The sequence below is a fragment of the Streptomyces sp. NPDC001744 genome, from assembly GCF_042892575.1.
Lineage (GTDB): Bacteria > Actinomycetota > Actinomycetes > Streptomycetales > Streptomycetaceae > Streptomyces.
Genome location: NZ_JBIAUG010000021.1, coordinates 1 through 57,671 on the forward strand (window position 1 = coordinate 1; position 57,671 = coordinate 57,671).

The following is a 57,671-nucleotide window of genomic DNA, read 5'->3' on the forward strand; positions in this document are numbered from 1 at the left end:
GGGGCCCGCGGGGGGGGGGGGGGGGGGGGGGGGGGGGGGCGCGCGGGCGCGCCCCGCCCCCCGGGGGGGGGGGGGGGGGGGGGGGGGCGGGGGGGGGGGGGCCCCCCCCCCCCCCCGGCAGGTCCGTACGGCCGGGCTCGGGCGAACTCGGCCGGGATCGGCCGGGCCCGGTCAGACCCGGTCGGCCGCGATCAGGACGTACTGGAAGGAGCCGTCCTTGTACGACTCGATGAACGCCTCCTCGATGCCGGTGACCAGGGACGACGTGGCCCGCAGCTCCCAGTAGGGCAGGGTCGCCGGGGTCAGGTCCACGACGGCCTGCGGAACGAGCCGGTTGTCGGCCATCGCGCGCAGGTACTCCCGGCGGGAGTGGATGTTGCACTCGAAGTGCGCGTTGATCTGCGAGACCCACTTCGACGGCTGGCCGTACTTCGGGTTCCAGCAGCCGGTGATGGTGACGTACCGGCCGCCGATCCTCAGGAACCGGGCGTGCTCGGCGAAGAGGTCGTCCAGGTCGACGTACATGCTCGACTCGTTGTTCCAGGAGGCGGCGACGCTGCCCTTCTCGAACGGGGTGTCGAGCATGTTGCAGACGCGGGCGCGGACGTGCTCCTCGATGCCCAGCTCCTTCGCGCGCCGGTTGCCGAACTCGGCCTGCGCGGAGGAGAGGGTGACGCCCTCGACCCTGCAGCCGAAGCGCTGGTGGGCCATGACGCTCGAACCGCCCCGGCCGCAGCCGGCGTCCACGAGGGTGTCCTCGCGTCCGACGTCCCCGAGGTGGTCGAGGAGGACGTCGGTCTGCGCCGACTCCAGGCGGTGCAGCTCGGCGATGAGCCTCTTCTCGTACGCGCCGTCCTCCGGGTCCCCGAGGGCGGCGTGGTCGACCTCGCCGACGCCGTAGTGGTGGTGGTAGAGCCCGTCGACGTCGCCGAGGCGCAGGTTCACGGGCCGGGCCTCGGCGTTCCAGTAGCGCGCGATGTCGCCCTGGTAGGGGGTCACGGGGGCGGGGACGAAGGCGGCGGTGGTGTCGGTGCTGGTCACTGGGGTTTCCGTTTCTTACCAGAAGTCGGGCAGGCTGTAGCGGTAGGTGTTGGTCCGGTGCCAGTGGTGGTTGCCGTCGACCCACACGGCCACGCCCCGCAGGAAGCGCAGCACGCTCGGGACGGGGCAGGCGGCGGCCAGGGCGGCGGCCTCGGCCTCGAAGTCGCGCATGAGGTCGTTGTGGACCTCGATCGCCTTCAGGTAGGCGTCCTTCTCGGAGAGCGACTCGCGTTCGGCGAGCACCACGGGCAGGTTCAGGTGACGCCCTGGACTGTCGAGTTCCTTGGTGTACGAGTACAGGTCGTTGACGATGGTGCTCGCGTTGCCGGCGAGTGCGAGGACGCGCTGCATGGCCGGCCGGGCGTGCAGGTCGGCGGGGAGTTCGTAGCCGCCGACGGTGTCGGTGATGGTGGGGCAGGGGCGGAAGTTGTTGAACTGCCGCATGGCGAGGTACTCCCACACCTCGGGCAGGTGGTCCGTCTCGGCCCAGGCGGCCTCGGCGAGGTAGCCCAGGTGCAGCCGGGCCATGTCGTGCCGGTACCGGTCGGCCTGGGAGGGGGTGGCCTGCCGCACGAAGTACTCCATGGCGGAGCGGTACGCGCGCCGGGGGGCGTCCGCGTGGAGCGACTCCGCCCACTGCGGCTGGTAGGCCGAGGTCGTGTGCAGCGGGTCGAGGGCGGTGTGGGCGAGGAGGAGGCGGCCGCCGAGTCCGACGGGGGAACCTCCGTGGTCCTCGCAGTAGCAGTCGTCGACCGCGTTCTCGGCGACCATCAGCCGGGTGGCGATCATCAGGTGGTCGACGGTCGGGGCGTCGGGGTGGCAGGCGACCATGTAGCGGCCGACCAGGAAGCCGTCGAACTCCCCTTCCCAGTCGTCGGGGAACAGGTCCACCTCGTCGACCGCCCACTCCTTGATGCGGCGGCTGACCTCCGCCACGCGCGCGGGGTCGGGCTCCGGCACCGGGTGGAAGTAGAGACCGGGGATCGGCCGGCCTTCCGCCGGGTTCGCCGTCGCCGTTCCTTCCGGCGCGGGGGGCTCCGCGCGCGGGACCAGGGAGAGGCCCGCCGTGCCCAGACCGCTGGGACCGCGCAGGACCCGTTCGAGGGCGGACGGGGGCCCGGGGACGCCTTCGCGGAGGGGCGGGGCGGCCGGGGCGGCCGGGACGTCTCCGGGGACGGGGGCGGAGGGGGAGACGGGAGCGGAAGCGGGGGCGGGGGCGGTCGGCGGGGTGAGGGTGTGGGACGCGGCGGTGGGCAGGCTCGACCGCAGGGGGGAGGGCCCGGGATCGGGCATCCGTGACTCCTTGGAGGGGTGGGCGGGGCCGCCCGGTTCCGGGCGTGCTCGCCCGGCCCGGGGGCTCCGGGCCGCGCTGGACGGGCGGGTGCGGACGGGGCGGCGGGGCCTCAGCGTCTGCGGGCGATCTCCACGTTCTCCAGGACGCCGAGCGCGTTGGGCACCAGGACGGCGGCGGAGTAGTAGGTGGTGACCAGGTAGGAGATGATCGACTTCTCGTCGATGCCCATGAAGCGGACCGAGAGGCCCGGCTCGTACTCCTCCGCCAGACCGGTCTGCCGCAGGCCGATGACGCCCTGGTTGTCCTCGCCGGTGCGCAGCGCGAGGATCGAGCTGGTGTTCTCCGCGCTGATGGGGATCTTGTCGCAGGGCAGGATCGGGACCCCGCGCCAGGACCGGACGCTCCGGCCGTCGAGGTCGATCTGCTCGGGGTGGATCCCGCGGGCGTTGAGCTCGCGCCCGATCGCCGCGATCGTGCGGGGGTGGGCGAGGAAGAACTTGGTGCCCCGGCGGCGGGTGAGCAGCTCGTCGAGGTCGTCCGGGGTGGGCGGACCGGAGTGCGGCTGGATCCGCTGCTTGAAGTCGGCGTTGTGGAGCAGGCCGAACTCCCGGTTGTTGACCAGCTCGTGCTCCTGCCGCTCGCGCAGCGCCTCGACGGTGAGCCTGAGCTGCTCCTCGGTCTGGTTCATCGGGCCGTTGTAGAGGTCCGCGACGCGGGTGTGGACCTTGAGGACGGCCTGGGCGACGGAGAGTTCGTACTCGCGCGGCGCGAGCTCGTAGTCGACGAAGGCGCCCGGCAGCGCGACCTCACCGGTGTGGCCGGACAGCATCGGGATCGCGGCCTCGCCGTACTTGTTCCGCGGCCGGCCCGCCCGGGAGCCGAACTCCCGTACGTGGTCCCGGAGGGCGGGCGCCGAGGCCAGGACGGCGGTGAAGTCGGCGCGGGAGAGGGTGAGCAGGGTGCCGGCGGTCTCGGCGGTGGCGGTGCGGTCCCAGCCGGCGTCGGCGTCGAGGAGGGCCTTCTCACCGAAGTGGTCGCCGCCGGCGAGGACGGCGACGGTGCCCTCGCCGCCGTACTTGCCGGCGGAGGTCTGGACGATCCGGCCGTGGGCGATCAGGTGGACGGCCCCGGCGGGGTCGCCGCGCCGGGCCAGCACCTCACCGGCGTGGAAGTCGCGCTGGACGCACCGGGCGGCGAGCGCGGTCAGCACCCGCTCGTCGTCGAAGCCGCGGAGGAGGGCCAGCTCGCCGAGTTCTCGCGGGATGACCCGGACCCGGGCGCCCTCCTGGACGAACTCGACGCGCCCGTCGCCGACGGTGTGGCTCAGTCGGCGGTTCACCCGGTAGGCGCCGCCCCTGGTCTCCACCCAGGGAAGCATCCGCAGCAGCCAGCGGGAGGTGATCTCCTGCGCCTGCGGGACGGACTTGGCCGTGTGGGCGAGCCTGCGGGCGGCCGCGGTGCTCAGACTGGACTGCCTGGGCGGCGCGAGCCGCGCTTCCGGGCGGTCGTCAACGGTCATCGGGCGGGCTCTCTTCCACGAAGGCGGTGTGTCGCGCCCGGGCGCGTCACACCGCCGCAAGGAGAAACGGGGTGCGCGGATCCGGCGGTTCGCCCGGATCCCGGGGAACAGTAACGGCGGCGCACCCGTCCCCACCCGAGAGAACGGGACCTTTACCTCCATGCAGTGATCTTGATCCGAACAGGGTTTACCCGTCCGACCGCAGGTTTTCGAGCCATTCGCACACGTGTCGGCCGGGAGCCGGGTCAGCGCCCCAGCCGGGCGTCCAGCCACTGGAGCACCTCGGGGGTCACCGGATCGGTGATGTCGGCGAACTCTCCGTGCTTCTCCAGGAACTTCGCCACGTAGGGGCAGACCGGGACGATCCGCATCCCGGAGGCGCGCACGTCGGTGAGGGCCTGCTCGACGAGGATCCCGGCCAGGCCCCGGCCCGCGTAGGCGTCGTCGATCTCGGTGTGGAAGAAGACCCGCCGGTCGTCGCGGTCGCGGTAGGCCGTCAGACCGGCGCGCTCGCCGTCGACGAGGATCTCGTAGCGGTGCCGGGCGTCCACCCGGCGGACGCCGGGAGGAGAGGACTGCTGGGTCACGGAAGTGCCTTTCGGGCGGGAGGGGCGGGGGACGGGCCGCCGGAGCGGCGGGACGGCGGGCGGTGTCCCGGCCCGCTCCCGGAGGGGCGGCGCCGTCCGGCCCCCACCCCCGGGGAGGCGGCCGGGCGGGTTCCGCGAGCCCTTGCCACCGCCACCGTCCCGACCGGCCCGGTCCTGTCCTGCCCCTGTTCGGTTCGGTTCCGGAAAACGATCTTCCCCATCATACGGACGACCTGCGACGCGGCGGTGGCGGTCGCCACCGCCCTCGCGTTCCGCCGGGCAGGCCGCGGGAACGCGCCGCCGCACCGGCCGTCCGTCCGGCCGCCGCCCCCCGTTCGGAGTAGGGGCGCACTTCCCTTCCGGGGGACGAGCGGGACGGGGGCGAAGGCGCGGACGGCCGGTGCGGCGGCGGGGCCCGGCCGCGACCGGGGCGGGGACACGGCCGTCCGGGTGCCCCGGGACCAGGGGTTTCGGGGCGGGGTCTGACCGCACCCGCCCGGGGGTCGTGGTGTGCCGCGGCGGGTTCGGGGAAGCGGTTCCGACATGCGCCCGGTGATCGACATGACGGACGATTGCCGAGGCGAGTCATCACACGCTGCGAGGAAAGAGGCATCGGCACGTGGCCCACGTACCTTCAGACGGCCCGGACGGCTCCCGGGGACTCCCGGGCGTGCCGGCGTCGATCGCGCACATGCCCGGATACATCCGCGAGGAGTTCGCGCGGCGGCTGCGCCGCGTCAAGGGCGCCTACCGGGAAGAGGACGTCCAGGTCGTCGAGAAGCCCCTGCTCAAACGCGCGGTCGGGGCCTCGGCGCTCGGGAACTGCATGGAGTGGTTCGACTTCGGCGTCTACAGCTATCTCGCCGCGACCATCGGCAAGGTCTTCTTCCCCGGCGCCTCGCCGGGAGCGCAGCTGATCTCGTCCTTCGCGACGTTCGCCGCCGCGTTCGTGGTGCGACCGCTCGGCGGTCTCGTCTTCGGACCCCTCGGCGACCGCGTCGGCCGGCAGAAGGTCCTCGCCACGACCATGATCATGATGGCGGCGGGCACCTTCGCGATCGGCCTGATCCCCAGCTACGCCACGATCGGCATCGCCGCCCCCATCCTGCTGCTGATCGCCCGGATGGTCCAGGGCTTCTCCACCGGGGGCGAGTACGGCGGTGCCACCACCTTCGTGGCCGAGTACTCGCCGGACCGCCGGCGGGGCTTCCTGTCCAGCTGGCTCGACTTCGGCACCTTCGTCGGCTACGCCATGGGGTCCGCGCTGGTCACCCTGCTGAACCTGGCCCTGTCGGACGAGCAGATGCTGGCCTGGGGCTGGCGCCTCCCGTTCCTGATCGCGGGGCCGCTGGGTGTGATCGGCCTCTACATGCGGCTGAAGCTGGAGGAGTCCCCGGCGTTCCAGCAGCAGCTGGACGAGCACGAGAAGAGCCTGGCCCAGAAGTCGGCCGGCAGCGAGTTCAAGACCATCGTGCGCGCCCACTGGCGGTCGCTGCTGCTGTGCGCGGGGCTGGTCCTGCTCTACAACGTCACCAACTACATGGTCACCGGCTACCTGCCCACGTACCAGACGGAGACGCTGGACCGGTCCAGTACGTCGGCGGACGTGCTGGTGCTCGTCGGCATGGTGTGGATCGCCGTCCTCATCACCTTCCTCGGCCGCCTCAGCGACCGGGTCGGCCGGCGCCCCCTGTACGCGGTCGGAGCCGCGGCGATGATCGTCCTCGCGATTCCCGCCTTCCTGCTCATCAAGGCGGGGGGCACCTGGCTCCCGGTCCTCGGCGTGCTGATCCTGTCCACCCTGCTCGCCGCCTTCGCCGCGCCGAGCGCGGCCACACTCCCCGCCCTGTTCCCGACCGCCGTGCGCTACGCCGCGATGGGCATCGGCTTCAACTTCTCCGTGGCGGCCTTCGGCGGCACCACCCCGCTCGTGACCGAAGCGCTCGTGAACGCCACGGGCGACGACATGGTCCCCGCGTACTACCTCATGGTGGCCGGCGCGATCGGTCTGGTGACCGTCGCGTTCCTGCCGGAGAGCGCCCGGCTGCCCCTGGACGGCTCCCGGCCGATGGTCGGCTCGCGGGAGGAGCGGAAGGAACTGATCGACACCTCCCACGACCTCGTCCGGTACGCGGAACAGCGCTCTCCGTCGCCCTGAGGCCGACCGGTCCGCGCACGGGGCCGCGGGACGGCCGGTGCGGTTGCCGGGGGCCGGGGAGACCGCCGCCGCCCCGTGCGACGGGGTGGGCGCGGTCCCGAGCGACGAGTTCCGGGCGGGCCGGCGGTCCACCCCGTATGGAGAACACCGCACGCATGGAACCGATCGACCTGGGGGCGGCCGCCGAGCGCGTCGCCCGGCTCGCGGAGGGCATCGCCGACGAGCGGCTCGGTGATCCGACGCCCTGCCCCGAGTACGCGGTACGGGAACTGCTCGCCCATGTCGCCGGGCTCAGTACCGCCTTCCGCGACGCGGCCCGCAAACGGTTCGGGCCGACGACCGACACGCCGCCCGGTTCGTCCCTCCCGGTCCTGCCCGACGACTGGCGGACGGCGCTTCCCGAGGCGCTGGACGAGCTGGTCACCGCCTGGCGGGAACCGGGCGCCGGGGAGGGGAACACGAGGGCGGGCGGAATCGAACTGCCGGCCCCCGTCATGGGCCGGATCGCCCTCGACGAGCTGCTGCTCCACGGCTGGGACCTGGCGCGGGCGAGCGGCCGGACGTACGAGGTGAGCGAGGAGGAGCTGCGGGTCTCCGAGGCCCTGCTGACCCCGGCCGACGACGTGTCCGGCGAGGGGTTCTTCGGTCCGGTCGTCGCGGTGCCCGAGGGCGCTCCCCTCCTGGACCGCGTGATCGGCCTCGGCGGACGCCGGCCCGACTGGCGCCCCGCCCGACCGCGCTGATCGGGGCGTGGGACCGGAGGCGGGTCAGTGACGCGGGGGCTCCGGTGCGGTGGTGTCGCCCTGTACGGGGGCCGGTCGGCGCTGACGTCGGGCCGGGCGGAGCGCCCCGATGTCAGCCAAAACAACACCGGGAGCGCGCTCGCCGGAAGCGGCGTCGTCTGCCCTCCCGTCGATGTGCGGCTGATCGACACCCCACTCCGGTTCCTGAAGGAATCCGGCCTCCTCCCGCCCCCGGGGCACCGGCCGGGAGCGGCGGGTGGGGGTCGGCCGGGTGACGCCCGCCGTCCGGTGGGCGCTTTCCGCGACGGGCGCCGGGTGTCCCCCGCCCGGCGCCCGTTCCCCGTCCCCGTCCTGGTCCCCGTCCTGGTCCTGTTCCTACGGCCGGCGGGAGTCCTTTTCCCCCGCGTGGGCCGCCCGCGCCACCGCCGCGGCGAAATCCCGGACGTCCTCCTCCGTGGTGTCGAAGGAACACATGAGGCGCGCTTCGTTGCGGAGCCTGTCGCTGAGATACAGGTCGTAGCGTCGCGAAAGCGCGGCCAGGACGGTTCCGGGAAGGACGGCGAACACGGAGTTGGCCTCGACCGGCCGGGTGACCGTCACTCCTTCCACCCGGGCGAGGAGGGAGCCCAGCCGTTTCGCCATGGCGTTCGCGTGCGCCGCGTTGCGGTGCCACAGGTCCCCGTCGAGAAGCGCCTCGAACTGGACGGAGAGGAAACGCATCTTGGACGCGAGCTGTGTGGTGCGCTTGCGCAGGAGGGCCGTGCCCGACACCCGGGACGGGTCGAGGACCACCACGCATTCACCGAGGAGAAGCCCGTTCTTGGTACCGCCGAAGGACAGGATGTCCACCCCCGCGTCCGTCGTGCAGGCCGACAGGGGGACGTCCAGCGAGACGGCCGCGTTCGCGAGGCGCGCGCCGTCCATGTGGACGGCGAGACCGTGCGCGTGGGCGAGGGCGGCGAGGACGCGGACCTCCTCCGGGGTGTAGCAGGTTCCCAGTTCGGTGGCCTGGGTCAGGGAAAGGACCTGGGGCCGGGCGTGCTGTTGGTCCTCCGCCGTCTCCAGCACGGCTTCGACCGATGCGGTACCGATCTTCCCGTCCGTGGCGGGGACTCCCAGCAGTTTCAGTCCCGCGACGTGCTCCGGCCCCCCTCCCTCCTCCTGGTTCACGTGCGCCCGTCCGGCACAGACGGCCGCGCCCCACCGGTCCGTGACGGCCTGCAGCGCGACGACGTTCGCCCCGGTGCCGTTGAAGACGGGGAAGACCTCGGCGCCGGGTCCGAAGTGCCGGCGGAAGGTGTCCCCCAGGTGGGCGGTGTAGCGGTCCTCCCCGTACGACCGCTGGTGTCCCCCGTTCGCGAGGAGCAGCGCGGAGAGCACCTCCGGGTGGGCGCCCGAGCAGTTGTCGCTCGTGAAGTCGCGCCGTCCGGGGTCGTGTCGGAGGACCGCGCCGGTGGAGGGCGGCGGACGCCGTACGGGGGGTGGCACGCGTTCCGGCGGGGCGTGTCCGGCGGACGCGTCTCCTCTTCAACCGCCGGCGACGTAGCTCCAGTACGGGTCGACGAGCGCCCCGAGCTGTCGGGCGGTGTGGAGGACGCGGGCGGGCTCCTCCCCCCGGGCCAGGCCGTGCGCGAGGACCTCCAGGGTTCCTTCGGCCACTTCCGGGGGTGGCCGGTCGCCCCACGACTCCATGTAGGCGAGTACGGGTCGCGGGGCGTCCTCCAGCCCCCGGGAGGCGTCGACGATGCGGGAGAAGAGCGTGCACCAGGTCGAGAGGTCCGTGTGGAGGTAGAGGGCGGCTTCGGCGGGGCCTGCCTGGGTGCCCATCCAGGTCAGGTCGCGCACCACGCGGAAGAGCCCCTGGTCGACGGGGACCGGCGGGATGTCGGGGCCGGAGACGTCGACGGACGGGGCGGCATCGCGCAGCAGGCCGCGCGCGGTGGCGATGGTGTGCTGGACGAACGAGAACAGGGTGGCCGGTATCTCGTGACGGTGCCGGGCCACCAGGAGGGCGTAGGTGGACAGTTCGGCCTCCTGGCACTGGTACTCGGCCAGCAGGATCCTCCTGAAGTGCTCGGGGCGGATCTGCCCGGACCGCGCCAGTTCGACGATCCGGTTGCCGCCGACGAACCGTTCGACGTCCGGTTTCATCGCTTCGACGAGCTGTTCGGGTTCCACGGGATTCTCCTTCGCGGGCGCGGTTGTGGTTGCGGGTGCGGGTGCGGCGAGGGGGGCCGGAGCCGGGCGCGCGACCGTCGTGATCACGGCGGGCCTCCGGGTGACCGGGCGGCCCCGCTGGAACACGTACCGCGCGCGGCCGACGGCGGTGATGTCCCGGAACGGGTCGCCTTCGAGGGCGACGAGGTCGGCGGTGGCTCCGGGGGCGACGGTGCCCAGGTCGGGCCGGCCGAGGAGGTCGGCCGCGACGCTCGTGGCCGCGCGCAGGGCGCGCAGGGCGGTGTAGCCGTGGTCCATCAGGGTGGGGAACTCCCGCCAGTTCTCGGCGTGGGGGAACATCCCCGCGTCGGTCCCGAACGCCGTCTTCACGCCGGTCCTGGCGGGCCGCAGGAGCCCTTCGCGCAGCGCCTCGGCGTGCTCGCGGTAGTTCTCGCGGGCCACGGCCAGGGAACCGTCCCAGAAGGCGTCGTCGTCGAGCCGGTCGAGGAAACGGGTCTGGACGTACTGGGTGGGCACCAGGAACGTGCCCGCCTCCTCCATCGCCCGGTAGGTGGGCGGAGTGGCGAAGCAGCCGTGTTCCACGCTGCGCACCCCCGCGGCGACGGCCCTCAGGACGGCACGGTCGGTGAAGACGTGGGCCGCGCAGGGCAGGCCGAGGTCGTCGGCGGTGGCGACGATGGTCTCCACCTCGACGCGCGAGTAGGAGGTGCTGGTGGGGCTGTCCACCGGCGAGGAGAATCCGCCGCCGCCCGCGAACTTGATCCAGTCGGCTCCCGCGCGGGACTGCTCGCGCACCGCGCGGCGCAACCCCCCGACGCCCTGGGCCAGGGTGCCGATCCGGTGCCCGTAGCGCTGGGCGAGGTCGGGCTTCTTGTCGCCGTGACCGCCGGGCGGGGACAGGATGTTGGGGGCGGCGACGATGCGCGGCCCCTCGATCAGGCCGTCCTCGACCGCGTCGCGCAGCGACACGTTGAGGGGCAGGTGGGCGCTGCCGAGGTCCCGGACGGTGGTGAACCCGTTGTGCAGCAGCGCGCGCAGGACGGGTACGGCGGTGAGGGTCTGGTAGGCGGCGGGCCGGGTCTCCGCCTCCTCGTCGAGCAGGTGGACGTGGCAGTCGATGAATCCGGGCAGCAGCGTGCAGCCGGGCATGTCGAGGACGTCCGCCTCCGGCCCCGGGACGAGGTCGTGGGCGACGGCCGCGACACGGCCGTCCCGCACGAGGACGGAGAGTCCTTCGACGGGGGCGTCCGCGACCGCGTCCCACACGCGGTCGGGACGCAGCAGGATCTCCCGGTCGGGGGGTGTGCGCACGAATACCTCCGGGGCGACGGGCACGGGGGGACGGGTACGGAGGGGCGGCTCGCGGACGGTGTGGGGCCGGGCGATGCCGCCGGTGCCGCTCAGGGGACGGCGGGCGGCGTGTAGCGGGGATCGCCCCAGACGTCGCCGGGCCCGGGGTTGCCGGGCTCGGGGCGGGCGCCGAGCCCGCGCAGGACCCCCCAGGCGGCGTTGAGGCCCGAGGCGAGGGCGTGGTCGAGCCAGCCCGGCGACCAGGAGGTGTCGTCACCGGCCAGGTAGAGGGCGTTCGGCGGTTCGCCCGGCACGGCCGGGGCCCCGGTGAAGTCCTTGAGGAAGTGGGCGAAGAGGTCCCGCTGGTAGGGGTAGTCGCCCGGGCAGGACCAGCGGCACAGGCCGCGGAAGTTCTTCTCGTTCTCCCACGACACCGTCACCGCCTCGCCCGCGCGGGCCTGGGCGCGCAGTTCGTCCGCCATCGCGGGGTGGATGTCCGCGAGGTCGCGGACGAAGAGCGCGACCCTCTCCTCCAGGCCGGAGGGGGCGACCTTCAGCGCGTCCTGGGCCCAGCTGAAGCTGAGGTCGAGCACGCCCCGGCGGCCTCCGGGACCGCGCGCGGGCCCGTAGTCCATGGTGTAGGCGGCTCGTGGCAGCCGGTCGGTGAGGGTGACCCCGTCCATGCCGGTGGCCTCCCAGAACGGACGCTCGACCACGAGGGCGGTCTTGGCGGACTGCCAGTAGGAGAGGCGGCGGACGGCCCGCCACAGCCGGGGGCCGAACACGGGGACGCCGGGAACGGTGGAACGCACCTCGACCCCGGTCTCCAGCAGGCGCAGTTGCGGGGTGAACACCACGGCCGCGAACCGCTCCTCGCGCCCGTCCGCGTCGTGTACCACCACGCCGCGCGCCGCGTCCGGTTCGACTTCCAGAAGCCGCACGGCGGGCCCCGGCGCCCCCTCGTTGGCCGCCTCCAGGCTGCGGGTCCGTCCGCGGGGGTCGGTGACCGGACGGGTCCAGAACCCTTCGGCGAGCCGGCTGATGCCGTCGGGCGCGTAGAGGGTGTCGCTCCCCTCGGTGCACAGCAGCAGCCGGAGGATCTCGACCACGCTGATCTCGAAGAAGGAGTCCCACACGGCGGGTCCCACTCCCGCGGTGCCCAGGAGTCGCGCCTGGTCGTGGCCCAGGCCCGCGCCGTCGGGCTCCCGCAGGAAGCGGTAGAAGGACCAGGGTTCGAACCGGTCGAGCACCTGGTTCCAGCGACGGCGCACCGCGGTGAGGTCACGCGCGGCGAGGTCACGCCGGATCTGGGGGAGACCGACCCGGGCGAGGGCGCGCTGCCAGCGCGTGTGCGCCTCGCGGAAGCCGTCGTGCCGGTCGTACAGGTCCTGGATCTCCCGGGCGGCGTACTGGACGCCGTCCACGTCCAGCACGGTCAGCGGAGTGACGGGGGCGGCGTAGTTGTCGCGGAACGGCTCCAGGCGGACGCCGAACGTCCGGGCGTACTGGCGCAGCAGGGAGGCGGAGTCGGGGAAGCGCATGCAGCCCAGCTCCACGACGGCGCTGTCCTCCTCCCGGAGGCGCCGGCTGTACATGCGTCCTCCCAGGCGCCGGCCACCCGGCCCGTCCGCGCTCCGCTCGGCCTCGTACAGGACGGGGTGGCAGCCGGCCCGCAGCAGTTCGTAGGCGGCGGCCAGCCCGCTGCCACCGGCTCCGACGACGGCGACGCGCGCCCCGCGGGTCTCCTCGGGCAGTCGTCCCATGCGCCGGCCGCCGCCGACGTGCGCGGTGTAGTCGAAGGGGAAGTCGACCTGGAGATCGGTGGCGGGCGGGGGCGTGCTCGGGCTCATCGCTGGCTCCAGGGGGGGAGGGCGGGCGGCTTCCAGGTGTGGACGGGGGCGGCCCCCGCGGCGAGCCGCGCGTAGTGGACGGTCAGTTCCGCCAGTTCGGCGGAGTCCCGTTCGCGTGCGGAGTCCCGTTCGCGTGCGGAGTCCCGTTCGCGTGCGGGGCTCCGGGGGTCCGGCGGTCCGGGCCGTCCGGCTCCCCCGTCCGCCGTGCCGCGCCGCCGCAGCGCTTCGCGCGTCCGCTGCTGCCACCACGCGCCCGTACGGCCCGTCACGACCCGGTGGTGCAGCAGGTCCAGCAGGGTGTCGGCCTCGCCGGCGTCCACCGAGAGGAGGTCCAGTCCCTCGCGGGCCCGCGGCAGTAACGCCTCGACCAGGGCGCCGGCCTCGTGCTCCCGCGGCGCGGCCCCGGGCGCGGGCCACCACAGGGAGGCGTCCAGACCGTCGCGCGCGGCGCGGTAGAAGTTGGTCCTGGCACGGGCGAACGGGAGCTCTTCGGCCACGTCGCGTCCGCCGGCCGTCAGGAAGAGCGTGAGGCCGACGAGGAAGGCGGCGTTCGCGGCCATGTCCAGCGGTGTCGGCCCGGAGGGGAGCGCCCGGAACTCGATCCGCAGGTGGCCGAGCGGGTCGTACACCGGCCGGTTCCACCACCACACCGTGCTCAGGTGCAGGCGGAGTTCCTCCAGCTCCGGCCAGTCGCCGGGCGCGTCGCGGTCGCCGGAGGAGACCTCGGGCAGCAGGACGTCGTAGTGGCGTACGGCCTCCTCGAACGCTGTGAGGGGACCGCCCCGCGTCCATCCGGGGCCGAATCCGACCCGGGGGCGCCGGGCGCCGGGGGCGGCGCGGTCGCCGAAGCCGTGTTCGTACACCGGGATGCGGGCCTCCTGCCATCCGGGCCTGCCCAGCGGGAAGGGGGAGTTCCCCGCGGCCGCCAGGGCCGGCCCGGTGGCGAGCTGGGCGGCGTTGAAGGCGCGGTGGAAGAGGTGCGGGGCGACCGTCAGGTGCACCTGCCAGGAACAGGCCGCTCCCTGGACCGCCACGGACTCCGCCCTGATCAGGTCCCGTTCGCCCACGGGCAGGTCGAAGGGTACGGGGCGGCGGCGGGCCCAGGCCCGCTCCAGCGCGTGGTAGCGGGGGAGGTCGGTCAGTGCCCGCCCGGTGAGATCGGCCGGGGTGAGCGTGGGCAGGGTCCCGATCGGGACCGCCCCGATCCCCCGGCGTCCCGGCGCCGGGGCGGTGATCCCCGCCAGGGTCCGCGACGCCTGCGCGGCCAGAGCGGTGAAGGGACGTCCTCGCGCGGGGACCGGTGTCAGGTTCGCCTCGAGGTTGAAACGGGCCACCTCCAGGGTGAGCCGGTCGTCCCGGGAGGCTTCGCGGACGGCCGCGTTCACCGGAGCGGGACGGCCGTCCGGTCCGACGAGGGAGAATTCGAGTTCTGCCCCCAGCGTGGGCGGCGCCGTCCCAAAACCGGGGTCCGCGACCGCCTTCCCCAGGGCGGAAAGACACTCCGCCAGACGGGACCGGAACAGTGCGTGGTCCCGCTCCGTGAACGTCACCCGACCGACTTCGCGGCCCATGTCACTCCTCCGTACGGCCTTGTTCCTGTTCTCCTGGACCGGTCGTGGTGGCGGCGGTGCTCAGCCGGCGGCGACCGCACGCCACCAGTCCCGCAGTGCCGGCTCCATCCGCACCGCGCTGCGGACGACCCGGTCGTCGGGTTCGTGGTGCTCCCTGCCGTACTCGATGACCTCCAGCACGCCGTCCGCCACCTCCGGCGGGTTGTCCCGGTAGGCGTCGGCGTACGCCACCACGGCCTCCGGCACCCGGTCCGTCCCGGCGAGGACGTCGGCGAGGACCGCGCAGGAGTTGCACCACAGGGTGAAGTCGGTACGGGCCAGGAGGGCCGCTTCCCCCGCTCCGGCGTGCAGGGCGACCCAGGAGATGAACTCGGTGAACCGCCGTACCGCCTCCAGCCGGGGCTCCCGGCGCATCCGGTCGACCGACATGCCGAGCGCGGGCGCGAGTTCGGTCACCATGCGCCGGCGCGCCCGCATCAGCTCGCGCGTGACGAAGGAGAAGAATCCGGCGGGGACCTCGTGCGGGAACCGGGAGGTCAGCAGGCCGTAGGCCGTGAACTCCGCCTCCTGCGACTGGAACTCCGCCAGTGCGAAACTCCGCAGGTGTTCCTCCTCGATCATCCCTTCCCGGGCCAGTGCCAGGAACTCATTGGCACTGAGGTGTTCGGGAATGTTTATTCCGACACGGTCGATGAATTCGGTGGCAGGCAAGAGGAAGACCCCCTCGGAGGAAATGTCGTGGTCGGCGACGAGAACGGCGCGCCGGAATCCGCAGACGGATCCGGACGACGAGGGCCACGTTGCCGAAGCCACCCTCGGGGCGCTCTGCTCGCACGACCCAGAATTGCCCTAGGAGGCGGGCTTGGCAAGCGGATCCGATTGCTCCGTGGCGGGGCGCTCCAGCCCCCTGATCACGCGGGTCCCGCGGCGGGCGGACGGGCGGCACACCTGAGCTGCGCAAACTTTTTCCCCTCGTCCTCCCGAGGCCGAAGAGAACAGGGAGAAAAAAATCGGAGACTGTCCGAATGGCGCGCTTCCTGGATTTCACACGAACAACTCCCGCACCGCGCTGAACCCTTTCCCCTCCTCTGCCGCCCGGGAGTCCGATGCGCAACGGACGGAGCACCGGGGACTTCACGCACGCGCCCGCCCCGGCCTTTTCAGGACGATTTCCGGGCCCGTCTCCCCGGGCCGGTGTTCACGGCGGCCGACGACGGGGCCCCGCCCCGTCCGCCGCACCGGGACGGGACCCGCTTCCGGACGCCGGAGCGCCACCACCGGTGGCCCCGGTGCCGGCCGATACGGGGCCGGTCTCCCGCTCCGCTCCCCCGCACCGCGACCCTGGTCAGGCCGGCGACCCTCGTGGGCCCGGAGAGGGTGACGGCGTGGGAGACGTCGGCCACGACGTACACCTCGTACCCCTGCTCCGGGGGAGGCGCGGCCCTTCGAAGCGCTCGGAGTCCTGTGGCAGGACCTGTCGGCCGCGATGCCGTACATCGTCCTGTCGCCCGCGGATGCCGAGGACATGTCGACCGACTCGGACTTCCTGCTCCAGCGGCGGGTCGTCGAGATCAGCGACGGCATCCTCACCCTTCGGCCGTACCGGTCGCGGAAGGTGCGGGAGGCGGCCCAGGGCGCCTTCGGCACCGGAACGGTGCGCGATGCCGCAGCAGTCGAGGCAGCCCTCGTGAAGGCGGCGCTCGCCGGCCTGGAGGCGGGCCGGTTCGCCGACGACGTCGCCCCGCCGTCGGCGGAGGCCGTCTCCCGCAAGGACCTGCGCGCGGACACGGAGTGGCTCCTGCTGGTGGCGGACGCCTACGCCAACCGCGTCGAGCGCGTCGCCGGCGACGGCCAGCCGGAGCCTGTTGGAGCCTGAGGCCATGACCGACCCGACCCAGGACCCCCACTTCCTCCAGGACCCCTACCCGGCCTATGCGGCCCTGCGCTCGACCTGCCCCGTGCAGCCCGTGCCCGCCGGTTCCGGCGGGCGTCCCAGCTACCTGGTCACCGGTTACGCGGAAGCCCGGGAAGCCCTCGGCGACGCCCGGCTCTCGAAGGACACGGCCGTCTTCTTCGCGGGCAAGGGGTCACGGCGCCGCCTGCACCCCGCGGTCGCCCACACCATGCTGGCCAGTGACCCGCCCCGGCACACCCGGCTGCGCAAGCTGGTGACCAAGGCGTTCACCACCGGGGCCGTCACCCAGCTGCGCCCCTTCATCGCCCGGGTCGCCGACGAGCTGCTGGACCGGTGGCCCGGCGGCGGGCCGTTCGACTTCATGGCCGGCCTGGCGGTTCCCCTGCCGGTCATCGTCATCTGCGAACTGCTCGGCGTCCCGCGGGCCGACCGGTCCGATGTCCGGCGCTGGTCCGCGCAGCTCTTCGCGGCAGGGGAACCCGACGTCATCGACACCGCCTCGCACGCGGTGGCCGACTACATGACGCACCTCATCGCCACCAAGCGCCGGGACCCCGGCAGCTCCCTCCTCGACCGGCTCGTCGCCGCTCGTGACGGAGACGGCCACCTGCGCGAGGAGGAGCTGGTCTCCCTGGCCGTGCTCCTGCTCGTGGCCGGACACGAGACCACCACCAACGCCCTCGGCAACGCCCTCCTGGCCCTCCTCCAGCATCCGACCGAACTGGACCGCCTCCGGAAGGATCCGGACGGGATCCCTGCCGCGCTGGACGAACTGCTCCGCTTCGACTCCGCGGTGAGCACGGCCACCTTCCGGTTCACCACGGAAACCGTCACCCTCGGCGGTACCGACATTCCGGCCGGCGTCCCGGTCCTGGTCGCGCTCGGAGCGGCCAACCGGGACCCCGCACGGTTCCCGGCACCGGACCGGCTCGACCTGAACCGGGGCGCCGCCGCCCACCTCGCCTTCGGCCACGGCATCCACCGCTGCCTCGGCGCCCCCCTGGCCAGGGCCGAGATGGAGATCGCTCTGCGCACGGTGCTCGCCCGATTCCCCGGGATCCGGCTCGCCGTACCGGCTGAGCGACTGGACTGGCGACGCACCCGTCTCGTTCGTGGCCTCACATCGCTTCCCGTCCTGGCGTAGCCGCTCGGTTCACAGCCGCGTCGCCTACCAGGGCAGTGCGACGGCTTCTTCGCCCAAGGACCGGGACGTCGAAGCCCCCGCTCGTGCGCCACGGGGGCAGCACACGAGCGGGGCGTGATGCGGGTCAGCCGGCCAGGGGGACGGGCTGGCCGGAGTGGTCCAGCCACCGGGTTTCGCCGGCGTCGGTGACCGTCAGGCCGAACCGGTCGGGTCCGGGGCGGCCGGCGTGGGTCCACCAGGCGTACGCGGCCTCCGCTTCGTTCCACAGGCAGCGCGGGCCGTGCTGCCACACCGTCCACCGGTCGTCGGACTTTCCGTCCCAGTCCACGGCCGCCCACGACGTGGCGTCGGTCGTGGCGAGCCACAGCCGGGACGCGACCCCGTCCACGTCCGGGTCGTCGTGCCAGGTCCACCACACGTCCCGGAGCTGGAGCCCCAGGGCGAACTGCGCGGCGAGGTCGTCCCCGGTCACCCGCCACGGCGGGAGGCTGGTGACCGACTCGTCGGGCTGGTGGTCGTCGCGCACCACGTCCCGGAAGATTCGCAGGTCGGTGCGCTGGTTCCGCATGAGCATGAACGCGGAGTGCGGCGAGAACTTCCCCGACGCGGCCCCGGCGCCGTCCACGGTCAGGTGCAGCAGGCCGTAGCCGATCCAGGGGCTTTCCCACGGGGTGAGGACGACGCCCCGGGCTCGACCTGGTCGACCCACGAATGCGGACCAGGAGACCCGCGTTCCACCCGGCCCCGGTACCGATCTCCAGGACCCGGTGCCCTTCGCGCACGTCGAGCATGCGCAGCATCCGGAACACGATGCCCAGGGCTGAAGCGGACGACGACGCCCACCACTCCCCGCCACCGGGGCCCTGGCCGTCGTTGACCTGCGCCACGACGCTGTCGTTGGCGTAGACCGCCCGCAGCCATGTCTGCGGGGCGTGGTCAGGCTGGTGGCGTCGGGGGTGGGGTGTAGCCGTGGTGGTGGGCCCAGGCAACGGCCTCGGCCCTGGTGCGGGTGCCGAGCTTCGCGAACAGGTGGTTGATGTGGGTCTTGACGGTGGCCTCGCCGATCAGCAGGCGTCGGCCGATCGCAACATTCGACAGGCCCTGCGCCATCAGACGCAGGACGTCTTCCTCCCGGGCGGTCAACGCCGCCGATTCCACCGACCGCGCCGCGGGCTCGGGTTCACGGGCTGAGGCGGAACGGACGGCGGCGTCCAGGAGCCGCTGGTGCACTGTGGGAGCCAGGGTCGTGTGGCCGGTGATGGCTGTCTGGATCGCGCTGACGATCTCGCTCTTCCCGGCGTCCTTGGTCAGGTAGCCGCGGGCTCCGGCCCGCAGGGCGTCGAGGATGAGGGGTTCCTCGGCGTAGGTGGTGAGTACCACTACGGCCGTGCGGGGCTGCTCGGCGGTGATGCGGGCGGTGGCGGTGATGCCGTCGGTGCCGGGCATGTTCAGGTCCATCAAAATCGCGTCCGGTTGCAGGGCCGCGGCCTGCTCGATGGCCTGCTGTCCGTCGGCGGCGCCGCCGACGACGTCGATACCCGGCATCAGGTCGAGCAGGGTCATCAGTCCCTCGCGGATGACCTCCTGGTCGTCGGCGACCACGATCCTCAGGTTCATGCCTCCACCTCCGCCCGGACCGTCCAGCCCTCGGGTCCGGGTCCTGCCGACAGGGTGCCTCCCACCAGACGTAGACGCTCGCGCATGCCGGCCAGTCCGTAGCCTCCCTGCTGGTGCGTCTGCGCAGGCGGGTCGTCCGGGGCGGGCAGGGAGGAGCAGATGATCAGGCGCACCCGGTTGGCTTCGTAGGCCAGAGTGAGGTCGACCGGCCGGTCGGGGGCATGCTTGGCGGCGTTGCCCAGGGCTTCTTGGGTGACACGGACCAGGCTCAGGGACACCTCCTCAGGCAGTGCTCTGGCCGTCCCCGTGACCTGGACGCGTACCGGGCCAGCGTGGCGCTCTTGAAGGCTGTCGGCAAGCGCGCGTACGGCGTCCGCGAGCGGCATGGTGTCCTGACGCAGCGCGCTGATCGCACGCCGTGTCTCGGTCAGTCCCTCCACAGCGATGCGGCGCGCCTTGTGCACCGTCTCCGCGGCCTGCCCGGTGCGTGGGGGGTCGGCTTCCAGCAGGGCGGTCGCGGTTTCCAGCTGCACGGCCAGGGCGCCGAGGGAGTGCGCGAGGACGTCGTGGATCTCGCGGGCGATACGGGCGCGTTCGTCCAGCGCGGCGGTGCGCTGCCGTTCCGCTTGAGTCTGTTCGGTCTGCTCCAGCAGGAGGCGGGCCTGTTCGTGCTGGATCCGCGCGCTGCGGCGGGTCAGGCCGATCAAGTAGAGGGTGGTCAGTAGCACCGCCCAGATGGCGACCGCCCAGTGGCTGGTGGGAGTGCCGGTGGGGGTGGCCAGCAGGTCTCCGCCGGCCAGGGCCAGCGCACCGACGGCGAGGAGTCCCACGCCGGCGGGGACGGTGAGGTCGGCGGCGGCCGACGCCATCGCCGCGAACAGCAGTGGCGCGGCGATCACCGCAGACGGCGGCGCCCACGTGAGCACCAGCCCCTCCGCCGCCACGGTGCCCGCAAGGAGCAGGAGCCGCACCGGGCGGCCGGGCGTGGTGTCCTGGCGGGACGTGGTGCGGAAGGCGAGCAGGTACCAAAGGGCGAATGCGCCCCATCCTGCGGCGGCCACCCACCCTGCGAGCGCGGTCTCGATCGAGCCGGACAGCCAGGCCCGCACCGCGGCAGCAGCCGTCCCGAGCAGCACCAAGCCCAGGATCGTGGCCGTCACCGGCCCCTCGGCGAAACCGTCCGCTCGTGGGACGCTCCACCGCGTCCGGGCGGCACGAACGAGGGTGTTCAGGCGCATACGGCCACCATGCCACGCCGCGGATCATCACTATCGCAGGCAGCGCCCTCCGCGGGGTGGACAGGGGTGGAGAAGGGTGGAGGCCCCGGCTCTCCACCCTGGTCGGTTGGCGGGCTGATGTGTGTGCCTGCCCGGTTGCGGATGCTCGAAGCATCACACCGCCCCCTTTCCGGAAGGTATCTGTCGTGTCGGATCTGACCAGCGCCCTCATCGTCAATGCCAGCGTTCTGGCCACCACTCTCGGCTTCGACCTGGGCCGACGCGCGTTCGACGGCAAGCGGGTCAGGCGCCCCGTGATCATCTGCGGCATTGTTGCGGTGATCTTCGTCAAGACGCTGTTCACCAGCGGTGTCGGCCTGATTGCCGAGATGATCGGCGTGGCCCTGGGCGTCCTGATCGGCCTGCTGGCCGTCAGCCGCATGAAGGTCACCAAGCAGGTGGACGACACCATCCACACCGTCGCCGGCACCGGGTACGCCATGGTCTGGGTAGGCATGGCGGTCCTCCGGTCCGTGTTCTCCATCGGCCTCACCTACTGGTTCGGCACCAGCATGGGCACCTGGCTCGTCCGACAGGGCGCGTCACCCTCGGACGTGACAGCGATCATCACCAACTTCCTCGTTTTCATGGCCGTCACCGCGATGATCACCCGCACCCTTGCCATCCGAGCCCGTGCCGCTGCGCTGCCCGCCCCCTCCGCCGCCGTCCGCTGAGCCGCCCACGCAACCTCGACCCTGCGGCTCGCGGCCGAGCGCCGGTCCGACCACGAGCCGCGCCCGAGCGGAACACCCCGACACCCAGATCCTGATCTTCACCACGTACGCAGACGACAACTGTCCCCACCACGCCTCAACGAGTCCGTCTCCGGAGAAGGGAGTCCCCACGCCCCTGCCGCTCTACCAGCACCGCCGCCCCCTCCGGACCTGCACAGCCTGGCAACCGGCCCTGCCTGTCTCAACACGGCAAGGGGAAAGGTCGGCGTGGTCGACATCACGAAGATCTACGCCTACCGGTACGCGGGCCGCTCGCGAAGCGAAGTGGCTGCCGCGGTCGGGGACGAACGCGGACCGGGGGACGGCCCACGCCGCGCGCTCCTACTCGGGCGCCACGCGGATGTCCAATGTCTTCGTTCACCACGCCGAGCAGATCGCGCAGGGCGGTGTGCTCGGACACCACGCGATCCGGTGCCGCCTACTCGTCCTTCTCGTGCTTCGGCGGGTCCTTCGGTTTGGCCGTGTCCGACGACGGCTTGGACGCCGCTGGGCGTGGAGGGCTGGTGTCTCCTGTCCGGGCAGGGGTAGCGCTCGCCCGCCGTGAGGCCGTCAGACGCTCCGAGGTGTCCGGCTGGTTCATGCAGCCGAACTCGACCGGTCCTTACCGGCCCGTGGCGTCTCGGTTGATCCGGCTGCCGGTCGCGGCTGTCGCGGTCACCCGGGCACGTTGTCGCGCGGCAGGAGTGCGGCAAGGGCCAGGGCGCTCCCGTGCAGGGAAGCGCTGTCGAGGCCGGCGAGCTCGTTGATCCTGGCGAGCCGGTTGTCCACGGTGTTGGGGTGCAGGCCGAGGTGCCGTGCGGTGCTGCGGCGATCGTGCCGGTGCTCGAGGTGGGCGCGAAGGGTCTCGACGAGGTCGGGTCGGCCGTTGAGAGGATTCAGGAGCGCTGCGATCCGGTCGCTGCTCTCGTCGTGCCGCGAGAGGTGGTACTCCAGCAGGACGTCGTCCATCAGGTGGGCCCCCGGGGACGACCGCAGGCGCGGGCGATCCGGACGATGTCGGCAGCGGTGCGGGCGGCAATGGGCGCGGCAGTGGGAGTATCAGCAGCAGCCGCGGACAGTCCGACGTCGTCGCCGCAGACCTGCCTGAGGCGGGTGCACAGCTGCTCACCGATGCGGACTCCATCCGGATCATCGATCCGCTGCGGAACGATCGCGTAGCCTCCGTCGACGCCGAGCGGTGACACCGCCTCGGTACCCAGGGTGCGGTCGAGGACGCTCTGGACGCGGCGGAGGAGACGGCGGTCCGCGACGGCCGAGGCAGCCGGACCCTCCGCCTTCGGCAGATCCAGGCGGAGGACGAAACAGGGGCCATCGAGGCCCAGCTCCTCGAAGGCACGCTGGGGAGGCACCGAGCCGTCCAGCAGGCCGCGCATCAGCGAGCGGTGGTGTTCGCGCCGTTCGGCGGACAGCGTGACCTGTTCGAGGAGGTAGGTCTCCGTCACCGCGCCGATGATGGCTTCGTGGCCACGCAGGAGGAAGTCGACGAGCTCGATGAGCGCGTCGTCCTCTCCGTCGGTGGCCTCGTCCCGGAGGGCCTGCCACAGGACGTAGACGGCCGTGGAATGGCTGCGCAGCAGCATCGGCAGGGGCATGCCTTCCTCGGCGCGCCGGGCGGCGCGTTCGCGGAAGAGGCTGTAGTCCCCGGCCTGCCCTTGGGGGTCGCGTACGCGGCGCAGGAAGAGGCGTAGTCCGGTGCGGACCGTCGCGGCGATCTCCACGTTCTTCCGGGCGGGACCATCCCCGCGCACGCGGGGTTGGTCCCTGGTGTCCGGGATCGACGCCGAATCCCTCGACGTGATCAAGGACTTCTACGACAGCATCTTCCAGACCACGGTTCCGGCGTCCGGGCCGAAGGCCGCCGAGATGGCCAAGCTGATCGAGAACGTCTTCCGGTTCGTCAACGTCTCCATGATCAACGAGTTGGCGATCCTGGCTGCCGCGCTCGGTGTGGACGCCTGGGAGGCGATCGACGCCGCCGCGCCCAAGCCCTTCGGTTTCACGCGGTTCACCCCGGGGCCGGGAGTCGGCGGCCATTGCCATGAGGCACAAGCGTCGACTCCGACTGCATGGCGGCGGTCAGTCATCGACACTGCTCCGGGGTGCGGGCCGGACATGCCAGATCGCCCGCACCACCATCGAACGAAGGGGTGCCGACTCCCGCACAACACACCTGACGGGCCGTCAGGAAAGTCAGCAAAAGGTCAGCATCGATCCGATCGAACCTTGTCACAGACATCCGAAGACGCGACTCGCCACCCTTCCTCCGGACCCGGCGGACACCCGCTCCCGAACCCGGGCCAGGCAGCGGATCGGAGGTCCCGGCATGACGGCCGCCAGTGATCGCACCGCCGCCTCAGGTCCGCATTTCCCCAGGTCAGCGCACTCGCCCACGCGGCTTCAGCGGGGTGGTGGGCAGTGCCGGGGCAGGCAGGGGGGCGCCGTCGTAGCCGTGCACCTCGCCGAACCGCGAGCCGTTCTCCCAGTCGTTCCGCGCCTGTACGATCTCCTCACCGGATCGGGCGACGAAGTTCCACCACATGACGATCTCCTCCCCGAACGGCGGGCCGCCCAGCAGGACCGCGCGGGCGGGGGTGTCCGAGAGGTTGGTCAGGGTCAGCGCGTCGGTTCCGGGGGCCGTGTAGCCCAGTTCGGCGGGGCTCAGGAGCGTTTCGGCGAGGCGGACCTCCCCCTGGTCGACGAGCAGGCCGTGTTCGAAGGCGGGGTCCACGGGGAGGACGACGGACGCGCCCGGGTCGAGGACGAGTTCGGCGCCGAGGAGGGGGGTGAAGGTCCGCACCGGGGAGGTCTCGCCGGCCAGCGAGCCGAGGAAGACCCTGAGGTCCGCCCCGTCCAGGCGGACGGTCCCGGGGACGTGGTGCTGGAAGTCCCGGGCGGTGTTCCGGTGCTCCGCCGGGAGGGCCACCCACAGCTGCACGCCGTGCAGGAGCGTGGTGCGGGCGGTGGAGACCTCCGAGTGACTGATGCCGTGGCCGCTCGTCATGAGGTTCAGTTCGCCGGGGCGCACGAGCGCGTGGCTGCCCAGGCTGTCGCGGTGTTCGATCTCGCCGCTGAACAGCCAGCTCACGGTCTGCAGGCCCGTGTGCGGGTGCGGGGCCACGTCCATGCCGCCGGACTCCGCGACGTCGTCGGGGCCGTAGTGGTCGGCGAAGCACCAGGCCCCGATGAGGGTCCGGGAGCGCTGCGGGAGCGTACGCCGTACGGTCATCGCCCGGGGGCCGCCCAGCGGGACGTCCCGCGCGGACAGCACCTCGACCTTCACCTGGCTCATTCTCGGCCCTTCCGAAAGCATGTAGTTCTATTTTAAACAACCAGGAATCATGATAGCCCTCGCGCCCGTACCGCGCGCGGCGCCCGCCACCGGGTGACGCTCCCGGGCAAGCATCCCGTACGCGGGATCCGCCGGGGGCGCCGGGCGCCTCGTACCGGTACGCGTCCGTCACCCGCGGTGGCCGCCGCGGGTGGGCCCGGCCGCCCGGTCGATCGCCGCCCCGACGGCGGTGACGCGGTCGGCCAGCAGGCCGAGGGCGGCGACCGCGCGGGCGAGGGGGTCGTCCCCGGAGCCGCCGAGCGCGCGGGCCCGGGTGTACGCGGCGGTCACCTCGGCCCAGCGCGCGGCCTGTTCCGGGGTGAGGGTGCCGCGCAGCTCGGCGAGGCGGAGGAGGTTCGCCTCGGCCCCGGTGGTGAGGGTGCGGGCCTCGGCGGTGTAGTGGTCGTCGATCACGGCGGCGAGTTCGGCGTCGTTCATGGCGGGCGAGATCCGGGCCGCGATCCTGTTCATGGTGCGGTACGAGCCCTGGAGCCGGAACGGCGGCGCCGTGCGGGACGCGTCGGACCGGGCGGCGGAGGCGATGTACTCCTCGTTGACGGCGAGGACCGTCTCGCGGACCGTGAGGAGCCGCCCGAGGACCGCGAGGATCCGCTCCAGCTCGGCCGGGGCGTACGGGTGGACGAGCCGGTCCCGGCGGGCGGCCGGGTCCCCGGCCGCCAGGCGCACCAGCAGTTCCAGGTCGGCGCGGTCGCGGCCGGCGAGCGGGGCGAGGACCGGGTGGGAGGTGAGGGCGTTCTCCACGAAGCTGAACGCGAAGGCGTCCTCCTTCCCGGCGAGCACGTCGCCGAGGTTCCACACGTCGGCCCGGTTGGCGAGCATGTCCGGCACGCGGAAGGCGTCCCCGGACCCGGTGTACGGGTTGCCGGCCATGCAGACGGCGAAGCGCTTGCCGCGCAGGTCGTGTCCGTTCAGGGTACGGGTGGCGTCGCAGAGCGGGATGAACTTCTCCAGGAACTCCGGCGAGGTGTGCTGGACGTCGTCCACGTACAGCAGGACGTTGTTGGCGGCGGCCAGCGCGAAGTCGATCTTCTCCAGCTCCCGGCGGGCGGTGGCGTCGGGTGCCTCGGCGGGGTCGAGCGAGGTCGTCCGCCGCCCCAGGGCCGGTCCGTCGGCCTTGACGAGGAGCAGGCCGAGGCGGTCCGCGACGTACTCGATCAGGGTGGTCTTGCCGTAGCCGGGCGGGGAGAGGAGGAGCAGCAGGCCGTGGGAGCCGCCGCGCCCGGCGTCCCCGGCGGCGCCGAGCTGCCCGGCGAGGTTGTCGCCGAGGAGCGGCAGGTAGACCTCGTCCACGAGCCGGTTGCGGACGAAGGAGGACATGACCCGGGGGCGGTACTCGTCCACGCGGAGCCGCGCGCGTTCGGCCGCCACCAGCTCCGCCGCGCGCTTCCGGTGGGCGCGGAAGGCGGGCACCTCGACGGTGGCGAACTCCCGTGTCCTGGTGAGGAACTCGTCGAGCCGCACGTCGAGCGCGCGGTCGCGGACGCGGGGGTGGGTGCCCAGGAGCCCGGTGACCGTCGCGGTGACGGGGGCTGTGGCCCCGTACCGGTCGAGCCCGGGGCAGAGTTCGACGGCGACGGCCTCGGCGAGCACTCCCCCGTCGGGCCTCCCCCCGGCGGCCGACGCGTAGGAGGTGAGCCACGCCTCGACCAGCCGGCGCCGCGCGCCCGGGTCCGCGAGGCCCGCGAGGGCGTCGTCGTACGCGGGACCGTCCACGGCGCGGCGGAACCCGTCGAGCAGGGTCCGGGCCTCGGCGGAGAGGACGAAGCCCGGGGGCTCGGAGGCCAGTTCCCCGACCAGGTACGCGGCGGCGGTCGCGTCCCCGGTCCTCCCGGCCAGCTCCCGGCGCAGTCCTTCGACGGCGGCTTCGGCGCCGAAGAGTTCGCGGGCCCGGGTGAGCGAGACCGCCTGCCGCGTCCACTGCTCGCGGGCGTCCGCGTCGGCGCCGTCCCAGAAGATCTGGGCCGCCGCCCGCGCCCGTGCCGGGTGGCGCAGCGGCCCGGCCCCCTCGTACAGGCCGAGGAGCGTCTCCAGGATCGCCGCCGCGTCGTGGTCGTGGACCCCCCGCTCGTACCCCTCGTCGTAGGCGGCCTCGGCGGCCTTCCGCACGAGTCCGGGCAGGTCGGCGCCAGCCAGGCCGCTCGCGCCGTGCTCCGCGAGGAGGCGTGCGGCCAGGTACTCGGCCCGGTAGACCGCGGGCGACTCGGAGGGCAGCGTCCGGTCCCGGAACGGGTGGGCCGCGGCGACGTCCGGGTCGGTGACGGGCACGCGGTGATCGGTCCCGGTGAGGGCGAGGGCGAGCGTGTCCCCGTGCGGGACGAGGGCCGGCTCGAAGGGCTGCCGGTTGACGGCGAACCGGTGCCGGCCGAGGCGGAGGGTGTCGCCGCCGTCGGAGAACAGCTCGGTGCGGTCGCGGAGCGCCCGTCCGGCCTCCTGGCGGGCGGCGGCGAGCCGGCCCTCCAGCTCCTCGGCCCGTGCCCGGTCGTCGAGTGCGCGCAGTTCGGCGGCGGTGCGCCGGACCCTGGTGACCATGGGGTCGGAGGCGAAGTACGCGTGCACCTCGTCCAGGTCGGCCAGGGTCGCGGTCCGGCGGGCGATCGTCTCCAGGACGCGGCCCGCCGATCCGGCGAGGCGTTCCGCGCGGCGGGCGCGGGCGTCCTGGAGGGACTGCTTGCGGGCGGTGAAGGCGGTGTGGATCTCGGCGCGCCGCTCCGCGATGCCGGCGAGGAAGCCGTCGTGCTCGGCGAAGCGGGACTCCAGGTTCTCCAGCCGGAGGAGCAGCGGGCCGAGCTGGTCGTCGCAGTGGCCGGGGGTGTCGGCGGCGGCGAGGGCTCCCGTGACGGCCTGGTCGAGCAGGGCGCACTCGGCGGCGAACTCCGCCCGCCCCTCCCGGTCGAGGAGTTCGGCGCGGCGGGCGGTGAGGACGGCGCGGGCGCGGTTCAGGGCGCCCAGGACGTCCGCGAGCCGGCCGAGGATCGCGGTGCGGGCGGTGGCGTCGCCGGTGTCGAGGCCGGCGACGGTCTCGCCGAGGGCGCGCAGGCCGGCGGTCCGCTCGTCGATCAGGTCGCCGAGCGGGCCCGTCTCCGCGACGGTGGCGGCCGCCGCGGCCTCGACGGCGAGCCGTTCCGCCTCGGCGTGCTCCCCGGCGAAGGCGTCCTCGCCCCGGAGGAAGGCCACGGCCCGCCGGCCCGCCGGCCCGCCGAGGCGATGGCGGACCCGACCTCCTCCGCGAGGGCGTCGACGGCGTCCGTGTCGGCGTACCGCATCTCCTTCACGGTCACCAGGCGGCCCTGTGCCCGGCGGAGTTCGGTGATCCGGGAGATCCACTCCCCGGCCGTGGCGGGGGCTTCGCCCCGGACGCGCCGGACGAGCCGGGCGGTCCGCTCGCGCGTCTCCGCGAGGGCGTCGGCGGCCTGCCGGGTGAGGGCGGTGACGGTGGCGAACTCGTCGAGGACCTGGGCGGCGGTGTCCCGGAGCCCGGTCAGCGGGGTGCGCAGGTCCCCGGTCTCCGGGTCCCCCAGCCAGTGGTGGGCGTCGGCGGCCCGCTCGCAGGCGGCGACGAGCGCCTCGTACACCTCGCCGGCGGGGGCGAGGCCGGTGGCCTGCCGGGCGATCGACAGGCAGTCGGAGATGCCCCGGACGAGGTCCGCGTTGCCGATGCGGGCCAGCGGGCCGTCGTTCGCGGGCGCCGCGTGCGTGTCGGAGACGTACGGCGTCGCCCACACCTGCACGGGGTGGACCCGGCCCGGTTCGCCGGTGCCGCCGCGCAGGACGACCGTCGTCCCGTCGTCGAGCAGCGCGTGTCCCCGGCAGACGAGCGGGGCGGCGGTCTCCTTGCGGATCAGGTTGTACGGCAGGAGGAGGCCGCGTCCCTCGGCCTCGGCGTGGAAGGCGAAGAGGAGGTCCTCGCCGTTGGGCGAGCGGACCACCCGGTCGAGGGCGAGGCCGGAGGTGTCGGTGTCGAAGGTCTTCACCGCGCCGGAGGCCAGGCAGTAGCCACCGGGGAAGACGACGCCCTCGTCGTCGGGCAGCCGCAGGCACGCCTGCCCGATGCCGTCGAGCCGGACGACGCTCCCGGTCAGCGCGTTGAAGACGAGGTGGCGGGTGGTCTCCTCCTTGTACGGGCGGACGCGGACCAGGGTCAGGGCCCCGACGGCGGCGTAGGCGACCTCGGCGTCGGCCAGCGACTGCAGCGGTTCGTCGACCGGCTCCGTGTGGACGCCCTCGGCGGTCTCGGGGTCGTTCTCCGTCTTGACGGTCAGCGTCCCGCCGGTCGTGGAGACGTACAGCCGGCCGCCGAGCGAAAGGTGGGCGTGCCGGCCGGGGACGTGGTCGTCGCGGGTCGTCGCCAGCCAGTCGAGGTCGTGGGACGGGGGCAGGACGTGGTCGCGCTCGCCCCGGGCGTCGAGGAACCGCGTCCCGCCGGACGGGTCGAAGGACCAGCGCAGGACCCGCAGGTCGTCGGCCTTTTCGCCGGTGCGGAAGACGGCGAGGATCCGGTCCTCCACGCGCCGCAGCCGCAGCAGCCGCGTGCCCCGGAAGTAGCGGTGCAGCGCGGAGAACTCCCGTACGAAACCGGGGTCGTCCAGGAGGCCGGGGACCGCGTGCGCGGGCAGGGGGTTCAGGGAGCGGTCGTACAGGGTGAGGACGTCGGCGACGGACGGCTCGGTGTCGCCCGTCGCGGCCGTGTGACCGCCGAACAGCAGGACCCCGTCCCCGACGGCGACGACGTCGAGGAGGACGCCGGCGCGTTCGGTGCGGATCCGGCCGGTGCCGGTGAGGGCGAGGCCGCCGGAGCCGAAGGCGGTGGTACGGGCGGTGTTGAGCGCCTCGGCGCGCCGGGCCAGTTCGCCGGCCTGTGCGGTGAGGCGGTCGCGCAGCACCGCGTACGCGTCCCGGTCGATTCCGGTGCTCATCCCTGTGCTCCCTTGTACTGTGGTGACTGCGGGTCCGGTGCCGGCCACTCCCCCGTTCGCCGGCGCCGGACCCGTTCCGACCGCACCCCCGTGGCGGTCAGTTCCCGGCCGCGCCGTTCGGCGCGGCGGCCCCGGACGGCGCGGGCAGGTACCCGTCGAGCGCGCCGGACCTCATGAGCTTCGTGAGCAGCGCCGAGACGCTGAGGTCCCGCACGTCGGAGCCGGAGAGCGAGCCGAGCACGTTCGTCAGGTCCTCGCTGAAGGGCCGCGAGCCGTCCAGCCAGGGCCCGGCAAGGGCCTGCGCGGTCCGCGAGTGGTCGACGAAGCCGTCGACGGACCTGCCGAACGAGACGGACTGCACGAGCCGGTCGAGGAAGACGGACTCGCCCCCGACGATGTCGATGTCGGCGTTCTCCAGACCGGTGGCGAGCACGGTGACCTGGGCCTCCGCGACCCGGCGCTGCACGTCGAGACCGGCGAGGCGGATCTCCTTCTCGGCCTCCAGGCGCAGGCGGTACTCCTCGTGCGCGCGGGACGCCTCGTCGAGCGCGGCCATCGCCGCCGCCTTCTCGGTCAGGCCGGCGGCCTCGGCCTTCAGCTTCTCGCCGATCGCGGTGGCCTCGGCGAGGGCCTTCTGCCGGGCGCCCTCGGCCTCGGCGAGCGCCTTCTCGCGGACGCCCGCGGCCTCGGCGCGCAGCCGGGCCTCCGTGGCCTCCGCCTCCGCGCGGCCGGCCTTCTCGATGACGTCGGCCTCCTCGTTCCGGACCCGGACGGCCGCGAGCCCCTCGGCCGCCGCCTCGGCCTGGACGCCCTCGGCGAGGCGGATCTTGGCGCGGGCGTCCATGTCGGCGGCCTTGTTGCGGGCCTCGGCCAGGGTCAGTTCCTCGGCGGCCCGGTGCACGGCGGCCTGTTCGGCGGCCTCCGCCGCCTTGATGTCCTTGACGAGGCGTTCCTGGGCCTCCGCCTCCGCGGCGATGACGACGGCCTGCCGGGTGCGCTCGGCCTCCTCGACCGTCCGCAGCCGCTTGATCGACTCCTCCTGTTCGGCGACCGTGCGGTCCACGGCGATCCGCTCGCGGATCACCTCCGCGATGTCCCGGCGCTCCGCCTCGACCTCCTTCTCGGCGGAGATGCGGGTCAGTTCGGTCTCCCGGTCCCGGGCGATGACCTCCAGGAGGCGGTCCTTCTCGATCCGCTCGTTCTCGACGGCGATGACCCGCTCGCGGTTCTTCTGCGCGACGGCGACCTCGCGGGCCTGGTTCTCGCGCTGGACGCCGAGCTGTTCCTCGGTCCTGAGGAAGGCGCTCTGCGCCCGCAGCCGCTCCTCCTCCACCACCCGGGCCGTCTCGGCCTCCTCGCGGGCCCGCGCGGTGTCGATCTCGCGCTTCTGCTTGATCTCGGCGTCGGCCCGGCGGCGCTCCAGCTCCAGGATGGCCTCGCGGGCGTCGACGTCCTGCCGGGTGATCTCCTTCTCCTCGTGCCGGCGGAACTCGTTGGTGCGCACGTTCTCGACGGCGGTCAGCTCGGTGATCTTGCGGATGCCCTGGGCGTCGAGGATGTTGCCGGGGTCGAGCTGGCTGAGCGGGGTCTGCTCCAGGTAGTCGATCGCCGCGTCCTCCAGGCTGTAGCCGTTGAGGTCGATGCCGATGATCTCGATGATCCGGAAGCGCAGTTCCTCGCGCTTGGTGTAGAGGTCGGTGAAGTCGAGCTGCTTGCCGACGGTCTTGAGCGCCTCGGAGAACTTGGCGTTGAACAGCTCCTGCAGGGTCTCCTTGTCGCTGGCGCGGGCGGTGCCGATGGCCTGGGCGACCTTGATGACGTCCTCGACCGTCTTGTTGACCCGTACGAAGAACGAGATCCGGATGTCGGCGCGGATGTTGTCCCGGCAGATCAGGCCGTCCCGTCCGGTCCGGGAGATCTCGATCGTCTTCACCGAGATGTCCATGACCTCGGCCTTGTGCAGCACGGGCAGGACCACCTGTCCGGTGAAGGTGACGTCGACCTTCCGCATCTTCGAGACGATCAGCGCCTTGCCCTGTTCCACCTTGCGGAACAGCCGGCTGATCACGAGGAGGAGGACGAGGGCGACGAGCAGGACAGCGGCGACGAGCACGCCGATGCCCACGGTGATGGCATCCATGGGAGACCCCTGTGTCTGAGGAAGGGGGGAGAGCGGTGGTGGGGCGCGGGCCGGGCGGCACGTACCGGTGCGGGTGCGGCGCCGGGCGGCCGGCGGGGCCGTGCCCTCCGTGGCGTCACCATGGCACGGACGCCGACTTGTTCACATTGCCGTCGTCCGGCAATCTTTACGCATCCTTGATGCCGATGGCCGCCCCGGGCGGCGGGCGGTCCCGCACCGGACCGGCGCGTCGGGGGACCGGACGGCGGGGGCGGGGAGAGCGATGACGGAGCGGGAGACGGCCGGGGCGTACCTGGCGGGGTACGCGGAGGTGCTGGCGGACGCCTCGGCGACGGGCAGGCGGCTGACCCGTGACGAACTGGAGGCGCTGCGGGACCGGGGGGAGCGGGCCGCCGAGGCCGGGTTCGGGCTGCGCGCCCTGATCCGCGCGCACCTGTCGGCCGCCGGGAAGCTGCGGACGGAGCTGCCCCGGGCCGCCGCGGACCACGTCCTGGCCGTCGTCGAACAGGCCGTCGACGCCTTCGCGGAGGGGCACGAACGGGCCGGTCTCCTGGCGGTCCGCCAGGAGGCGGCGGCCCGGCGCGAGTTCGTCGACGACCTGCTGTACGGACGGAGCGACCTCGGGCGTCTCGCCGAGCGCGCGGAACGCTTCGGTCTGCTGCTCGCCCACGCGCACGCGGTGGCCGTGGCCCAGGGCGGGGAGCCGTACGAGGACGGCTCCCCCGTCCTCCGGCACGTCGAGTCGTCCCTGGTGGCCCGGTTCGGCCAGCGGCGCATCCTGCTCACCACGAAGGAGGGGCGGCTGGTCTGCGTCGCCCCGGCCGACGAACCGGAGGTGCCGGTCTTCTTCGCGAAGCAGGCGTACGCGGCGACCGACGGCGGCCAGGTGGCCATCGGGCGTCCCCACTCCGGTCCCGGCGGCGTCGTCCACTCGTACGAGGAGGCCCTGAACGCCCTCGACCTGGCCGCCCGCCTGGAGATGGACGACCCGGTCCTGCGCGCCGCCGACCTCCTCGTCTACCCGGTGCTCACCCGTGACCGCCAGGCCATGGCCGATCTGGTGACGAGCGTCCTGGGCCCGCTCCGGAGGGCGCGGGGCGGCGCCCGGCCGCTGATCGACACGCTCGTCGCGTACTTCGACACCGGCTGCGTCGCCGCCGAGACGGCCCGGCGGCTCTCCCTGAGCGTCCGGGCGGTGACCTACCGGCTCGACCGCGTCCACCGCCTCACCGGCACCGACCCCGGTGACCCCGCGCAGCGCTACACCCTGCAGACCGCCGTCATCGGCGCCCGTTTCCTGGGCTGGCCGGACCAGGAGCCGTGACGGGGCGGGGGACGGGCCGCCGGGTCGGCGCGGCGGCGGTTCAGGGGCCGGTGGACGGGCCGGGGGCCTCGAGGAGTTCGGCGAGGCCGGCGCGGGTCGCGGCGACCACGACGCGGTCCCCGGGGTGCAGGACGTAGTCGGAGTGGAGGTCCCACAGCAGGCCCGGCGAATCGTTCCGGCCGTGATCGGCGGGGCCGGGGCGGCGGGCCCCGGGGGCGGTGGTGTCGAGGGCCAGGACACGCCAGGCCCCGGGGCGGAACGCCTCCTCGACCGTGCGCCCCTCCAGGTGCGGCTGCCCGGCGACGTCGAGCGCGGCGAAGAGCAGCACGCGGCGTTCGACGGGGACGGCGCCGAGGATCCGGCGGCCCATCATGGCGGCGGCGAAGGCGGGCGCGGCGAGGGTGGAGACGCTGCGGCTGCGGGTGAGCGCGCCGGGGTGGGCGGCGCGCAGGGTGCGGTAGACGGCGGTGGCGAAGTCGTCGTCGTACAGGCGGAGGGCGACGAGCAGGTCCGGCGCGAGCGTGCGCGCGTACAGCGCGGCCTCCAGGTTGGTGGTGTCGGCGCTGGTGAGGGCGAGGAGGGCGTGCGCGCGGTGGACCTTGGCGGCTTCCAGCACGCCTTCCTGGGTGACGTCGCCGAGGACGACGGGGACCCGCAGCCGGTGGGCGAGCGCGACGCCCCGGGCGTCGGGGTCGTCCTCCACGCACACCACGGGGACGTCGAGTTCGCGGAGCTGGGCCAGGACGCGGGTACCGATCTTGCCGAGTCCCAGCAGGACGACGTGGCCGGCGAGTCCGCGCGGCGGGCGGCGCAGGGCGGAGGCGCTGCGGTAGGCGCCGAACGCCTCCAGGGCGCCCGCGACCAGGAGGGGCAGCAGGGCGAGGCCGACGAGCCCCGTGAGGAGCTGGAGGAGCTGGCGGGGGACGGACGCGTCGACGGCGGGTTCGGCGATCGCGAACAGGTCGAGCAGGGTGATGTAGACGGCGTGCGCCGGGGGGCCGTCCGTGACGGCCGACGAGACGACGGCGAGGACGGTGACGGCCGCGGCGGCGCCCACGAGGGCCCGGCGCAGCCGGGGCGAGAGCAGTTCCTTGAAGGAGGCCCCCCGGCTCGTCCGCCCGGGGGGCGCGGCCGGTTCGCGGCCGACGGCCTCCAGGACAACGGCGCCCCGGTCGGCGGCGGCCCGTACCGCGGCGTCGTCGGGGAGGAGCCGGGGCGCGTGCGGGCCGCTGCGGTCGGAGCCCTCGGCGCCGGCGGGGTCGCTGGCCGTGGACGACAGCAGGGCCAGGGTCGCGAGGGCGGGGGCGGCCCGGCGTCCGGGGCGGGCGGGCAGCCGTTCGGCGGCGCGCAGCAGCAGCCCGTCGGTCTGCACGATCTTGCGGGTTCCGACGACGGCGGTGGCGGCGAGCGCCGGGGCGGCGGTGTCCGCGTCCGACAGGACGACGGTCGAGGTGTCGTGCCTGCCGCGCACGCTCTCGGGGACCGTGAGGTCGGTGACCTGGTCGAGCAGCTCGGCCATGCGCCGGCCGAGGTTGCGGTTGTACATCCTCAGGACCAGGCGGATGCGCGGGTTGAGGCGCCGCGCGAGGAACGCGGCCCGCATGTTGGTCTCGTCGTCCTCGTAGAGGAGGGCGAGGGCCTCGGCCCGTCCCACGCCGGCCTCCGAGAGGGCCTGCTCGCCGGGTGCGGCAGCGGTCGTCTCCCGCACGCCCGGAAAGGGGTCCGGGCCGGGGGCGTCCCCGGGCGGCGCTCCGGGACGGCCGACCGCCGCGCCCACGCGGCCGAGGAGCGCCGAGGCGCGGGAGGGGCCCGCGGGCGGGTGCGCGGTTCCCCCGGAGCCGGGCGGCGGTACGACCAGGGTGACGGACTGCCGGTACACGTCGGCGAGTTCGGCGGCGATCCGGTGCGCGAGGGCGTCGTCCCCGCACACGACCATGTGCCGGCCGGTCCCCGGCCTCCCGTCCGGCCGGTGAGGCGTCGTGGACATGGTTTCCCCCCTCGGATGCAGGGTCCCGGGGCCGTGACGGTCCTGGGCGCCGCCCGCGCGGGCGGTGCCGTCCCGGGCCGGGGCATGGTGTCACGCGGCGGGACGCCGGTTCACTGCCGGTTCCTGGAAGTCTTCCCCCTCCACGGTTGCCGCCACCGTCCCCGCGGCGGGCGGTGGCGGCGACCGTTCGCGGGCCGGCCGTGAACCGAATCGCGGGCCGGGCCGCGAACCGGGCCGCCGGCGCCCGCGGCGTCGCGCGCGCCGGGGCCGGTGGGCGTCGGCGTCCTTGGGGGTGATCTCGCGGAGCGCGGCGTCGCGCGCGCCGGGGCCGGTGTCAGAGGCACCCGTCACACTGGTGGCATGAAGCTGCCACGCATTCCCTGTGGGACCTGTGGCCGGCCCATCGCGGCCGGCCCGGTCGCCGGACGCCTGGGCAAGGGCCGTGTCGCCCGCCACGACGCCCCCGGCATGCGCGCCAGGAACCCCGGCGCCCTCGTGTCCTGCCGGGGTTCCCTCGCGATCGTGGACCTGCCCGTGGGACAGATGGAGTTCCCCCTCGACGAGACCGGTCCCGAGGAGGCGTCCGTGCCCGACGCCCAGCCGGTCCTCTTCTGACCGGGCGCGGCACGGCCCGGTGACGCCCGCGCCCGCTCACCCGGCGGCGCCGCGGCACCGGCCCGTCCGGCTCAGGCGCCGGACGCGGTCCCGCCGAGGGTGGCGACGAGGTGGGGCGGGAATCCGGCGGCGCGCAGGGGGGCGTACACGTCCCGTTCGAGGTCGGGCAGGTAGCCGAAGAGGACGTCGGCCGGACCGGCGATCTCGACCTCGCCGCAGGCGGCGGGCAGCAGGAGCGTCTCCGCCCGGCCCAGTTCCCCGGCCCAGTCGCCCGTGCGCACGCGTACGGGCGCTCCGGCGTTGGACAGGACCTGCGCGGTGGCGAAGGAGCGGCGCAGGGGCTCCTGCGTACCGGTCCGCCAGCGTTCGAGGGCGAAGTACGGGCCCGCGCACAGGAAGAGCCGCTCCGCGCCGTCCCCGGCCGCGATCCTCAGTCCGGGGGTGAACTCCGGCCTGCTGTCCGGGTCCACCTCCTCCATCAGCATGTCGAGGTTGGCGGCGAACTCGGCGTCGTCCACGGGCGATCCGTCCTCCATCCGCCAGCGCATCGCGTGCTGCTGGATGTCGGAGGTCTGCTCGATCTCGTAGACGAGCGTGCCCGGGCCGAAGGTGTGCGGGGTGCCGCCGGGCACGTAGAGGGTCTCCCCCGCGCGCACCGGCAGGCGCCGCAGGACGGCGTCGAAGTCCTGCGTCTCCAGCGCGGCGCGCAGCCGGTCGCTTCCGACCCCCTCCCGGACGCCGCACAGGACGGTCGCCCCGGGGACGGCGTCGAGGACGTGCCACGCCTCGGTCTTGCCGTTGGGCTGTCCCTCCAGGCGCCGCGCGGTCTCGTCGTCGGCGTGCAGGTGGACCGGCAGGGTGCCGGTGGCGTCGATGAACTTGGTCAGGATCGGGAAGCGGTCGCCGGTCCATCCGGGGCCCATCAGCATCTCCGGATGGTCGGCGACCACCTGGCGCAGGCTCCGGCCGGCGAGCGGTCCCTCGGTCACGACGCCGACGTGGCCGTCGACGTCGCTGCACTCCCAGGCCTCGGCGACGCTCCAGTCCGGGATGCCGGTCTTGCCGAGGCGGCGGGCGAGGGCGTGCCCGCCGAACACCAGCGGCTTCACCGTGACGGTCAGACGGAGCGGGTACGGGCCGACGGCGTCCGGGCTCACAGGATCGGCTGTCCGCCGGTGACCGCGACCCGGGCCCCGGAGATGTAGCTCCCCTCGTCGGAGGCGAGCAGGACGTAGACGCCGGCGAGTTCGGCGGGCTGGCCGGGGCGGCCGAGCGGCACCTGGGAGCCGAAGCCCTCCACCTGGTCGGAGGGCATGGTGGAGGGGATGAGCGGCGTCCAGATCGGGCCCGGGGCCACGCTGTTGACCCGGATGCCCTTCGGGCCGAGGAGCTGCGCGAGGGAGCCGACCATGTTCGCGATGCCCGCCTTGGTGACGTTGTACGCGAGGAGCTGCGGCGGGGGCGTGTCGGAGTTCACCGAGGTGGTCGCGATGATCGACGCCCCTTCGCCCATGTGGGGCACGGCGGCCTTGGTCAGGTGGAAGAAGGCGCTGAGGTTGGTGGCGAGGGTGTGGTCCCACTCCTCGTCGGGGACGTCCTCGACCGCGTCCCGGGTCATCTGGAACGCGGCGTTGCTGACCAGGACGTCCACCCGGCCGAACTCCTCCACCGCCTTGGCCACGACCGACCGGCAGTGCGCCGGGTCGGTCAGGTCGCCGGGGACCAGCACGCACCGGCGGCCCGCCTCCTCCACCCGGCGCCGCGTCTCGGCGGCGTCGTCGTGCTCGTCGAGGTAGGAGACCAGGACGTCGGCTCCCTCGCGGGCGTAGGCGATGGCCACGGCGCGGCCGATGCCGCTGTCTCCACCGGTGATCACCGCCGCCTTGCCGGTGAGCCGTCCCGAGCCCCGGTAGCTCTCCTCGCCGTGGTCGGGCCGGGGGTTCATCGCGGCGGTGGAACCCGGGGGCGTCTGCTGCTGGGGAGGGTAGGACACGACGGCATCTCCTGGGGGGACGGGACGAACCGCGTACGGGTTCACCGAGCTCCGCCGAGCATATGCGAAAGGTACTTTTGCGACATTTCATCGGAGCAGTCGGTTGTTCACCGAAGCGGCCGGCTCTTCGCCGGAGCGGCCGGTTGTTCGCCGACGCGACCGGTTCTTCGCCGGAGCGGCCGCTTGTTCGCCGGAGCGACCGGCCCTCCGGAAGCGGCGCCCCCGCCCTTCCGCCCCCTCCCTCCCCTCCGCCCGCGAAGGAGCCGCGCGTCCGGGACATGTCCGGGACGGGCCACGGCCTTCGCCGCGGGACCCGGGGCGGCCAGGATGGCCGTGGCGGCGGTACGCGTCGGCCGCGTCGCACCCGGTGCGGCGCCGGAGCCGTCCGCGCGCACGAGGGGAACGGCGCCGCCGGAGACGTCCACGGGAGGGCCGGGTGCAGGCACAGAGGTTCGGATACGCGGTGTCGCCGTCGGCGGCGATCGACGTCGGGACGACGTCCGATCACCTCGCCGACCGGAAGCGGCGGGGGCGGCGGCGGTTCAGGACCACCCTCCTCGTCCTGGCCGTGATGTGCGGCGGCGCGGGCGCCTGGGCGGCGTCGGAGGGACGGCCCGACTGGATTCCGGCCGCGCTGCCCCTCCTGCTCGCGCTCCCGGTGGGGCTGGTGGCGGGGTGCGCGAGGGAGCTGTACGTGATCTCGTCGGTGACGCGCTGGGTGAACCGCGGGCCCTGGCAGGCGTGGCCCTGCCGCATGGAGGAGCTGCCCGACAAGCCGCACCTGCGCCGGATCCTGATGCTGGGTCCGGACGGGACCGTCGCCCGCGAACTGTGGTCGGAGGTCCCGGTGCCGGTCTGGCTGGACCGGACCGACGGGCTCGGTCTGCTCTGGTTCTGCGGCGACCTGAGGTTCGGCGGCGTGTTCGCGGAGCCCGGGGGCGCCCCGGTGTGGCGGGCCCGGCCGGCCGAGCCGGGCAAGGAACTGCACGCCGCGCCCGCCGCCCCGGCCTCCGGCGGGGAGAACGTCCTCCTCACCGAGCTGACGCGCCAGGCGGCGAGCACGGTGTTCGGCCGCCTCCTCGGCGGCTGAACCGGGCCGCCGCGCCCCCGTGGACGCGCGGAACACGGTGTGCGCCGACCCGTCCGCGCCGGCCGGCGGGTCGGCGCGGGTGAGCGCAGGGTCCCGCGCCGCGGCGCCGTACGCGCCGTCCGGAACGGGTCCGCCACGGAAGCGGGCTCCGAGGAAGTCAACTGGGGTTGACGATCGGGGATGAAGTCAACCATGGTTGACGCATGACCGGAATTGATATCTCGTCGATCACCGAGAACGCCGATCCCGTCGACGCGTTGCGCGAGGCGGCCGAGCTGCGCCGCCGCCTGGAAGGGCAGGAGGAGATCCTGGTGCACCGGGCGCGGGCGGCGGGGACGACGTGGGCGCAGATCGCCCAGGCGCTGGGGGTCTCGAAGCAGGCCGTGCACAAGAAGTACGGCGGCCGGCGCCTGTTCGGCCGGACGGAGGCGTGATGATCATGGCCTCACCCCTCGACGACGCGGTACGGCGAACGGCGGAGCGGATCGGCGCCCGACGGCGTGGTGCCGTGGTGGTGGGTGCCGTCCGGGGCGGGTGGTCCGGGCTGCACGGCGCGGCTCCCGGCACGCTCTTCGAGATCGGTTCCGTCACCAAGACGTTCACCGCCCTGGTCCTGGCCCGGCTCGCCGTGCGGGGTGTCGTGGGGCTGGACCAGCCGCTCCGCGACCTGCTGCCCCGCGACATCACGGCCCCCGAACGCGGCGGCGAGGTCATCAGGCTGGTCCATCTGGCCTGCCACACCTCCGGCCTCCCCCGGCTGCCCAAAGGCGTCCTGCCGCGAGGCGCGTTCCGGCCGGACCCCTACACCGGCTGCACGGGCGAGCTCCTGATGGACGGATTGCGGCGGACCCGCCTGCGGTCGGTGCCCGGCACCCGCTTCCGCTACTCCAACCTCGGCGCCGGCCTGCTCGGGTACGTCCTGGCGCGCCGCACCGGCACCGACTACGACACGCTCGTCCGCACCGAGGTCTGCCGTCCCCTCGGCATGACCGACACCCGCGTGGTCCTCGATCCCGGACGCGCCGCACGGCTGGCCGCCGGCCACTCCCGCACCGGCCGTCCCCGGCCGCCCTGGCACCTGGCCGCCCTCGCCGGCGCCGGCGGTCTGCGCTCCACCGTGCCCGACCTGCTCGCGCTGGCCCGGACCCAGTTCGACCCCGCGCCCGGGGAGTTCGCCGAGGCCGTCGCCCTCACCCACGCCACCGCCCACCGCGTCAACGCCGGAACCGCCGTCCACCCCGGCTGGATCTCGGCCGCCCTCCCCCGCGACCGGCACCGGATCCTGTTCCACACCGGCGGCACCGGCGGTTACCGCGGCCTGCTGGCCGTGGCTCCCGAACACCGGGCCGCGGTCGCCGTCCTCAGCGCCGACGCCCGGCCCGTGGACCGTCCCGGCCTCGACCTGCTCGCCCGGATCATCGCCCTCGGGCCCGGCCCGGACCCCGTCCCGGCCGCCGCCGGCGCCTGACCGGAAGCCGGTGCTCCCGTGCCCCGCGGCCGACGGGAACCCGGTCGCGGGAAACGTGGCAGGGGAGGCGGGTCCTCGCGGGGATGGGTCACCGCGCGGAGGCGGGCCCTCGCCCGGCACGGCCCGAGAACCGGCATGTCCGATCCGTCCATGGAGACTTCACGCCGAGCATGCGCCCGGGACCGGCCATTCCGCACGGACTCCCGATTTTCACCGGCCGGGGAAGCCGCGTTCGCGCCATGATCACGCCGCCGCCGGCCCGGCGGCCGTCGACACCTGTGTGATCAGGGGGGAATCGAGTCATGCCCGGAAGCACCCGCACCACCAGGAGCCGCACCCGGATGTGGCGCCGCGCTCTGGCGGCGGCGACCGTCCTCGCGGCGACCGGAAGCATCCTGACGGTCGCGCCCCAGCCCGCCCACGCGCTGCCGGCGCGGCCGATCGCCGACCCGGTGCACTACTGGAACGACGTGCTGCAGGACATCTTCCGCAAGTCGGTCGGCGGACCGGTCCCGTTGACGCGCGCGGCCGCCATGATGAACGCCGCGATCTACGACGCGGAGAGCTCGTACCAGCTGAAGTGGAAGGGCCGGATGACGTCCGAGGCGTACATCCACGCGGAGAACTACGCGGGCTGGGTGGAGGGACCCGACGAGGAGGAGCGGGTCGTCGGGCGCACCGCGTACAACATCCTGCTCAACCTCTACGGCGCGAACCGGCCCAACAAGAGCGCGCCCGACTTCACGGCCTACCTCGACCAGCGCTTCCGCGAGCGGTTCGGCACCGACCCCACCGGATTCGACCTGCTGGACGCCACCGTCGTCGGCGGGATGGTCAGCCAGATGATGAACGCCCGTGCCGGGGACGGCTCGGACACCAACGAGTCGTACACGGGGACCGGGCAGCCGGGGGCCTGGCGGCCGACCAGCTACCCCGACATGGTCGACTCCAAGTGCCAGGTGGACGGCGACGCGGTCAACCCGGCCTGGGGCAAGGTCAGGCCCTTCTCGCTGAGCTCCGGCTCGCAGTTCCGGCCCACCAGGCTCACGCAGTACGTCACGTACGAGAACCTCGTGGCCAGCCCCGAGTACAAGGCCCAGGTCGACGCCGTCCGGCGGGCCGGCGCGGCCGCCCCCACGGCCGCCACGCCGGTGATCAACCGCACCCCGGACCAGCTGAACGCCGCCTGGTTCTGGGCCAACGACAACGACGGCACGTACAAGCCCCCGGGTCACATGCTCCAGGCCACCCGGGAGGTCTCCCAGGCCCGGGGGCTCAGCACGTACGCCAACGCCCGCCTCTTCGCGCTCGTCTCGATCGCCCTGGCCGACACCGGCATAGCCGTCCGCGACGCGAAGTTCTCCACCCCCCTCGACCTGTGGCGGCCCGTCTCCGCGATCCGCGAGGGCGGCCTCGACGCCCAGTGGAAGCCGCTCCTGAAGAACAGGGACGGCGTCAACGTCAACCCGTGCTTCCCCGCCTACGTCTCCGGCCACGCCTCCTTCGCCGGGGCGTGGGCGGGCGTGATGAAGCGCTTCTTCGGCAGCGACAACATCTCCTTCGACCTCACCACCGACGAGCCGCTGGCCCCCGTCAGGCAGCGCCACTTCACCAGTTTCAGCGCCGCCGCCAAGGAGGACGCGGACAGCCGCGTCTGGCTCGGCGTCCACTACCCGTGGGACGCCGCCGACGGCCTCGTCCTCGGTGACAAGGTCGCCGGCCAGGTCTTCACCACCAAGCTCCGCGCCCTGTGACGCCCACCGCGGAGCGGGTTTCCCGGCCCCGCTCCGCGGTGGCCGGGTCCCGTCCCCGGCGCACGGGTCTCACCGTGCGGCTTCCGGGGGCTCCGGGGGATCGTACGGTCGCCACAGGGAGGGGTAGTCGGGGTGGTCCCTGTAGCGGTCGGCGATGGCGCACACCCGGCGGTCGGCCTCGTGGTAGGAGATACCGCCGGGCCGCACGGGGAAGCCGACCCGCAAGGTGTGCACGGCTTCCTCGAGCCGGCCGAGGAGCCGGCTCCCGAGCGGGACGGAAGTCCTGTGGAATTCCTCCTCGATGCGGGCCTTGCAGAAGTAGTAGATGCGAGGAAGCTCGAACATGCTGGTTCGTCCGCGCATCCGGTCGGTGTCAAGGGGATCCCGCAGCAGGTATTCGTCGGGCGGTTCAGGACGCCCGGCCGGCTCTTCCGCACGCTCTCGACGGAACTCCGGTACGTCGTCCGCCGAGGGGGCCGGTGTCTCCGGCCGCGGAGCCGGGGACGGCGGACGGACGTGCCCCGTGGGGACGGCGGGCCGCTGAGTCGGGTCCACGAGCATCTCCTCCTGTGATGGGGGGGATCCGAGGCGGAACGGGCATCGCCGGTCGTGACGACCGTTCGCGGCGCGCGGTGGTCCGTTCCGGCGGCCCGGGATCCCGTACGCACCCGATCGTAGAAGGCCGGTCGGACACGGCGGGCGAGGGCCGGGCGGTCGACTCCCCTCGTACGGCACGGTCGCGGAGAGCGGCCCCGGCTCCTACCGGCTCGCCGTCATGGGGCCGGCCCCCGTGACGTCCGCCGGGGCCGGCCGGCCTCTCCCGCCTCCCGGACCCGTACGGCGGGTGCGCTCACTGGCCCACCCGGCCGTCGATCCGCTCGCGAAGGAGGTCGGCGTGGCCGCAGTGCCGCGCGTACTCGGCGATCTGCGCCACCAGGATCTCGCGCAGCGGCGCCTCCCCGGTCCGTGTGCCGAGGTCGGCGAAGCCCGCGATGAAACGGTCGGTCACCTCGCTCTCGGCCCGCCACTGCCGCCAGGCGTCCTCCACGACCGCCGGGTCGGCGACCGCTCCGTTCCAGTCGCCGTCACGGTCTTCGGGAGTGCGGTAGATCCTGGGCGAGTCCTCGCCGGCCATCCGGCGGAAGTGCCGTTCGTCCTCGGCCATGTGCCGCACCAGCCCGAGCAGCGACATCGTGGACGGCGGTACGGAGCGCCTGGCCATCTGCTCGGCGTCCAGGCCCGCGCACTTCATCTCGACGGTCAGGCGGAAGTAGCGCAGGCTCTCCAGCAGGGAACCGCGCTCGTCGACCGTCTCGACCTCCGTCTCGCGCGGATCGTCGTCCGGATCGGCCCACATGTCGGGGTAGACGGTGGAAGGGGTCCACCGGGTCACCGCTGCTTCGTCGTCGTGCTCGCTGGGGTCCACGACCCCAGTGTGGTGCGCGTCGGATCCGTCCGCCACCGAATATCGCGTCCGGGCCGACCGGTGGCCGACCACGTCCCGCCCCCCTACGGCGTCCGGACCGGCACACCGGCCTCATGACCCGCGCCTTCGAGCCGCCGCCGACGGGCAGACCGAGGGCGAACTCGACGGGCGCCGGCCCCGTACCGACAACAACGAACGATCGATCCGGCAGACATGCGACCCGCCGGACAGGCTCCCTAGGGCGCGTGTCGAAAGTGGCGTCGTCCGCCCGGAGGGCGGGCCCGGCGGTGTCTGGTGCGTGCGATCGCACGGCGGAGGGCCGCCCCGATACTGGATGTATCGGGGTGAGCCCGACAACGCCGCTGGGGGCGCCCCCGTGCCCGAAGGGCTACGGGGGAGTGCGTGCCGGGCGCCGCCGGGCAGACGGGACTTTCGACACGCGCCCTAGTGCTGGGCGTGGCCGGGGGTCCGCCGGACGCCGGTGACGGCCAGGGCGGCGCCGGCCACGCAGAGGACTCCCGCGGTCAGGGCGGCGGTGTGGACCCCGTTCATGAAGGCGTGGTGGCTGCCTTCGAGGATCGCCGACCTGAGCTGTGCGGGTGTGCCGGTGGCGAGGGGCGCGATGCCCATGGACACCGCGTCCCTGGCTTCCAGCAGCGCGGTGGCCGCGGGGGCGGGGACGCCCGCCGCGGTGAGTTCGCCGGTGAGGGTGGTGTTGACGCGGCCGGCAATGAGGGAGACGAGGACGGAGGTGCCCAGCGCGCCTCCGATCTGGAGGGCCGTGGCCTGCAGGCCGCCGGCGACGCCGGCGTCCTTGACGGGGGCGTTGCCGACGATGGCGTCGGAGGAGGAGGCCATCACCATGCCGACGCCGAGGCCGAGGGCGATGAACGGCGGCCACATGAGGCCGTAGGCGCTGTCCGCCTCCCAGGTGAGCAGGGCGAAGCACGCGGCGGCCTGGAGCAGCATGCCCAGGGGCATGGTCAGGCGTGGCCCGAACCTGTCGGTGAGCGCGGCGCCGAGCGGGGAGGCGACGACGGAGGCGAGGCTGAGGGGCAGGGTGCGCACGCCGGCCTCGACGGGGGTGAAGCCGCGGACGTTCTGCAGGTAGATCATGACGAAGAAGATCACGCCGAGCAGGACGAAGAAGTTCAGCGCGGTGATGATCGTGCCGATGGTCAGGGCCGGGTTGCGGAACAGGCGCATCGGCAGCAGCGGGGAGGCGACCCGGGTCTGCCACCGGCCGAAGAACACGAGGACCAGCAGGCCGGTCCCGATGGTGCCGAGGGTGCCGGCGGAGGTCCAGCCCCAGGTCTCGCCCTTGACCACGCCGAAGACGAGGGCGAGCAGCCCGACGGCGAGCAGGACGACGCCGAGGACGTCGAACTTCTCCCGGGCCGCGTGTTCGTTGCGGCTCTGCGGCAGGACGGCCGCGCTGAAGGCGAGGGCGACGACGCCGACGGGCGCGTTGATGTAGAAGACGGACTCCCAGCTGACGTTCTGGACGAGGAAGCCGCCGACGATGGGTCCCAGGGCGGTGGAGACCGAGGAGACCATGGCCCAGATTCCGACGGCCATGCCGAACTTCTTCGGCGGGAAGACGGCGCGCAGCAGACCGAGGGTGTTGGGCATCAGCAGGGCGCCGAAGAAGCCCTGGAGGGCGCGGAAGGCGATGACGCCCTCGATGGAGCCGGCCAGGCCGATGGCGACGGAGGCGAGGGTGAAGCCGGCGACGCCCACCAGGTAGAAGGTGCGGCGGCCGAAGCGGTCGCCGAGCTTGCCGCCGAGGATGAGGGCGGCGGCGAGGGCGAGGAGATAGGAGTTGGTGACCCACTGCAGGTCCGAGGTGGAGGCGCCCAGGTCGCGGCCGATCTCGGGGTTGGCGATCGAGACCACGGAGCCGTCGAGACCGACCATGAACAGGCCGAAGGCCACGGCGAGCAGGGTGAGCCAGGGGTTGGAGCGACGGCTGCGCGCCGTATCGGCGGGCGGGGAGTGCGACGGTTCGGCAAGGGTGCCGGCGGAGGCCATGGGTGTGTTCTTTCGTCGTGATGAAACGCCGAGTCGGCGCACGGCGCCCTGGGGACGACCGGCTGCGACGGGCAGAAGGGAAACGGCACGGAAGGGCCCCGGCTTGCCCATCGGGCACGCTGCGGTCCGATGGGCGGGCCGGGGCGCCGAAAAGGTTCAGCGCGCGGTGCGCAGGTGCTCGCCGAGCGACTGGAGCGAGCCCAGGGCGGAGCCGAGGGCGTCGAGTTCGCCGTCGGTCATCGCCCGCAGGACCTGCGCGGCGCGGTCTGCCATGAGCTGCGTGACCTCGCCGACGCGCCGTTGCGCGGCCGGGGTGAGGTACAGGTGGGCGATCCGCTTGTCGGCACCGTCCTGGCGGCGTTCGAGGAGCCCCTGCTCGGTGAGCTGGGTGACCAGCGCGCTGACGTTGTTCGGCTTCATCCGTACCGCTTCGGCGGCCTCACGGACCGTGGTGCCGCCGTGGGTCTCGACGTACCGCAGCAGCGTGAGCTGCGCGTCGGAGGGCTTGGGGTGCGGATAGTGCTGGTCGACGTGCCGTTCGATGGCCCGGGTCAGCGCGGGCAGGCACGCCACGAGGCCGAGGGCCAGGCGGTCGATGTCCCGGGAGGACGCGCTGTGCGGAGGCATGGCCCGAATTTAGCTATACAGAGATACCTATGTCAAAAGATGCACCGCTTCCGACAGGCACCGGCCCGAGTCCCCCGCACGAGACGAGTCCCGGAAGGGGGTCCGTCCCGCTTGTGGGTGAGAACCGGTTCCACGAGCGGATTCGGGGTCGGCGGGGCTCCGGAGCCCCGCCTTCGGTCCCGCTCGCGCAAGGGACCGTTTGTGAGGATTCCGCGAGGTGCGGCTGCCAGGGACCCCGTCACGGCCGCCTCCACCCGTCGCGCCTACGGCGCAGGCCGCCAGGCGTTCGCCGCCTGCCGCGCGGCCGAGGGCCGCACAGCGGTGCCGGCCTCCGGTGATCAGACGGTGAAGCGGTCGGGATCGGCGGACTTCCAGTCGGTCGCCCAGGAGGCGGGCGGCTCGGCGAGCAGCTGGCCCGGCCGGAGCCACTCGTAGAGTTCTTCGTAAGAGCGTTCGGTGACAGGGTCGATCCGTCGGCGGAGCATGTGCGGGCGCAGTTGCGCGGGGTCGGTGACGCCCATGGAGGCCATGATCTGCAAGGCGCTGGCCACGGTCGCTTCCTGGAAGCGCTGGACGCGCAGTGTCTTGTCGGGGACATCGATCGCGCGGGCCCGGCGGGGGTCCTGGGTGGTGACGCCGGTGGGGCAGGTGTTCGTGTGACAGCGCTGGGCCTGGATGCAGCCGACGGCGAACATCATCGCCCGTGCGGCGTTGCCGTAGTCGGCGCCCTGCACCATGCGCTTGACCAGGTCGGTGCCGGTGGCGATCTTTCCGCTCGCCCCGATCCTGACGCGGTCGCGCAGGCCCGTTCCGACGAGGGCGTTGTGCACGGTGAGCAGGCCCTCGGTGAGCGGGGTGCCGACGTGATCGGCGAACTCGAGCGGCGCCGCGCCCGTTCCGCCCTCGGCTCCGTCCACCACGATGAAGTCGGGGGTGATGCCCTCCTCCAGCATGGCCTTGCACACGGCGAGGAACTGCCGGCGTGAACCGACGCAGAGCTTGAAGCCCGCGGGCTTGCCTCCGGACAGGTCCCGCATGCGGGCGACGAAGCGGACGAGTTCCCTGGGGGTCGAGAAGACCCGGTGGTACGGCGGGGAGACGACCGTGCGACCCTCGGGCACTCCCCGGACCCGGGCGATCTCGGCGTTGACCTTGGCCCCTGGCAGGACACCGCCGATGCCGGGCTTCGCTCCTTGCGAGAGCTTCAGGGACACGCATTTGACGTGGTCGTGGGCGGCCTTGTCGGCGAACCGGGACGGATCGAAGTCGCCTTCGTCGGTCCGGCAGCCGAAGTACCCGGTCCCTATCTCCCAGACGAGGTCGCCGCCCGGGCGCAGGTGGTACTCGGAGAGACCGCCCTCACCCGTGTCCTGGGCGAAACCGCCGGCCGCCGCGCCCCCGTTGAGCGCGAGGACCGCGTTGGCCGACAGGGAGCCGAAGCTCATCGCCGAGACGTTGAGCAGCGCCATGTCGTACGGGCGGGCACAGCCGGGGCCTCCGATCGGTACGCGAGGAGGCGTCTCAGGAACCGCGCAGGGTGCCATGGAGGGCACGAGGAACTCGTGGCCGGCCTCGTACACGTCCCGTTCAGTGCCGTAGGGCTCCTCCGCGTCAGTGCCCTTGGCGCGCTCGTAGACGATGTCGCGCACGTCCCGGTCGAAGGGGCGGCCGTCGTAGTTCCGCTCGATGAAGTACTGCTGGAGCTCTGGACGTATCCGTTCCAGGAGGAAACGAGCATGCCCGAGGACGGGGTAGTTGCGCAGCACCGAGTGCCGGTGCTGCAGCAGATCCCACGCCCCCAGCAGGCCCAGGAGGGTGAGCGGAACAGCGGCGAACCACCACAGGGCCGAACCCCCTGCCGCGGCCACGGCCGTCGTGCCCGCGGCACAGAGAATCAGTACGACGATCACCATACGTATCACGCGGTCCGCCTTGCCCGGTGACAGGTGACCACGCTCTTCACCTGCTCAAAGATCTCTAAAGTCTTCGGACGGGGCACGTGATGTCGTGGTCGCCCGCCTCCAGGCTCGTACAGTCGCCGGGGCCTGCGGCCGACTCCTCAGCGCACCGCCGCGATCCGTCCTCGGCCCCACCCACTTCTCCCTTCGAGCACGCTCACGAACTCATGGAGAACCGTGAACGCCACCGACCACGAGCGTCCGGCCCACCGGGGGGCAGGACTTGGCGGGCCCCGGCCCGCCTGCGGTGGCCCGTCCGGCATGCCGCACGTCATGCGCCGTCCCTGCCCCCCGAAGCCCGCATGCCCCTGGCACGGGCGGCCCTGGTCCCCGTGGCGGAGCCGAAGAAGTCGAGGACCTCGAGAGCGAGGCCCGGCTGGGAGGCTGAGGCCAGTACGCCTCCGCCGAATGCCGAGCTGATGGCGGTGTCCCCCGGCAGCGGTCCGGCAATGACGACGCCCGGCAGGTCCATGAGCTCGCTGTGCTGCTGGAATGCCAAGTCGGCCTGGCCGGAGGACAGCAGGCTGCCGACCGGCACGCCCGGCGGTGCCTGGACGAGCCGGCCGGCGAGCGCGTCGGCAAGGCCCAGCCGGCTGATCAGATCGAGCAGGTCCGTCCCGCTCGGACCGGTGGAGTGGGCAATCCTCTTCGCGGACCGCAGAACGGCCCGCAGGTCGGAGTCCGAGTCGAGCACCGGAACCGGTGATCCCGCCGGCACGGCGGCCACGACCTGGGAGATCCACAGCGGCCGCGCCGTGCCTGCCAGGAGGTAACCCTCCTCCTCCAACGCGGTCAACGCTCCGTCAGCGAGCACGAGCAGGTCGGCCTCGGCGCCCTCGCGCACCCGCCGTGCGATGTCGACCCCGCCGGCGGCCTCGAAAAGCACGGGCAACCCGTGCACGAGCCGGATCTGCTCGGACAACTCGGCCAGCAGGGGCCGTGTCGCCATCGAAGACAGTCCGGAGATCACTCTCATCACGTCGCCTCCTCGGTGTCCGGCAGATGGTACGGCGCTCGTCGGAGCCGCTCGACGCGGGTCTGCGAAACTGACCGCGTGAGCACAACCCGGAGCACAGCGGCTGGAAAAGTCCTCGACGTCCTCGCGGCCTTCGACCGCGAGCACCCGTCGCAGACGCTGTCGGAGATCGCCCAGCGCACCGGCCTGGCCCTGAGCACCACGCACAGGGTGGTCGCCGAGCTGGCGGCGTGGGGAGCGCTGGAGCGGGGGGAGGACGGGTCGTGGCACGTCGGGCTGAGGCTCTGGGAAATCGCCTCGGGATGCCCGCGCACCCAGATCCTGCGTGACGTGGCGCTGCCTTTCATGCAGGACCTCTACGAGGCGACCCACGAGAACATCCAACTCGCGGTGCGCGAGGGCACGGAGCTGGTGTTCGTCGAGCGGATCGCCGGGCACCGGTCGGTGGAGCTGGTGACGATGGTGGGAGCCCGTTTCCCGATCGGCTCCACCGGAATGGGGCGGGTGCTGCTGGCCCACGCGCCGCCGGACATCCAGGAGGAGGTCCTCGGATCGCCGCTGCGGGCCTGGACCCCGCACACCGTCACCGACCCCAGGACTCTGCGCACGCAGTTGGACCGTATCCGTCGGGAACAGGTCTTCGTCAGCGATCGGCAGCTCTCGGAGAGCACCGTCGCGGTGTCGGCGCCCGTGCGGATCGGCCGGAGCGGTCCTGTCGGTGCCGCACTGGGGATCGTGATCACGGCACGTGGTGCGAGCCGCGCGCGCGGACTGCGCGAGCCGCTCCTGAGAGCCGCGTACGGGATCTCCGACGAGCTCGGCCGGCGTACCCGCCCCACTCCCTGAGAACCGAGCGGGCTTCCGCCTGACGGAAACGCCGGAGACCGGCCACGGCCCCGGGTGTCAACGTTCGACGTGTTCGGAACGTTCACCGTTGCTCAGGAGATGCCATGGCCGACGCCGTCGTCGACACCGTTGCCTCGGTTCCCGTCGCGGTCATCGGCGCCGGTCCGGCCGGCCTGATGCTCGCTCACCGGCTGTCACGGGCCGGAGTCGACACGATCGTGGTCGACACCCGCACCCGGCGTGAGATCGAGACGACGCACCGGGCCGGCATCCTGGAGGCCGACGCGGCCCGGGACCTGGTCGAGACCGGCGTCAGCGACCGGATCCTGCGCGAGGGCCACGAACACGAAGGCACCGAGCTGCGGTTCGGCGGGCGGGCGCACCGGATCCATTTCAAGGCACTGGTCGGCGAGTCGGTGTGGCTCTACCCGCAGACCGACGTGTTCATCGATCTGGCCGACGCGCGGGAACGCGACGGCGGCACGGTCCACTTCGGGGTCGAGGACACCGAAGTTCTCGACATCACCACCAGCGCTCCGCGGGTCCGGTACACCGCGGCCGACGGGTCACGGCACGAGGTGCGCGCGCGGTACGTGGTCGGTGCGGACGGGTCCCGCGGCATGTGCCGCGACCTGGTCCCCGAGGACCGGCGCGTGCGGTACGGCAAGGAGTACCCCTTCGCGTGGTTCGGCATCATGGCCGAGGCGCCGCCGAGCGCACCCGAGCTGGTCTACGCCCATTCCGAGCACGGCTTCGCGCTGATCAGCCGGCGGACCGAGACGGTACAGCGGATGTACTTCCAGTCCTCCCCCGACGAGTCCGTCGACGCCTGGCCGGACGACCGCGTCTGGGAGACGCTCCAGGCCCGGGTGGGCGGCGAGGACGGCTTCCGTCTCACGGAGGGCCCGATCCTGGTGAAGACGGTGCTGCGTTTCCGCTCGTTCGTGCAGGAGCCGATGCGCTGGGGCTCGATGGTGCTCGCCGGAGACGCCGCGCACACCGTTCCGCCGACCGGTGCCCGCGGACTCAATCTCGCACTGCACGACGTGAAGGTCCTGGCCGACGCCCTCCTGCGGGCGCTCGGCACCGCGGGCGAGACCGCGTTGGAGGACTACCAGCCGCGCGCGCTGCGACGAATCTGGCGGGCTCAGAACTTCTCCCACTGGATGACCCAGCTGCTGCACACCCCGCCCGGCGGCACCCCGTTCGACCTGCGGCGCCAACTCGGGGAACTCGACAACGTGGTGGGCACGCTCGCCGGCCGCACCTATCTCGCCGAGCAGTACACGGGCTGGCCCGCCGGCTCCCAGGACCGACCCCGTCGACCCCAAGGAGACAACCCGTGATCATCGACTGCCACGGTCACTTCACCACGGCGCCGCCGCAGCTGGCCCAGTGGCGTGACCGGCAGGTCGCGGCGATCGGCTCCCCCTCGGACGCGCCCGACCCCGACGACCTCGTCATCACCGACGACGACCTCCGCGAGGCCATCGAGAGCAACCAGCTGCGCCTCATGGACGAGCGGGGCATCGACCTGACGGTCTTCTCCCCGCGGGCCAGCTTCATGGCCCATCACATCGGTGACTTCCGGGCGTCCGCGACATGGGCGCGGATCTGCAACGATCTGGTCCACCGCGTCAGCGGGCTCTACCCCGACCGCTTCGCGATGGGCGCCATGCTGCCGCAGTCGCCGGGCGCCGACCCGGCCACCTGCCTGCCCGAGCTGCGCCGTGCGGTCGAGGAACTCGGCGCGGTGACGGTCAACCTCAATCCCGATCCGTCGGGCGGCAAGTGGACCGCGCCGCCTCTGACGGACCGCAGCTGGTACCCGCTCTACGAGGCGATGGCCGAGTACGACATCCCCGCGATGATCCACGTCAGCACCTCGTGCAACCCGGCCTTCCACACGACGGGTGCCCACTACCTGAACGCGGACACCACGGCGTTCATGCAGCTGGTCCAGGGCGACCTGTTCGCCGACTTCCCGTCGTTGCGGTTCGTGATCCCCCACGGCGGCGGCGCGGTGCCCTACCACTGGGGCCGGTTCCGCGGTCTGGCGATGGCGCTGGGCCGGCCGGACCCCGAGACGCTGCTGGACAACGTCTTCTTCGACACCTGCGTGTACCACCAGCCCGGCATCGACCTGCTCACGCAGGTCGTCCCCAGCCGATCCGTGCTGTTCGCCAGCGAGATGATCGGCGCCGTCCGTGACATCGACCCGCACACCGGCCACCACTTCGACGACACGAGGCGGTACGTCGAGGCCACCGCGAACCTCACCCACGAGGAACGGGCCGCCGTCTACTCCGGCAACGCCCTGCGCGTCCACCCCCGACTCACCGCCCGGCTCGCCGCCACCGGCCACTGACCCAGGAGGAGGACACATGGAACACACCCGGCTCGGTGTCGTCCACACCACGATCACCCGCGCCGACCCGAAGGACGTCGTCGCACTGTCGGCGTTCGGCGTCGCGACCGTCCACGAGGCGATGGGCCGGGTGGGTCTGATGCGCCCGTACCTGCGCCCCGTCTATACCCGGGCCCGGCTTTGCGGCACGGCGGTGACCGTGCTGCTGCAGCCCGGCGACAACTGGATGCTCCACGTCGCCGCCGAGCAGATCGAGGAGGGCGACGTGGTGGTCGCGGCCTGCACGACGGAGAGCGAGGACGGTTTCTTCGGCGAACTGCTCGCCACCTCGTTCCGCGCCCGTGGTGGCCGGGGCCTGGTCATCGACGGAGGCGTGCGCGACGTGGCCGACCTGGAGGAGATGGACTTCCCGGTCTTCGCGCGGGCGGTCAACGCCAAGGGCACGGTCAAGGCCACTCTCGGTTCGGTCAACGTGCCGGTGGTCTGCGCCAACGCCCTGGTCAGGCCGGGCGATGTGGTCGTGGCGGACCGCGACGGTGTCGTGGTGGTGCCGCGCGAGCGGGCCGCCGAGGTCGCCGGGGCGGCTGCCCGGCGCGAGGCCGGCGAGGAGAGCAGGCGGGTGCGGTTCCGCGCGGGCGAACTCGGCCTGGACCTGTACGGCATGCGCGGCCCGCTGGCCGAGCTCGGCCTGCGCTACGAGGACTGATGATGACGACGAGCTTCGAGAAGACTCCCGGCTGGCTGGACTGGTACGCCGACCCGAGCCGGCCGCGGTTCCGGATGCCCGAGGGGGCCGTCGACGCGCACTGCCACGTGTTCGGCCCGGGAGCCGCGTTCCCGTTCGCGCCCGAACGGAAGTACACCCCGTGCGACGCGTCCAAGGACCAGCTCTTCGAGCTGCGCGACCACCTGGGCTTCACCCGCAACGTCGTGGTCCAGGCGACCTGCCACGGCGCCGACAACAGCGCCATGGCCGACGCCCTGCGGTCCTCCGGGGAGCTGGCCCGGGGCGTGGCGACGGTGCGGCCGGACGTCTCGGACGCCGAGCTGCGGGAGCTGCACGAGGCCGGGGTCCGCGGTGTGCGGTTCAACTTCGTCAAGCGGCTCGTCGACGCGGCGCCGCGGCGGGACCTGCGGGACGTCGCCGAGCGGATCGCCCCCTACGGGTGGCACGTCGTCCTCTACTTCGAGGCGGCCGACCTCGCCGGCCTGCGCGACTTCTTCCTGTCGATACCGGTTCCGCTGGTCATCGACCACATGGGCCGGCCCGATGTCACCAAGGACCCGTACGGGCCGGAATTCGGGACGTTCCTGGACTTCATGCGGGCCAGGCCGGACATCTGGTGCAAGGTGACCTGCCCGGAACGACTGTCCGTGAGCGGCCCGCCGGCCCTCGACGGCGAGCGGTCGGCGTACCGCGACGTCGTCCCCTTCGCCCACCGCGTGGTCGAGGGGTTCCCCGACCGGGTGCTGTGGGGCACGGACTGGCCCCACCCGAACCTCGCCACCCACATGCCCGACGACGGTCTGCTCGTCGACTTCGTCCCGAGCATCGCGCCGACGCCGGAGCTGCGGCAACGGCTCCTCGTCGACAACCCGATGCGCCTGTACTGGCCGGAAGCCGGCTGAACCGTCCCACGGCTGACCCGTCCCACGATCGGAGCCCGACCTTGTCACTGGACAAGACCTACAAACTGGTACCGGGGACCACCGTCTTCGACGCCGAGCAGTCCGCCAGGGGCTACCACCTCAACCAGTTCTGCATGTCGCTGATGACGGCGGAGAACCGCGAACGCTACCTCGCCGACGAGCGCGCCTACCTGAACGCGTGGCCACTGCGGGAGGAGCAGAAGCGGGCGCTGCTCGACCGCGACCTCAACGCCGCGATGGACGAGGGCGGCAACATCTACTTCCTCGCCAAGTGGGGCGCGACGCTGGGGCTCTCGTTCCAGCAGATGGCCGGGTCGATGACCGGTATGACCGAGGAGGAGTACCGCGCGATGATGGTCGGCGGCGGCCGCTCCGTCGAGGGCAACCGCATCGATCACGCCGTCCTGGAGGCGGCCTGCGCCGATCCGGCTCCCCCGGCCGAACACGCCGTGATCACCGCCGCGGTCTTCACCTCGCACGTGCCGGCGATCGGTGCGGCAATGGACCACGGCAAGACCGGGGAGCCCTACTGGCGGCCGGTCTTCGAGGGGTACGAGTTCTCCAAGGCGTGGGAGGAGGAGAACCTTCCGGATGTGATCTTCCTGGTCTACAACGACCACGCGTCCGCGTTCGACCTGTCCCTGATCCCGACGTTCGTGCTCGGTACCGGCGCGGCCTACGCCACCGCCGACGAGGGATACGGCCCCCGTCCGGTCCCCGGCATCGAGGGCGACCCCGACCTGGCCGCGCACATCGCGCACTCGCTCATCAGGGACGACTTCGACCTCACCCTCGCCAACGAGATGACCGTCGACCACGGCCTGACCGTCCCGCTGTCGCTGATGTTCGGTGACGTCGAGAAGTGGCCGTGCAAGGTGATCCCCTTCCACGTCAACGTGGTGCAGTACCCGGTGCCCTCGGGTGCCCGGTGCTTCGGTCTCGGCCGGGCACTGCGGAAGGCGATCGAGTCGTACGACAGGCCGCTGAAGGTCCAGGTGTGGGGCACCGGTGGCATGAGCCACCAGTTGCAGGGCCCGCGCGCCGGTCTGATCAACCGGGAATGGGACCAAGCCTTCCTCGACCGGCTGGTCGGGGACCCGAACGGATTGTCGCGGGTGCCGCACCTGGAGTACGTCGAGGAAGCCGGTTCGGAAGGCATCGAGCTGGTCATGTGGCTGATAGCCCGCGGGGCGATGAGCGACGTCGACGGGTCCGGACGGGTCGAGGTCAAGCACCGCTTCTACCACGTGCCGGCGTCCAACACCGCCGTCGGCCACCTGATCCTTGAAAACCACCCCCGGGCCCAGGAGCCCGCCGAAGGAGTCAACTGACATGACCGACGACCGAACCCTCCGGGTCGCCCTGGCCGGCGGCGGCGCCTTCGGCGCCAAGCACGCGGCCGCGCTGAAGCGGATCGAGGGCGTCGAGGTGACCGCCGTCGTGAGCAGCACCCTCGAAAGCGCGCAGAAGTTCGCCGCGGAGCAGGGGATCGGCCGCGCCGCGGCGTCCCTCGACGAGGTGCTGGCGACGGACGACGTCGACGCCGTCATCCTCGCCACTCCCACCCCGATGCACGCCGAGCAGACGCTGGCCTGCCTCGGCGCCGGCAAGCACGTCCAGGTCGAGATTCCCCTGGCGCCCTCCCTCGCCGACGCCGAGGCGTGCCTGGAGGCGCAGCAGCGCACCGGGCTGGTCGCCATGGTGGGCCACACCCGGCGCTTCAACCCGAGCCATCAGTGGGTCCGGCGGCGGATCCAGGCCGGCGAGTACACCCTCCAGCAGATGGACGCGCAGACGTACTTCTTCCGCCGCACGAACCTCAACGCGCTGGGCGCGCCGCGCTCGTGGACCGATCACCTCCTGTGGCACCACGCGGCACACACCGTCGACCTCTTCGCGTACCAGACGGGCTCGCCGATCGTGCAGGCCAACGCGGTCCAGGGCCCGATCCACCCCGAGCTGGGCATCGCGATGGACATGTCGGTCCAGCTGCGCGCGGCGAACGGCGCCATCTGCACCCTGTCGCTGTCGTTCAACAACGACGGTCCGCTCGGCACGTTCTTCCGCTACATCGGCGACACCGGCACCTATCTCGCCCGCTACGACGACCTCGTCACCGGCAAGGACGAGCCGATCGACGTCAGCGGGATCGACGTCTCGACGGACGGCATCGAGCTGCAGGACCGCGAGTTCGTCGCCGCCATCCGCGAGGGCCGCGAACCGAACTCCTCCATCGCCCAGGTCATGCCCTGCTACCGGACTCTGGCCGCCCTGGAGAAGCAGCTCACCGCCGCCGCGGGCGCGTGAGCACGGCACCGGCGGCGGGCGCGGGCCGTACGCCGTGAGAACGGGCTCACCGTGCCGGCCACCCCATGCGTGTGGTGGCCGGCACGGTGAGCCGGTTGCGTGGTGCGGTCAGCTGCCGAAGCCGAGACCGAGGCGGTCCAGGGTGCGCAGCCAGAGATCGCGGCGGCCCTCGTTGCGGTCGGCTCGGGCCAGGGACTTCCGGGTGATGCCGATGCCGATCGAGCGGAAGGGCTCGGGCGGGAAGGGCAGCGGCTTGCGGCGTACGAGTTCGAGGGCGGTGCGCTCGGTGGACGCGCCGGTCAGCAGGTCCAGCATCACCTCGGCGCCGAAGCGGGTGGCGCCGACGCCGAGGCCGGTGAATCCGGCCGCGTAGGCGACCTTGCCCCGGTGGCTGGTGTCGAAGAACACGCAGAAGCGCGTGCTGGTGTCGATGGCGCCGCCCCAGGCGTGGGTGAAGCGGAGGCCCTCCAGCTGCGGGAAGGTCGTGAAGAAGTGGCGGGCGAGGGTGGCGTAGGTTTCGGGGCGCCGGTCGTGTTCGGCGGCCACCCTGCCGCGGAAGTGGGTGACGGCGTCGTAACCGCCCCACAGGATGCGGTGGTCGGCGGTGATCCGTACGTAGTGGAAGTGGTGGGCGGAGTCGGCCCAGCCCTGCCGGTTGTGCCAGCCGACCGAGGCGAGCCGCTGCTCGGTCAGCGGCTCGGTCATCAGCGCGTAGTCGTAGACCGGCACCGTGTAGGGGCGGTGGCGGCGGAGCGGGGAGGGGTGGGCGTTGGTGGCGAGGGCCACGCGTCCGGCGGTGATCCGTCCGTAGGGCGTACTGACGGACACGACCGCGCCGTGCTCGTCGAGTGCGAGGGCGGGTGTGTGTTCGTGGATGCGGACGCCGAGGTCGAGGCAGGCGCGCTTGAGTCCCCAGGCGAGGCGGGCCGGGTTGACCATGGCGACGTCGCTCTTGTTCCAGACCGCGCCGAGGAAGGTCGGGGAGTCGATCTCGGCGCGGACGCCGTCGGCATCGAGGACGGTGACGGTGGCACCGTGGCGAGCGGCCGTTTCCGCTTCCTCCGCGAGCCATCCGACCTGGTGGGGTTCGGTGGCGACGGTGAGGGAACCGGTGCGCTCCCAGCCGCAGTCGATACGGTGGCGGGCGAGGGCGTCCTCCATCTCCCGGAGGTTTTCGCGGCCGAGGCGTTCGAGGGTGTCGATCTCGTGGGGCCAGCGCTCCAGACCGTTCGCGAGGCCGTGCGTGAGACTCGCCTCGCAGAAGCCGCCGTTGCGGCCTGAAGCCGCGCCGCCGGCCTCCGCGCCCTCGACGAGGACGACGTCGAGGGAGGGGTCGCGTTCCTTGGCGATGAGCGCCGTCCACAGGCCGGTGTATCCGCCCCCGACGACGAGCAGGTCGCAGGTGGTGGGGCCGACGAGGGCGGGGGTGGTCCCGGGCCGGCGGGGGTCGTCGAGCCAGAACGGGGTCGGTGCGGCGTCCCGGAGGGAGAGCAGGGGGTCCATGGGGGCCGTGTGGGCCATGTGCGGGCTTCCTTTGGGATGCGCGGGAGTCGCCCGGAGGGCTCCCGCGGGGGTTCCGTTCGACTCGAAGTGGCCACTTGGCGGGCGGGGTCGTCGTCGCCCCGCCCGCGTCGGGCGGTCCGGCCCGCGCCCGTGCGGAAGGCGGGCCGGGGGCTGGTCAGGCGTAGTGGCGGTAGACGGCTTCGGCGACACAGGCCGGCTTGTCGCCGCCCTCGATCTCGACGGTGAAGGTGATCGGCATCTGCACGCCGTTGCCCTTGACCTCCTCCACCGTGCCGACGGCACCGTGCAGACGGATCTTCGCGCCGACCCGGACGGGGCTGGGGAAACGGACCCTGTCCAGGCCGTAGTTGACGCTCATCCTGGTGCCGGTGATGCCGAGCAGCTCGCCGAAGAGCGGGATGATCAGG

General features: G+C 73.0%; 45 protein-coding genes and 2 pseudogenes (1 of these 47 running past the window's edge). 19 read left to right on the top strand and 28 right to left on the bottom strand.

The features are described 5' to 3' along the window. Window positions 1-171 precede the first annotated feature (171 nt). The 4 genes from ACFYZY_RS23335 to ACFYZY_RS23350 form a co-directional block, all read right to left on the bottom strand. Window positions 172-1,041, bottom strand: a complete 870-nt coding sequence (locus tag ACFYZY_RS23335; RefSeq protein ID WP_388697312.1) for a geranyl diphosphate 2-C-methyltransferase — start codon at window positions 1,039-1,041, stop codon at window positions 172-174. Window positions 1,042-1,056: 15 nt separating this feature from the next. Next, window positions 1,057-2,334, bottom strand: coding sequence for a family 2 encapsulin nanocompartment cargo protein terpene cyclase (locus ACFYZY_RS23340; protein ID WP_388697315.1), 1,278 nt, complete (start codon window positions 2,332-2,334; stop codon window positions 1,057-1,059). A 110-nt stretch (window positions 2,335-2,444) separates the two neighbouring features. Beyond that, window positions 2,445-3,854 carry a family 2B encapsulin nanocompartment shell protein gene (locus ACFYZY_RS23345; RefSeq protein WP_388697317.1) on the bottom strand — a complete coding sequence of 470 codons (1,410 nt, stop codon included), beginning with the start codon at window positions 3,852-3,854 and terminating at the stop codon, window positions 2,445-2,447. A 245-nt stretch (window positions 3,855-4,099) separates the two neighbouring features. Further along, window positions 4,100-4,441: a GNAT family N-acetyltransferase gene (locus ACFYZY_RS23350; RefSeq protein ID WP_388697320.1), complete on the bottom strand. Its 342-nt coding sequence runs from the start codon at window positions 4,439-4,441 to the stop codon at window positions 4,100-4,102. A 691-nt stretch (window positions 4,442-5,132) separates the two neighbouring features. Here ACFYZY_RS23350 and proP point away from each other — a divergent pair. Then, complete coding sequence (proP, locus tag ACFYZY_RS23355) at window positions 5,133-6,599, top strand: glycine betaine/L-proline transporter ProP (protein WP_388697322.1); 1,467 nt, start codon at window positions 5,133-5,135, stop codon at window positions 6,597-6,599. A 155-nt stretch (window positions 6,600-6,754) separates the two neighbouring features. After that, window positions 6,755-7,342, top strand: a complete 588-nt coding sequence (locus tag ACFYZY_RS23360; protein ID WP_388697324.1) for a TIGR03086 family metal-binding protein — start codon at window positions 6,755-6,757, stop codon at window positions 7,340-7,342. Window positions 7,343-7,717: 375 nt separating this feature from the next. Here ACFYZY_RS23360 and ACFYZY_RS23365 read toward each other — a convergent pair whose 3' ends face one another. From ACFYZY_RS23365 to ACFYZY_RS23385, 5 genes are all read right to left on the bottom strand, one after another. After that, window positions 7,718-8,830, bottom strand: a complete 1,113-nt coding sequence (locus tag ACFYZY_RS23365) for a threonine aldolase family protein (protein WP_388697326.1) — start codon at window positions 8,828-8,830, stop codon at window positions 7,718-7,720. A 39-nt stretch (window positions 8,831-8,869) separates the two neighbouring features. Beyond that, window positions 8,870-10,831 carry an amidohydrolase family protein gene (locus ACFYZY_RS23370; RefSeq protein ID WP_388697329.1) on the bottom strand — a complete coding sequence of 654 codons (1,962 nt, stop codon included), beginning with the start codon at window positions 10,829-10,831 and terminating at the stop codon, window positions 8,870-8,872. Between the two features lie 89 nt (window positions 10,832-10,920). Further along, window positions 10,921-12,660: a flavin monoamine oxidase family protein gene (locus tag ACFYZY_RS23375; RefSeq protein ID WP_388697331.1), complete on the bottom strand. Its 1,740-nt coding sequence runs from the start codon at window positions 12,658-12,660 to the stop codon at window positions 10,921-10,923. After that, on the bottom strand, window positions 12,657-14,231 hold the full coding sequence (locus ACFYZY_RS23380; RefSeq protein WP_388697333.1) for a glutamate--cysteine ligase: 1,575 nt from the start codon (window positions 14,229-14,231) through the stop codon (window positions 12,657-12,659). Before ACFYZY_RS23380 ends, ACFYZY_RS23375 begins: the two co-directional genes overlap by 4 nt. Before the next feature lie 60 nt (window positions 14,232-14,291). Then, window positions 14,292-14,942 (bottom strand): hypothetical protein, encoded by a 651-nt coding sequence (locus ACFYZY_RS23385; protein WP_388697335.1) that lies wholly within the window; start codon window positions 14,940-14,942, stop codon window positions 14,292-14,294. A 739-nt stretch (window positions 14,943-15,681) separates the two neighbouring features. Here ACFYZY_RS23385 and ACFYZY_RS23390 point away from each other — a divergent pair. Together ACFYZY_RS23390 and ACFYZY_RS23395 are read left to right on the top strand one after the other, a co-directional pair. Further along, window positions 15,682-16,107 (top strand): annotated as a pseudogene (locus ACFYZY_RS23390) (DUF6545 domain-containing protein); the annotation flags it as partial. A gap of 4 nt (window positions 16,108-16,111) precedes the next feature. Next, window positions 16,112-17,290, top strand: a complete 1,179-nt coding sequence (locus ACFYZY_RS23395) for a cytochrome P450 (RefSeq protein WP_388697338.1) — start codon at window positions 16,112-16,114, stop codon at window positions 17,288-17,290. Between the two features lie 124 nt (window positions 17,291-17,414). On the opposite strand, the gene ACFYZY_RS23400 is transcribed toward ACFYZY_RS23395, so the two are convergent. The 3 genes from ACFYZY_RS23400 to ACFYZY_RS23410 form a co-directional block, all read right to left on the bottom strand. Then, entirely contained in the window at window positions 17,415-17,999 is a 585-nt protein-coding gene (locus ACFYZY_RS23400) for a hypothetical protein (protein ID WP_388697340.1), read from the bottom strand. 227 nt (window positions 18,000-18,226) lie between these two features. Next, window positions 18,227-18,907: a response regulator gene (locus ACFYZY_RS23405; protein ID WP_388697342.1), complete on the bottom strand. Its 681-nt coding sequence runs from the start codon at window positions 18,905-18,907 to the stop codon at window positions 18,227-18,229. Beyond that, a complete protein-coding gene (locus ACFYZY_RS23410; RefSeq protein ID WP_388697345.1) occupies window positions 18,904-20,145 on the bottom strand; it encodes a sensor histidine kinase in 1,242 nt (413 codons plus the stop codon). Before ACFYZY_RS23410 ends, ACFYZY_RS23405 begins: the two co-directional genes overlap by 4 nt. Window positions 20,146-20,330: 185 nt before the next feature. On the opposite strand from ACFYZY_RS23410, the gene ACFYZY_RS23415 reads away from it, so the two are divergent. Next, complete coding sequence (locus ACFYZY_RS23415) at window positions 20,331-20,858, top strand: hypothetical protein (protein ID WP_388697348.1); 528 nt, start codon at window positions 20,331-20,333, stop codon at window positions 20,856-20,858. Between the two features lie 714 nt (window positions 20,859-21,572). On the opposite strand, the gene ACFYZY_RS23420 is transcribed toward ACFYZY_RS23415, so the two are convergent. Further along, complete coding sequence (locus ACFYZY_RS23420; RefSeq protein ID WP_388697351.1) at window positions 21,573-21,866, bottom strand: helix-turn-helix domain-containing protein; 294 nt, start codon at window positions 21,864-21,866, stop codon at window positions 21,573-21,575. After that, complete coding sequence (locus ACFYZY_RS23425; protein WP_388697353.1) at window positions 21,866-22,666, bottom strand: hypothetical protein; 801 nt, start codon at window positions 22,664-22,666, stop codon at window positions 21,866-21,868. The genes ACFYZY_RS23420 and ACFYZY_RS23425 overlap by 1 nt, the downstream gene beginning before the upstream one ends. 16 nt (window positions 22,667-22,682) lie before the next feature. Here ACFYZY_RS23425 and ACFYZY_RS23430 point away from each other — a divergent pair, with 16 nt between their 5' ends. Next, on the top strand, window positions 22,683-23,258 hold the full coding sequence (locus ACFYZY_RS23430) for a hypothetical protein (RefSeq protein WP_388697355.1): 576 nt from the start codon (window positions 22,683-22,685) through the stop codon (window positions 23,256-23,258). 34 nt (window positions 23,259-23,292) lie between these two features. On the opposite strand, the gene ACFYZY_RS23435 is transcribed toward ACFYZY_RS23430, so the two are convergent. From ACFYZY_RS23435 to ACFYZY_RS23445, 3 genes and pseudogenes are all read right to left on the bottom strand, one after another. After that, window positions 23,293-24,207, bottom strand: a complete 915-nt coding sequence (locus tag ACFYZY_RS23435) for a pirin family protein (RefSeq protein WP_388697358.1) — start codon at window positions 24,205-24,207, stop codon at window positions 23,293-23,295. A 168-nt stretch (window positions 24,208-24,375) separates the two neighbouring features. Continuing rightward, window positions 24,376-29,180, bottom strand: a pseudogene (locus ACFYZY_RS23440) (DNA repair ATPase). 97 nt (window positions 29,181-29,277) lie between these two features. Beyond that, window positions 29,278-31,320, bottom strand: coding sequence for a flotillin family protein (locus tag ACFYZY_RS23445; protein WP_388697360.1), 2,043 nt, complete (start codon window positions 31,318-31,320; stop codon window positions 29,278-29,280). Between the two features lie 262 nt (window positions 31,321-31,582). Here ACFYZY_RS23445 and ACFYZY_RS23450 point away from each other — a divergent pair, with 262 nt between their 5' ends. Continuing rightward, on the top strand, window positions 31,583-32,644 hold the full coding sequence (locus tag ACFYZY_RS23450; RefSeq protein ID WP_388697363.1) for a PucR family transcriptional regulator: 1,062 nt from the start codon (window positions 31,583-31,585) through the stop codon (window positions 32,642-32,644). Window positions 32,645-32,684: 40 nt separating this feature from the next. On the opposite strand, the gene ACFYZY_RS23455 is transcribed toward ACFYZY_RS23450, so the two are convergent. Then, complete coding sequence (locus ACFYZY_RS23455) at window positions 32,685-34,631, bottom strand: NAD-binding protein (RefSeq protein ID WP_388697365.1); 1,947 nt, start codon at window positions 34,629-34,631, stop codon at window positions 32,685-32,687. 360 nt (window positions 34,632-34,991) lie between these two features. On the opposite strand from ACFYZY_RS23455, the gene ACFYZY_RS23460 reads away from it, so the two are divergent. Continuing rightward, the gene (locus ACFYZY_RS23460; protein WP_388697368.1) at window positions 34,992-35,246 is read left to right on the top strand and encodes a hypothetical protein; all 255 of its coding nucleotides are present in this window, start codon (window positions 34,992-34,994) and stop codon (window positions 35,244-35,246) included. Window positions 35,247-35,317: 71 nt separating this feature from the next. Here the strand turns inward: ACFYZY_RS23460 and ACFYZY_RS23465 are convergent, their stop codons facing one another. Together ACFYZY_RS23465 and ACFYZY_RS23470 are read right to left on the bottom strand one after the other, a co-directional pair. Beyond that, complete coding sequence (locus ACFYZY_RS23465; protein ID WP_388697370.1) at window positions 35,318-36,403, bottom strand: type I phosphomannose isomerase catalytic subunit; 1,086 nt, start codon at window positions 36,401-36,403, stop codon at window positions 35,318-35,320. Further along, window positions 36,400-37,239: an SDR family oxidoreductase gene (locus ACFYZY_RS23470; protein ID WP_388697372.1), complete on the bottom strand. Its 840-nt coding sequence runs from the start codon at window positions 37,237-37,239 to the stop codon at window positions 36,400-36,402. The genes ACFYZY_RS23465 and ACFYZY_RS23470 overlap by 4 nt, the downstream gene beginning before the upstream one ends. A gap of 436 nt (window positions 37,240-37,675) precedes the next feature. Between ACFYZY_RS23470 and ACFYZY_RS23475 the strand changes: the two genes are divergently transcribed. The 4 genes from ACFYZY_RS23475 (at window position 37,676) to ACFYZY_RS23490 (ending at window position 41,551) form a co-directional block, all read left to right on the top strand. Then, window positions 37,676-38,329, top strand: coding sequence for a hypothetical protein (locus tag ACFYZY_RS23475; protein WP_388697375.1), 654 nt, complete (start codon window positions 37,676-37,678; stop codon window positions 38,327-38,329). A gap of 203 nt (window positions 38,330-38,532) precedes the next feature. Continuing rightward, window positions 38,533-38,763 (top strand): hypothetical protein, encoded by a 231-nt coding sequence (locus ACFYZY_RS23480; protein WP_388697377.1) that lies wholly within the window; start codon window positions 38,533-38,535, stop codon window positions 38,761-38,763. A 5-nt stretch (window positions 38,764-38,768) separates the two neighbouring features. After that, complete coding sequence (locus tag ACFYZY_RS23485) at window positions 38,769-39,797, top strand: serine hydrolase domain-containing protein (protein WP_388697379.1); 1,029 nt, start codon at window positions 38,769-38,771, stop codon at window positions 39,795-39,797. 302 nt (window positions 39,798-40,099) lie between these two features. Beyond that, window positions 40,100-41,551, top strand: a complete 1,452-nt coding sequence (locus ACFYZY_RS23490; protein ID WP_388697382.1) for a vanadium-dependent haloperoxidase — start codon at window positions 40,100-40,102, stop codon at window positions 41,549-41,551. Between the two features lie 69 nt (window positions 41,552-41,620). On the opposite strand, the gene ACFYZY_RS23495 is transcribed toward ACFYZY_RS23490, so the two are convergent. From ACFYZY_RS23495 to ACFYZY_RS23520, 6 genes are all read right to left on the bottom strand, one after another. Beyond that, complete coding sequence (locus ACFYZY_RS23495; RefSeq protein WP_388697384.1) at window positions 41,621-41,896, bottom strand: hypothetical protein; 276 nt, start codon at window positions 41,894-41,896, stop codon at window positions 41,621-41,623. Window positions 41,897-42,401: 505 nt separating this feature from the next. Continuing rightward, a complete protein-coding gene (locus tag ACFYZY_RS23500) occupies window positions 42,402-42,977 on the bottom strand; it encodes a DinB family protein (protein ID WP_388697387.1) in 576 nt (191 codons plus the stop codon). Between the two features lie 444 nt (window positions 42,978-43,421). Next, the gene (locus tag ACFYZY_RS23505; RefSeq protein WP_388697389.1) at window positions 43,422-45,008 is read right to left on the bottom strand and encodes an MFS transporter; all 1,587 of its coding nucleotides are present in this window, start codon (window positions 45,006-45,008) and stop codon (window positions 43,422-43,424) included. Window positions 45,009-45,164: 156 nt separating this feature from the next. Next, window positions 45,165-45,635, bottom strand: coding sequence for a MarR family winged helix-turn-helix transcriptional regulator (locus tag ACFYZY_RS23510; RefSeq protein ID WP_388697390.1), 471 nt, complete (start codon window positions 45,633-45,635; stop codon window positions 45,165-45,167). Window positions 45,636-45,973: 338 nt separating this feature from the next. Beyond that, on the bottom strand, window positions 45,974-47,557 hold the full coding sequence (locus ACFYZY_RS23515; RefSeq protein ID WP_388697393.1) for an FMN-binding glutamate synthase family protein: 1,584 nt from the start codon (window positions 47,555-47,557) through the stop codon (window positions 45,974-45,976). A 307-nt stretch (window positions 47,558-47,864) separates the two neighbouring features. Further along, window positions 47,865-48,542, bottom strand: a complete 678-nt coding sequence (locus ACFYZY_RS23520; RefSeq protein WP_388697395.1) for a substrate-binding domain-containing protein — start codon at window positions 48,540-48,542, stop codon at window positions 47,865-47,867. Window positions 48,543-48,647: 105 nt separating this feature from the next. Here ACFYZY_RS23520 and ACFYZY_RS23525 point away from each other — a divergent pair, with 105 nt between their 5' ends. From ACFYZY_RS23525 to ACFYZY_RS23555, 7 genes are all read left to right on the top strand, one after another. Then, window positions 48,648-49,415: an IclR family transcriptional regulator gene (locus tag ACFYZY_RS23525; protein WP_388697398.1), complete on the top strand. Its 768-nt coding sequence runs from the start codon at window positions 48,648-48,650 to the stop codon at window positions 49,413-49,415. 104 nt (window positions 49,416-49,519) lie between these two features. Beyond that, entirely contained in the window at window positions 49,520-50,761 is a 1,242-nt protein-coding gene (locus tag ACFYZY_RS23530) for a 4-hydroxybenzoate 3-monooxygenase (protein ID WP_388697400.1), read from the top strand. Continuing rightward, entirely contained in the window at window positions 50,758-51,783 is a 1,026-nt protein-coding gene (locus ACFYZY_RS23535) for an amidohydrolase family protein (protein ID WP_388697402.1), read from the top strand. Before ACFYZY_RS23530 ends, ACFYZY_RS23535 begins: the two co-directional genes overlap by 4 nt. A gap of 16 nt (window positions 51,784-51,799) precedes the next feature. After that, window positions 51,800-52,489 (top strand): 4-carboxy-4-hydroxy-2-oxoadipate aldolase/oxaloacetate decarboxylase, encoded by a 690-nt coding sequence (gene ligK, locus ACFYZY_RS23540; protein WP_388697405.1) that lies wholly within the window; start codon window positions 51,800-51,802, stop codon window positions 52,487-52,489. Window positions 52,490-52,491: 2 nt separating this feature from the next. After that, the gene (locus ACFYZY_RS23545; RefSeq protein ID WP_388697408.1) at window positions 52,492-53,412 is read left to right on the top strand and encodes an amidohydrolase family protein; all 921 of its coding nucleotides are present in this window, start codon (window positions 52,492-52,494) and stop codon (window positions 53,410-53,412) included. Window positions 53,413-53,453: 41 nt separating this feature from the next. Further along, window positions 53,454-54,764: a protocatechuate 4,5-dioxygenase subunit alpha gene (gene ligA, locus ACFYZY_RS23550; RefSeq protein ID WP_388697410.1), complete on the top strand. Its 1,311-nt coding sequence runs from the start codon at window positions 53,454-53,456 to the stop codon at window positions 54,762-54,764. 1 nt (window position 54,765) lies between these two features. Further along, window positions 54,766-55,740 (top strand): Gfo/Idh/MocA family oxidoreductase, encoded by a 975-nt coding sequence (locus ACFYZY_RS23555; protein ID WP_388697413.1) that lies wholly within the window; start codon window positions 54,766-54,768, stop codon window positions 55,738-55,740. A gap of 108 nt (window positions 55,741-55,848) precedes the next feature. Here ACFYZY_RS23555 and ACFYZY_RS23560 read toward each other — a convergent pair whose 3' ends face one another. Together ACFYZY_RS23560 and ACFYZY_RS23565 are read right to left on the bottom strand one after the other, a co-directional pair. Then, a complete protein-coding gene (locus ACFYZY_RS23560) occupies window positions 55,849-57,261 on the bottom strand; it encodes an NAD(P)/FAD-dependent oxidoreductase (protein WP_388697414.1) in 1,413 nt (470 codons plus the stop codon). Window positions 57,262-57,418: 157 nt separating this feature from the next. Beyond that, window positions 57,419-57,671 carry the 3' portion of a MaoC family dehydratase gene (locus ACFYZY_RS23565; protein WP_388697417.1) on the bottom strand. Its footprint extends 209 nt past the window's final position, so the window shows 253 of its 462 coding nt (coding positions 210-462); its start codon lies beyond the right edge, outside the window; the stop codon is at window positions 57,419-57,421.

Excerpts from the sequence above, each read along its gene's own strand:
- ACFYZY_RS23340 (WP_388697315.1), bottom strand. The coding sequence starts at position 2,334 with ATGCCCGATCCCGGGCCCTCCCCCCTGCGGTCGAGCCTGCCCACCGCC.
- ACFYZY_RS23345 (WP_388697317.1), bottom strand. The coding sequence starts at position 3,854 with ATGACCGTTGACGACCGCCCGGAAGCGCGGCTCGCGCCGCCCAGGCAG.
- proP (WP_388697322.1), top strand. The coding sequence starts at position 5,133 with ATGCCCGGATACATCCGCGAGGAGTTCGCGCGGCGGCTGCGCCGCGTC.
- ACFYZY_RS23360 (WP_388697324.1), top strand. The coding sequence starts at position 6,755 with ATGGAACCGATCGACCTGGGGGCGGCCGCCGAGCGCGTCGCCCGGCTC.
- ACFYZY_RS23375 (WP_388697331.1), bottom strand. The coding sequence starts at position 12,660 with ATGAGCCCGAGCACGCCCCCGCCCGCCACCGATCTCCAGGTCGACTTC.
- ACFYZY_RS23380 (WP_388697333.1), bottom strand. The coding sequence starts at position 14,231 with ATGGGCCGCGAAGTCGGTCGGGTGACGTTCACGGAGCGGGACCACGCA.
- ACFYZY_RS23395 (WP_388697338.1), top strand. The coding sequence starts at position 16,112 with ATGACCGACCCGACCCAGGACCCCCACTTCCTCCAGGACCCCTACCCG.
- ACFYZY_RS23405 (WP_388697342.1), bottom strand. The coding sequence starts at position 18,907 with ATGAACCTGAGGATCGTGGTCGCCGACGACCAGGAGGTCATCCGCGAG.
- ACFYZY_RS23410 (WP_388697345.1), bottom strand. The coding sequence starts at position 20,145 with ATGCGCCTGAACACCCTCGTTCGTGCCGCCCGGACGCGGTGGAGCGTC.
- ACFYZY_RS23420 (WP_388697351.1), bottom strand. The coding sequence starts at position 21,866 with ATGGACGACGTCCTGCTGGAGTACCACCTCTCGCGGCACGACGAGAGC.
- ACFYZY_RS23435 (WP_388697358.1), bottom strand. The coding sequence starts at position 24,207 with ATGAGCCAGGTGAAGGTCGAGGTGCTGTCCGCGCGGGACGTCCCGCTG.
- ACFYZY_RS23445 (WP_388697360.1), bottom strand. The coding sequence starts at position 31,320 with ATGGATGCCATCACCGTGGGCATCGGCGTGCTCGTCGCCGCTGTCCTG.
- ACFYZY_RS23450 (WP_388697363.1), top strand. The coding sequence starts at position 31,583 with ATGACGGAGCGGGAGACGGCCGGGGCGTACCTGGCGGGGTACGCGGAG.
- ACFYZY_RS23455 (WP_388697365.1), bottom strand. The coding sequence starts at position 34,631 with ATGTCCACGACGCCTCACCGGCCGGACGGGAGGCCGGGGACCGGCCGG.
- ACFYZY_RS23460 (WP_388697368.1), top strand. The coding sequence starts at position 34,992 with ATGAAGCTGCCACGCATTCCCTGTGGGACCTGTGGCCGGCCCATCGCG.
- ACFYZY_RS23480 (WP_388697377.1), top strand. The coding sequence starts at position 38,533 with ATGACCGGAATTGATATCTCGTCGATCACCGAGAACGCCGATCCCGTC.
- ACFYZY_RS23485 (WP_388697379.1), top strand. The coding sequence starts at position 38,769 with ATGGCCTCACCCCTCGACGACGCGGTACGGCGAACGGCGGAGCGGATC.
- ACFYZY_RS23490 (WP_388697382.1), top strand. The coding sequence starts at position 40,100 with ATGCCCGGAAGCACCCGCACCACCAGGAGCCGCACCCGGATGTGGCGC.
- ACFYZY_RS23495 (WP_388697384.1), bottom strand. The coding sequence starts at position 41,896 with ATGTTCGAGCTTCCTCGCATCTACTACTTCTGCAAGGCCCGCATCGAG.
- ACFYZY_RS23505 (WP_388697389.1), bottom strand. The coding sequence starts at position 45,008 with ATGGCCTCCGCCGGCACCCTTGCCGAACCGTCGCACTCCCCGCCCGCC.
- ACFYZY_RS23510 (WP_388697390.1), bottom strand. The coding sequence starts at position 45,635 with ATGCCTCCGCACAGCGCGTCCTCCCGGGACATCGACCGCCTGGCCCTC.
- ACFYZY_RS23520 (WP_388697395.1), bottom strand. The coding sequence starts at position 48,542 with ATGGCGACACGGCCCCTGCTGGCCGAGTTGTCCGAGCAGATCCGGCTC.
- ACFYZY_RS23530 (WP_388697400.1), top strand. The coding sequence starts at position 49,520 with ATGGCCGACGCCGTCGTCGACACCGTTGCCTCGGTTCCCGTCGCGGTC.
- ligK (WP_388697405.1), top strand. The coding sequence starts at position 51,800 with ATGGAACACACCCGGCTCGGTGTCGTCCACACCACGATCACCCGCGCC.
- ACFYZY_RS23545 (WP_388697408.1), top strand. The coding sequence starts at position 52,492 with ATGACGACGAGCTTCGAGAAGACTCCCGGCTGGCTGGACTGGTACGCC.
- ACFYZY_RS23555 (WP_388697413.1), top strand. The coding sequence starts at position 54,766 with ATGACCGACGACCGAACCCTCCGGGTCGCCCTGGCCGGCGGCGGCGCC.
- ACFYZY_RS23560 (WP_388697414.1), bottom strand. The coding sequence starts at position 57,261 with ATGGCCCACACGGCCCCCATGGACCCCCTGCTCTCCCTCCGGGACGCC.